The following is a 54929-nucleotide window of genomic DNA, read 5'->3' as shown; positions in this document are numbered from 1 at the left end:
CCCGCCGTGCCGTCGGGCGAATAGGCGGTGAACAGCAGCGCGCTGCCCCGCACCGGGCCGCTGAAGCTGGTCGGGGTGAACGGCGTGATGCGGCGGTTGAGCGGCGAGGACTGGACATAGCTCCACGCGCCGGTCGACGCGCGGGTGACTTCGACCACCGACACGCCGTGGCACTCCATCTCCTTGACCACCTCGGCGGTCGGGCGGACGCCGTTCGTCAGCGTCACGCCGTTCGGGTGGAGATATTGCTCCGAGATATTCTCGTGGTTCATCACCAGCACGCCGCGCGTCGAGTTGGTCGAATCCTGCGCGGTGCCGCTGGCGGCGAGGCCGAAATAGCTCATGCCGTCATGATGATCGCCCGCGCGCGCCGAAAAGCCGGTGTCGGTGCCGTTGTTGGCATAGGCAGGCGTCGCGCTGTTGAGCGGATCGCCGAGGCGATAGAGCACGGTCGCGGTATAGCCCGACGGCACGACCAGCGTGTCGGCGAGGCTCTTGGCCACCGCGTTGAAGCCCAGCGTCGCGGGCGATACGGCGACGGTGATGTCGGTGGTGCTGACCGCGCCCTTGGCATCGGTCGCCGCATAGCGGAACACGAGGTTGGTCGTCGCGGCGACCGCGGGGGCGATGAAGGTCGCGGTGCCGGTATTGGCCCCCGACAACGCGACCGTCGGGCCGGACACCTGGGTGAAGGCCTGCGACGTGATCGCATTGTCGTCGGTCACGGTACCGGTCAGCGTCACGACGCGCCCGGCGCTGGTCGCGCCGCTCGAACGCCCGGCGACCACCGGCGGGATGTTGTCGATCCCCTGCGTCTTGTCGTCGCATGCCGCCAGCAGCGCGCCGCCGAACACCGCGACCGCCGCCGTCGACGCACCGCCGCGCAGCGCCTGCCGCCGCGAATAGCGCTGCTCGACCAGATCGTGCAGGCTCAGGCCTCCGCTGGGATTGGTTTCGATGTCGCCGTCGGAATAGCCGAGGGCCGGATCGGTGTACTGCATGATATTCCCCGCATGATCAGGATATGCCGGTATGTTCCGGCTTCCTTCCCCGCCCCCTGCGTTGACCGAACTCTGCGACACGGCGGTTGCGCTTCGGCGACGCGGCGATGGCGAAACGGCGACGGTTTCGTGACACGCTTGTCCAGCCGCGCGTCGGCACGTAGGGCCGCAGGCGATGGCCGCCGATCCCCGCCCCGCCAACGACTCCGCAGCCATCGGCCCCAGCCTGTTCGATCGCGCGGTCGGGGCGGCGCGCCCGCGCCCCGCACCCGATCCGGCACCAAATGGCGCCCCCCGCCGCCCGGCGGACCGGGCCGCGATCGCCACCGCGCTGCTGCTCGTCGCCGGGCCGCTCGCCACCTGGCTGCTCGCGACGCTGTGGACCGGCGAGGTCCGGCGCGAGACCGCCGCCCTCGCCGCCCGCGCCGCGCCGCGCATCGCCGCGCGCATGGCGGACGCCCGCGCCCGCGCGATGCTGGCGGCGACATGGGACCAGCCGACGCTCGGCACCACGGTGGAGACGATCGCCCGTGCGCTGCCGCCCGAAGCCGGCCTGCTGCGCGTCGAACGTCCGGCGGACGGCGCGCTCAGGCTCGAGGTCGCCACCCCCGATCCCGAGCGACTCGCCGCCGCGCTGCGCCGCGAAGGCGCGCTCGGGCACCTGCGCACCGCTGCACAGACCCCCGGCGACGGCGGGATGCGGGTGACGCTGGAGGAACCGCGTTGAACCGCGCATGGCCGGTCGCGGGCGGGATCGCCGCATTGGCGCTGCTGTGGCCCGCACTGGCGGCGGTCGATCGGCTGGGCGACGCCCGCGCCGCGCGTGCAGCCGCCGCCGCCGATCTCGCCGCCGCGCCTGCCGGGCCGGTCACGCTGCCCGCCGCCGCCTTCCCCGCCGATGACGCCGCCGACGCCCGCCGCCGACTCGCCGCGCAGATCCGCGCGCAGGCGGTGCAGGGCGGCGTGCTGATCGAATCGATCGCGGGCGACGGCGCGGTGCCGCCCGGCCTCGCCGCGCTGACGCTCACCGCCTCCGGCCCCGAAAAGGCGCTCATCGCCTTCGCCGACGCGCTCGAGCGCGGCGCCCGACCGGTCCGGTTCCGGGCATGGCGGCTCACCCCCACGCCCGGCGGCGTACGGCTGGATGCGCAGGCGGTCGCGCCGTGGCGCGGATGAACCGCCGCGTGCTGCCCCCGCTCGCGGCGCTGGGGATCGCGGTGGCGCTGCCGTCGTGGCTGCTCGCCCCGGCACGCCCCCTCGCGACACCGCCCGCACCGGATCGGCCACTCGCACCGCCCGCCGCGCCCGCCCCGCTGCGCGCCGCCTTCGCCCGGCCGCTGTTCGCCGCGCCCGCCGCCGCCGACCTGCCCGCCGATGCGCCGCAGCTGCTCGGCATCGTCGGACGGCTGAACCGCGACGCGGTGGCGCTGGTGCGGGGAGCGGGCGGCACCCGCACCCTCGCCCCCGGCGATTCGATCGACGGCTGGCAGTTGCGCGCCCTCGCGATTGATGCCGCCTATTTCACCCGCGGCGCGCAGAGCGTCCGCGTGCCCCTTTCCATCAGCGATAGCTGAGCCGGATGCGCGCCTCGTTGGTCAGGCTGCGATCCGACAGCGGCGCTTCATAGCTGGTCGCCTTCGCCGACAGCTTCAGCGCCCGCGTGCCGACCATCGCCGATGCCAGCGGCTGCTCGGCCCGGTAATAGAAGCCGAACCGTCGGCTGGCGCAGCCCCCGGCGAGATCGAACATCCCGATCAGCGGGAACGCCAGCAGCGACGCCTGCGCCTTGCCCATCGCCACCATCACCCGGCACTGCGCGCGCAGGTCGCCCAGCCGCCGGTCGGCCTCGCTCGTCCCCTGCGACAGCACGATCGGCCGCAGCGTGATCGGCCGCGCCGACGCCGGACCCTGCAAATACCATCTGCCCTCCGGAATCGCCGGAAAGGCGATGCGCCCGTCCGCCCCGATCGCGATCGGCAGCGTGCGCGTCCCGTCGGTCAGCGTCAGCGGCACCGCATCCCCGCGCAACCGCTGCCCCCCGCGCCACAACTCGAAGCGCAGCACGCCCGCAGGCGCATAGGCCGGACGGTCCCCGGCAAAGCGGCGCGCGGCGACGCGGAGTATCTTCGCATCGACCCGCATCGGCTTGCCCTGCGCCGTCACCACGATCTCGTCGGGCGCCTGCGCCTGCTCCTGCTCCTGCTCCTGCGCCGTCGCGGGCGCTGCCCATGCCGCCACCATCGCCAACGCCGTCCATCGCATGCTGCACACTCCCGATCGATACGGCATCGGAATGACCGTCGATCATGGCCGAACCATGGTCACATTCGGACGATGCGCGTCGCCAGCCGCTCCGCCTCACCCATGTCGTGCGTCACATACAGGATCGGCAGCGCCAGCGCGTCGCGCAGCCGCTCGATCGTCGCCATCACCTCCTCGCGCCGCGCACGGTCGAGCGAGGACAGCGGCTCGTCCATCAGCAGGAAGCGTGCGCCCGACAGCAGCGCCCGCCCGATCGCCACCCGCTTCGCCTCCCCGCCCGAAAGCGTCGCGGGCCAGCGGTCGAGCAACCGGCCCAGCCCCAGCAGCGCCACCATGTCGTCATAGCCGATCGGTGCGTCGCCGCGCCCCATGCCGTAGCGCAGGTTCGCCGCCACCCGCCGGTGCGGAAACAGCCGCGGCTCCTGGAACACATAGCCCGAACGCCGATCGGCCACGGGCACATCGATCCCCCTCGCCGCATCGAAGAGCGTGACTCCGCCGACCCGCACATGGCCCGCCGCGGGGCGCAGCAGCCCGGCAACCATGTTCAGCACGCTCGACTTGCCGACCCCCGACGGGCCGAACAGTACGGTCAGCCCGCTCGGGCACCCGTCGTCGGGCACCACCGCGCCGACCACCGCCTCGCCCAGCCGCACCGATACGTCGATGTCAAAGGACATGGATGCGCCGCCCGCCGCGCCGGACCAGCCATTCGGACGCGATCAGCGCGACCAGCGACAGCGCGACCGAACATGCCGCCAGCCGCACCACGCTGCCCTCGCCGCCCGGCACCTGCAACGCGCTGTAGATGGCGAGCGGCAGCGTCGCCGTCTCGCCCGGCACGTTGGAGACGAAGGTGATCGTCGCCCCGAACTCGCCCAGCGCCCGCGCGAAGCCCAGCACCATCCCCGCCAGCACGCCCGGCAGGCTGAGCGGCGCGGTGATGCTCCAGAACACCCGCGCCCGCGATGCGCCGAGCGTCCTGGCCACGCTCTCCAGCCGCGTATCGACCCCCTCGATCGACAGCCGGATCGCGCGCACCATCAGCGGCAGCGCCATCACCCCCGCCGCGATCGCCGCCCCGCTCCAGCGGAACAGCACGCTTACCCCGAACCAGTCGTCCAGCACCCGCCCGACCGGCCCGGCGGGCGCGAACGCCAGCAGCAGCAGCCAGCCGGTCACGACCGGCGGCAACACCAGCGGCAGGTGGACGATCGCATCCAGCACCACCCGTCCCGGAAACCGCCCGCGCGCCAGCACCCATGCGATCGCATAGGCGACCGGCAGCGTCGCGAGCATCGCCACGCCGCCGATCTTCAGCGACAGTACGACGATCCCCCATTCGGCGGCATCGGGCATCAGCGCGGGGTAAAGCCGTAGCGCAGGAAGATCGTCTTGCCCGCCCGGCTGGTCAGGAAGCGGCGGAACCCCTCGCCCTCCGGATTGCGCGACGCCTTCAGCCGGGCGATCGGATAGACGATCGGCGGGTGGCTGGCCGCCGGGAACACGCCCGCCACCTGCACCTTGGCCGATGCGCGCGCGTCGGTGGCATAGACCACGCCCAGCGGGGCCGCGCCGCGCTCGACCAGCGCCAGCGCCGCGCGGACATTCTCGGCCCGCACCACGCGCGGCGCGACCGCCGCCCACATCCGCAACCGCTCCAGCGCCGCCTTGCCATAGCGTCCGGCGGGCACCGCATCCGGGTCCGCCATCGCCAGCCGCCCGTCACGGCCCAGCGCGCGCAGCAGGTCGCCGCCGGGTCGCAGCGCCACGCGCACCGCCCGCCCGGCGGGTGCCACCAGCACCAGCCGGTTGCCGAGCAGCGTCGCGCGCGTGCCCGGCGCCAGCAGTCCGCGCTTGTCGAGGTCGTCCATCCATTCGAGGTCGGCGGACACGAACAGGTCCGCCGGTGCCCCCGCCGCCGCCTGCCGCGCCAGCGCCGAACTGGCGGCGAACGACAGCACGGGGCGGGGATGCCCGGCACGCGCCCAGGCATCGGCGGCGGCGTTCATCGATTCCTGAAGGCTGGCGGCGGCCAGCACCACCGGCGGGCGCGGCTGCGCCTGTACCGGCGAACCGAACCACGCCGTCACCAGCGCCAGCCACCCCAGAAACCGAACCATCTTGCCCCCCGACCGGATATGCCGCCGCACCATAGGCGGCGGCGACCGGTGGCGACAACGCACGGCTTGCGGTTTCGCTGCCGGAACGTGCGGCGTCAGCTCCCGCCGCGCATCGTGCCCAGCGCGTTGCGGCCGAACTCGGCGATCAGCTCGCCGACCTCGCGGGCCTGCGCCATCGATCGCGCGCCCTGCTCGCGAAGATATTCCGACTGGATGCGCATCACCTCGTTCAGGTCGTTGGCCTGCGCCGCCGCCCGCATGGCGCGGAACGCCTCCTGCGTATTGGCCTCCGCCTGGCTCAGGATGCGCAGGCCGAGCTGCGATCCCTGGTCCGCCATCGCGCTGCCCGCCGTCCGCATCCGCTCGCCCGCCGCGCGCATCGCGTCGGCCGTCTGTTCCATCGGCGAACCGCCGGTGCCGTCGTCAGCCATCTCGCTCTCCCATCCTATCCGTTTGAACGCGGATTTCGCTGTCCGGGGCGACGTTTGAAGATCGGGTTTGTTCCTTTCCCGCCCCGGCGAATCGGGGCGGGCGCCGGATCACGCCCCGGAGCGGCCCGCCGAATGGTAGATCGACGGCAGTAATACCAAAGATGGTTCCCCTGCCGCATCGCAGCATGAAACACATGGACGCACCCGGTACACGGCTGATCGCGGCGCAAATTCAATCGCAGCGGATCGCCGCCGCCGCGTCGCATCGCAACATCTAAGGGTGCAAACCCCGGTCATGCACCAAATCGATCACAGAGATTTGAAACTCCGGTTTGCAATCGTTGCGCAAATCGAACATTATGCCCGGGACAACGACAGATGGAGCAGAGGATGCACGCAAAATATTCGGGTCGCACCGCCCTTGCCACCATCGCGGGCATGACTGCGATGGGTTGGGCCGGGGTCGCACTGGCCGTCAGCCTGGTGATGCACGCCGTCGCCTGATTTTTAACCCTTCACGCAGAAACGGCTCCGGTGCATCCCCCGCACCGGAGCCGTTTTCCTTGGGTCGGGCCCGACCGCCGGTTCCGGCTGCGTCACCCCGGCAACGCGCCTCCGCCCGCGGCGCGTCCGCCCGGCCTCAGCTGTCGTCGCCCATGCGCAGCGCGGCGATGAACGCCTCCTGCGGGATGCTGACCGAACCGTATTCGCGCATCTTCGCCTTGCCCTTCTTCTGCTTGTCGAGCAGCTTGCGCTTGCGGCTGGCGTCGCCGCCATAGCATTTGGCGGTCACGTCCTTGCGCATCGCGCTGATCGTCTCGCGCGCGATCACCTTGCCGCCGATCGCCGCCTGGATCGGGATCTTGAACAGGTGGCGCGGGATCAGTTCCTTCAACCGCTCCACCATGCCGCGCCCGCGCACCTCGGCGGTGCCGCGGTGGACGATCATGCTCAGCGCATCGACCGGCTCCTCGTTGACGAGGATGCTCATCTTGACGAGGTCGCCCTCGCGATACCCGATCTGCTCGTAATCGAAGCTGGCATAGCCCTTCGACAGCGACTTCAGCCGGTCGTAGAAGTCGAACACCACCTCGTTGAGCGGCAGTTCATAGGTCGCCTGCGCCCGCCCGCTGACGTACGTCAGGTTCAGCTGGATGCCGCGCCGGTCCTGGCACAGCTTCAATATGCCGCCGAGATATTCGTCGGGGACATAGATCGTCGCCTTGATCCACGGCTCGCTGATCGTCTTGATCTTGTTGACGTCGGGCATATCGGCGGGATTGTGCAGGTCGATCTGCGTCACCCCCGCCGGATCGGGATGGGTCAACTCGATCTGATACACCACCGACGGCGCGGTCGTGATGAGGTCGAGGTCGTATTCGCGGGTCAGTCGCTCCTGGATGATCTCCAGATGCAGGAGGCCGAGGAACCCGCAGCGGAAACCGAACCCCAGCGCCGCCGAGCTTTCCATCTCGAAGGTGAAGCTGGCGTCGTTGAGCCTGAGCTTGCTGATCGATTCGCGCAGCTTGTCGAACTCGGCGGCATCGACCGGGAACAGGCCGCAGAACACCACCGACTGCACTTCCTTGAAGCCGGGCAGCGGCTCTGCGGTCGGGCGCCTCGCATCGGTGATCGTGTCGCCGACCATCGTCTGCGCCACTTCCTTGATCTGCGCGGTGATGAAGCCGATCTCGCCGGGGCCGAGGTCGGGGAGCTGCTCGATCTTCGGGCGGAACGCGCCGACGCGGTCGACCAGATGCGTCGTGTCGGCGTTCATGAACTTGATCTGCTGGCCCTTGCGGATCGATCCGTCGATCACCCGGATCAGGATGACGACGCCCAGATACGGGTCGTACCAGCTGTCGACCAGCATCGCCTTGAGCGGCGCATTGGCGTCGCCCTTGGGCGGCGGGATCTGCTCCACGATCGCATCAAGGATGTCGTCGATGCCGATTCCCGCCTTGGCCGACGCCAGCACCGCGTTCGACGTGTCGAGCCCGATCAGATCCTCGATCTCGGCCTTCACCTTCTCCGGCTCGGCGGCGGGCAGGTCGATCTTGTTGATGACCGGGATGATCTCATGGTCATGCTCGATCGACTGGTAGACATTGGCCAGCGTCTGCGCCTCGACGCCCTGCGCCGCATCGACCACCAGCAGCGCGCCCTCGCACGCCGCCAGCGACCGCGACACCTCATAGGCGAAGTCGACATGCCCCGGCGTGTCCATCAGGTTCAGGACATGGCCCTTCCATTCCAGCCGCACGGTCTGCGCCTTGATAGTGATGCCGCGCTCCTTCTCGATCTCCATATTGTCGAGCACCTGCGCCGACATCTCGCGCTCGGCGAGGCCGCCGGTGCGCTGGATCAGCCGGTCGGCGAGCGTCGACTTGCCATGGTCGATATGGGCGATGATCGAGAAATTACGCAGTTTGTCGAGCGGAGTGGCCACGGTCACACATTCGGTAAGGAGAGGGTCGAGCGGTCCCGTAGCAGTTTCCCGGCCAAAGCCAAACCGGCGTCTGTTCCACTTGCGTGGAAGCGGCACCGGCCCGCCCGGATCCCGCTTTCCCGGGTCAGATGCCGGCAACGCACAAAAGCCGCTTGCAGCGCCGCAAACGCCCCGCTATAGGCGCGCCTCCAAGCAACGGCATGGCCCCTTCGCGGCCCGCCGATACTCCGTCGGGGAGTAGCTCAGCCTGGTAGAGCACTGCCTTCGGGAGGCAGGGGCCGGAGGTTCGAATCCTCTCTCCCCGACCATTTGGACCGGCGCGAACTGCGCCTTGCCGGACCGGCATGATGCTGTGCAGCCCCCTTCAGGCGCATGGCGCGGCAGTCGAAACAACATTCATTAATGGGTTCGTCCTCTCCCCTCCCTGCCAGGGAAGGGAGCAATTTCATCCCCGCCTCTACCGAATGTGCGTCGATCTTTCGGCAAACGATTCCCCTATTCGTCGTGCGAACACACCCACCAGGGAAAAACGAAAAGAGCCGCCCCGTCACCGGAGCGGCCCTTCGTCATGCCATTCGCCCTACAGCGGCGATACGCGGCACGAACCCGTCAGATCTTGTCGCCCAGCGCGCCCTTGACGCTGCCCTTCACGTCCTGGCCGGTGCCCTTGGCCTGCTGCGCCTCGCCTTCCGCGACCAGCCGCTCGTTGTCGGTGGCGTTGCCCACGGCTTCCTTGACGTTGCCCGCGATCTTGTTGCCGGCGGCGGCGAGCTTGTCGGTGAATTCACCCATGATATGCTCCTGCGGTTTGGCGAGGTTTGCCCTCGCTGGATTGCGAAGACACAATCCGCAGCCACCGCCGCCGGTTCCATTAAACTTGATTCATATCAGGCCCGCCAGCGGGCTCGACGGATCGGCATAGCGCCGCCGCTGCATCCGTCCCGCCCGATAGCCCATGCGCCCCGCCTCGACCGCCGCCTTCATCGCGGCGGCCATCAGCACCGGGTCCTTCGCCTCGGCGATGGCGGTGTTCATCAGCACCCCGTCGCAGCCCAGCTCCATCGCCACCGCCGCGTCGGACGCCTGCCCGACGCCCGCATCGACCAGCACCGGCACCTTCGCCCCCTCGACGATCAGCCGGATCGTGACGAGGTTCTGGATGCCGAGGCCGGAGCCGATCGGCGCGCCCAGCGGCATGATCGCCACCGCCCCCGCATCCTCCAGCCGTTTCGCGGCGATCGGATCGTCGACGCAATACACCATCGGCTTGAAGCCCTCGTTGGCCAGCACCTCGGTCGCGCGCAGCGTCTCGACCATGTCGGGGTAGAGCGTCCGCGCCTCGCCCAGCACCTCCAGCTTCACCAGGTCCCAGCCGCCCGCCTCGCGCGCAAGGCGCAGCGTGCGGATCGCGCTCTCCGCATCGAAGCAACCCGCGGTATTGGGCAGGTAGGTGATCTTCTTCGGGTCGATATAGTCGGTCAGCATCGGCGCCTTGGGGTCCGACACGTTCACCCGCCGCACCGCCACGGTCACGATCTCCGCGCCCGAAGCCGCCACGGCGGCGGCGTTCTGCTCGAAATCCTTGTACTTGCCGGTGCCGACGATCAGCCGCGAACGGAACGTGCGCCCCGCCACGCTCCACGTATCGTCATGGTCGCCGCCGCCCCCCGCGACCGGATGGTCGCCGCCGCCCCCCGCGACCGGATGGTCGCCGCCGCCGACGAAGTGGACGATCTCCAGCTCGTCGCCGTCCTCCACCACCACGCTTGCCAGCGTCGATCGCGGCACGACCTCCAGATTGCGCTCGACCGCCACCTTTTCCGGCACCAGTCCGATCTGCGCGGCCAGTTCGCTGAGCGTGATCCCGCCGCGCACGCGCTTGTGCTCGCCGTTGACCGTGATGGTGATGGTGCCGTCGCTATGCATGTCGTCTCCTGCCGGGCCGCGCCAGTGTCTCGACTTGGGCCGCCCGCTCCGGGTATGGTGCGGTGCATATAGGGAAGCGTCCCACGCACCCGCAACCGAAAGCCTGTCCGCTTGCCTGCCACCGTCTATGTCCTGAACGGCCCGAACCTGAACCTGCTGGGCCTGCGCGAGCCGGAGATCTACGGGTCGGACACGCTCGACGATATCGCGGGCATGCTGGAGGATCGCGCCCGCGAACTGGACATGGTGATCGACATGCGCCAGTCGAACCACGAAGGCCATCTGGTCGACTGGCTGCACGAGGCGCAGGCGGAGGGCGCGAAGGCGGTGCTGCTCAACGCGGGCGGCTATACCCATACGTCGGTGGCGATCCATGACGCGATCAAGGCGGTGACGACCCCGGTGATCGAGGTGCATCTGTCGAACCCGCACCGGCGCGAGGACTTCCGCCACATCAGTTTCATCGGGCGCGCCGCGCGCGGCACCGTCGCCGGGTTCGGCGCGCTCTCCTATCTGGTCGCGCTTGAAGCGGCCGCCCGCATCTGACACAGGCGCGGTTTTTTCCGAGAATCCGACTTTAAAGGGGTAGGCATGGCAGACGACAATCAGGGCGAAGGGACGCCGTTCACCAGCCACGCGATGCGCGTCGACATCGATCTGGTCCGCGCGCTGGCGCAGGTGCTCGACGAAACCGACCTGACCGAGGTCGAGGTGGAGGACGGCGCGCGCAAGGTGCGCGTGGTGCGCAAGCCCGCACCGGTCGCCGCGCAGGGCTATGCCCCCGCCCCCGCCTATATGCCCGCCGCCGCCACGCCGCAGCTCGCCGCCCCCGCCGCGCCGACCACGATCGAGGCAGGCGCGGTGGCCCCGGCCAGCAGCGTGCCGCCGGTCACGTCGCCGATGGTCGGTACCGTCTATCTGGCCGCCAATCCGGAGGCCAAGCCGTTCGTCGCGGTCGGGCAGAAGGTCGCGGCGGGCGACACCTTGGTCATCATCGAGGCGATGAAGGTCATGAACCCGATCGTCGCGCCCGCCGCGGGCACCGTCACCCAGATACTGGTATCGAACGGCCAGCCGGTCGAGTTCGACCAGCCGCTGGTCGTGGTGGAATAATCCACGCCTTTCCGACGCGCTCCGTTCGTCCTGAGTAGCCATTGAGCGAAGTCGAAATGGCGTATCGAAGGACAGGTGCTTCGATACGGGTCTTCGCCTTCGCTCAGCCCCTACTCAGCACGAACGGTTTGGCGTGAATGCGTCGTACAGGAACAGACATATGCCCGAAATCAAGAAACTGCTGATCGCCAACCGGGGCGAGATCGCGCTGCGCATCCACCGCGCCTGCCACGAAATGGGGATTCGCACGGTCGCGGTCCATTCGACCGCGGACGCCGATGCGATGCACGTGCGGCTGGCGGACGAGGCGATCTGCATCGGCCCGCCGTCGGCGACCGACAGCTACCTCAACATCCCCAACATCATCTCGGCGGCGGAGATCAGCGGCGCGGACGCGATCCATCCGGGCTATGGCTTCCTGTCGGAGAACGCCAAGTTCGCCGAGATCGTCGAGCTGCACAACATCATCTTCGTCGGCCCCAAACCCGAACATATCCGGGTGATGGGCGACAAGGTGGAGGCGAAGCGCACCGCGGGTGCGCTCGGCCTGCCGCTCGTCCCCGGCTCCGACGGCCCGATCACCGACGTCGCCGAAGCGAAGAAGATCGCCGCCGACATCGGCTATCCGGTCATCATCAAGGCGGCGTCGGGCGGCGGCGGGCGCGGCATGAAGGTGTGTACGTCCGAGGACCAGCTCGAAACGCTGATGCAGCAGGCCGGGTCGGAGGCGAAGGCGGCGTTCGGCGACGCGACCGTCTATATGGAGAAATATCTCGGCAACCCGCGCCACATCGAATTCCAGGTGTTCGGTGACGGCAACGGCCATGCGATCCATCTGGGCGAGCGTGACTGCTCGCTCCAGCGCCGCCACCAGAAGGTGCTGGAGGAGGCCCCCTCCCCGGTCCTGTCGGAGGCCGAGCGCAACCGCATGGGCGCGGTCTGTGCCAAGGCGATGGCGGACATGGGCTATCGCGGGGCAGGCACGATCGAGTTCCTGTGGGAAAACGGCGAGTTCTATTTCATCGAGATGAACACCCGGCTGCAGGTCGAGCATCCCGTGACCGAGATGATCACCGGCATCGATCTGGTGCGCGAACAGATTCGCGTGGCGGAGGGGCACGGCCTCACCTGCACGCAGGACCAGATCCGCTTCCACGGCCATGCGATCGAATGCCGCATCAATGCCGAGGACCCGCGCACCTTCGCCCCCTCGCCCGGCACGGTGAAGCATTTCCACGCGCCCGGCGGCATGCACGTCCGCGTCGACAGCGGGCTGTACGCGGGATACCGGGTGCCGCCCTATTACGACAGCATGATCGCCAAGCTGATCGTCTACGGCACCACCCGCGAACGCTGCCTGATGCGCCTGCGCCGCGCGCTGGAGGAATTCGTGATCGAGGGGATGAAGACCACCATCCCGCTCCACCAGTCGCTGCTCGACGATCCGCAGTTCCAGACCGGGGACTATACGATCAAGTGGCTGGAGGAATGGCTGGCCAACAACGACTGACCGTCCCGATCCTCCCCGCTCCGCGGGGAGGGGGACGTAGCGGCGATCAGCGACTTGCCGGGGGCAAGTCGCAGCCGCGAAGTCGGCTCGCGAAGCGAGCCGTGGCCGCAGCATGGTGGAGGGGGGTCGCCGCAGACGCAACCGTGGTGAAGCAGGCCAGCCCCCTCCACCACGCCCGATGGGCGCGGTTCCCCTCCCCGTGCCGGGGAGGATCAAGGAAATGAAGGCTACCATCTACCACAACCCGCGCTGCTCGAAGTCGCGCGCCGCGCTCGCCCTGCTGACGGAAGCCGGCGCGGATGTCACCATCGTCGAGTATCTGCGTAACCCTCCGACCATCGAAACGCTTACATCGCTGTTCGCGCGTGCCAACATCCGGCCCCGCGACGCGCTGCGTACGACCGAAACCGAAGCGAAACCGCTGGCCGGGGCCGACGACGCGACCATCCTCGCCGCCATGGCCGCGCACCCGATCCTGATCGAACGCCCGATCGTCGTGACCGACCGCGGCGTGGTGATCGCCCGCCCGCCCGAACGGGTCCGCGACATCCTCTGAACCGCCGCTGTCCTACAGCGGGGCGATGTGTCATGCTCCCGCCCCGGCGCCCGGCCACGCGGGGCCGCCGGATGCGCGCAAACACTGCGTCCAGGTGTAAAGTTTGTAAACTTTGGCGCCAGGATGCGGCACTAACCCACCGCAATCGCTTGGAACCGTAACCAATGCCTGCCATGGCGGGGGCATGGCGAAGCACCACCCCCCGCTCGACCCGTCCCGCAACTGCTGGCGGATCGAGCGCGCGACCCGCGCGACCGTGCTGGTCGACGCCGACAATTACTTCGCCGCCGCCCGCGACGCGATGCTGAAGGCGCGCAAGCAGATCCTGCTGATCGGCTGGGACTTCGACGCCCGCATCCGCTTCAAGACCGACCCCGCATCCGAAGGCCCCGAACGGGTCGGCGCGTTCATCTCCTGGCTGGTCCGCCGCACGCCCGGCTTGCAGGTCCATATCCTGCGCTGGGACACCGGCGCGCTCAAGACGCTGTTCCACGGCCGCACCCTGCTGCGCATGGCCAAGTGGATCAACGATCCGCAGGTCCATCTCCGCCTCGACGCGCATCACCCGGTCGCCGGGTCGCATCACCAGAAGGTGGTGGTGATCGACGACGACGTCGCCTTCTGCGGCGGGATCGACATGACCGTCGACCGCTGGGACACGCGCGAGCACCGCGACGACGATCCCCGCCGGATCGAGCCCGACGGTACCCCCTATCAGCCGTGGCACGACGTGACGACCGCGCTGGAAGGGCCGGTCGCGGCGGCGCTGGGCGACATGTGCCGCAGGCGCTGGGCGATCTCGGGCGGCGAGGATCTGCCGGTGCCGCACGACGGCGGCGCCTGCTGGCCGACCGCGCTGCCCGCCGACTTCACCGATATCGAGGTCGCGATCGCCCGCACCATCCCCGAGATGGCCGACCAGCAACCGGTGCACGAGATCGAATCGCTCTACCTCGACCTGATCGCGCGCGCCGAACGCTTCATCTATGCCGAGAGCCAGTATTTCGCCTCGCGCAAGGTCGCCGAGGCGATCGCGAAGCGGCTGGACGAACCCGGCGGCCCCGAGGTCGTCATCGTCAACCCCACCACCGCCGAGGGCTGGCTGGAGCCGATCGCGATGGATTCGGCCCGCGCCCGCCTGTTCCACGCGCTGAAGGAACGCGACCGGCACGACCGGCTGCGCATCTACCATCCCTTCACCAGCGGCGGCACCGCGATCTATGTCCATGCCAAGGTGACGGTGATCGACGACCAGCTGCTCCGGGTCGGCTCGTCCAACTTCAACAACCGCTCGCTGCGGCTCGACACCGAATGCGACGTGACGGTCGATGCGACCCGCCACGCCAATGCCGACGAACGCCGCACCATCGCGGGCATCCGCGATTCGCTGCTGGCCGAGCATCTGGGAACGACGTGCGAAGTGGTGCAGGCGACGCTGACGCGCACCGATTCGCTGATCGCGACGATCGAGGAACTGCGCGGGGAAGGCCGCTCGCTGCGCCCCTATCAGGTGCCGGACCTGGGCGCGGTCACCGAATGGCTGGCCGACAACAAGATCCTCGACCCCGAGGGGCCGGGCGAGATGTTCGAGGCATTGTCGCAGCGTACGCCGCTGCTCAAGCGGCTGGCGAAGCATCGCCCGCATCTGCACCGGGCGGACGACACGCTGTCCCCGGTGGTGACGGCGGTGGCGGTGGGCGGCGCGGTGGCCGGGGGCACGCTGCTCGGCATGATGCTGTGGCAGGCGTGGCAACGCCGCGACGGCGGCGCGAAGCAATGAACGTCGGGGGACCGCTATCGGCCCCCCGCCGCGAACAGGCTTAGTTGCTGTCCGAGTTGTCGTCGTCGACGGCGATGTACACGCCGCCCGCGACGATCGCGGCCGCGAGCAGCAGGAACACGAGGCCGCCGCCGGCCAGCTTGTTCTGCGCCTTCGCCGAGGTGGTGGTGCGCGCGGCGGCAACCGACAGCGCCGACGCATTCTGGGCGTTGGCAGCGATCGGGGCGGCGACGAGCGCAGTCGCAGCAAACGCAGTCAGGAACTTCGAAACCATGGTGCAATCTCCCTTGCTTCGGCCCGACGCAGCGGAAAGCGGCGTCGGATACCGACGATTCCACGCTTAAACGGTTCCGCATGAAGAACAATCGCATTGCCCGAAATCCGCCATGATTCGCGCGATTGTCGCGCCGCCGTGGCTTTGCCGCCACGCTGCGACCGGTGCGGCACGGCATCGCAGCACGATCCATGTCGCGGCTGCACAACACGCATGCCCGGCCCCTGCCCCGCGAAAGCGGCTGGCACCGCCCGCGCGCCCGCGCTAGAGGCAGCGCCCATGACCCAGATCACGCCCGAGATCGTCGCCGAACACGGCCTGAGCCCCGAAGAATATGACCGCGTGCTCCACGCCATGGGGCGCGAGCCGAACCTGACCGAACTCGGCATCTTCTCGGTCATGTGGTCCGAACATTGCAGCTACAAGTCGAGCCGCATCCACCTGAAGAAGCTGCCGACCACCGGGCGGCAGGTCATCTGCGGTCCGGGCGAGAATGCGGGCGTCATCGACATCGGCGACGGTCAGGCGGCGATCTTCAAGATGGAGAGCCACAACCACCCGTCGTACATCGAACCCTATCAGGGTGCGGCGACCGGGGTCGGCGGCATCCTGCGCGACGTGTTCACCATGGGCGCGCGGCCGATCGCGAACCTGAACGCGCTGCGCTTCGGGCGGCCCGATCATCCGAAGATGCGCCACCTGATCGCGGGCGTGGTCCATGGCATCGGCGGCTACGGCAATTGCGTCGGCGTGCCGACCGTCGGCGGCGAGGTGAATTTCCACCCCGCCTATGACGGCAACATCCTCGTCAACGCGATGACGGTCGGCATCGCGGACCAGGACAAGATCTTCTATTCGGCGGCGTCGGGCGTCGGCAATCCGATCGTCTATGTCGGGTCCAAGACGGGCCGCGACGGCATCCACGGCGCGACCATGGCGTCGGCGGACTTCGGCGAGGATGCCGAGGAGAAGCGCCCGACCGTGCAGGTCGGCGACCCCTTCACCGAAAAGCTGCTGATCGAGGCGTGTCTCGAACTCATGGCATCGGACGCGATCGTCGCGATCCAGGACATGGGCGCGGCGGGCCTCACCTCCTCCTCGGTCGAGATGGCGTCGAAGGGCGGCGTCGGCATCGAGTTGGTCATGGACGACGTGCCGCAGCGCGAACGCGGCATGACCCCGTACGAGATGATGCTGTCGGAAAGCCAGGAGCGGATGCTCATGGTGCTCAAGCCCGGCCGCGAGGACTTCGCCCGCGCGATCTTCGACAAGTGGGAACTGGACTTCGCGGTCATCGGCCATGTCACCGACACCGGGCACATGGTGCTGAAGTGGCAGGGCGAGGTGGTGGCGGACATTCCGCTCGCCCCGCTGGCCGACGAAGCCCCGCTCTACGACCGGCCGCATGTGCCGACGCCCAGGCCCGCCGACCTGACCGACGTCCCCGCATGCACCGATCCGGCGGCGGACCTGCTCAAGCTGATGGGATCGCCCGACATCGCCTCGCGCCGGTGGATCTGGGAGCAATATGACCACATGGTCGGCGCGGACACGGTGCAGCGCCCCGGCGGCGACGCCGCGGTGGTGCGGGTGCACGGTACCGGCAAGGCGCTGGCGATGACCACCGACTGCACCCCGCGCTATTGCTTCGCCGATCCGGTGGAGGGCGGAAAACAGGCGATCGCCGAAGCCTATCGCAACCTGACCGCAGTGGGCGCGACGCCGCTCGCCGTCACCAACTGCCTCAACTTCGCCAATCCGCAGCGGCCCGAGATCATGGGCCAGATCGTCGGCTGTCTCGACGGCATGAGCGAGGCGTGCCGCGCATTGGACTTCCCGATCGTGTCGGGCAACGTCTCGCTCTACAATGAATCCAAGGCGACCGGGGGCGGTTCGGCGATCCTGCCGACCCCGGCGATCGGCGGCGTCGGGCTGCTGGCGAACTGGGAAAAGTCCGCCACGATCGCGTTCAAGCAGACCGGCGACATCATCCTGCGCGTCGGCGACCGCACCGGGCCGCTCGGGCAATCGCTGTGGCTGCGCGAACTGCACGGTCGCGAGGAAGGCCCGCCGCCGCCGGTCGATCTGGAGGGCGAGCGCCGCACCGGCGGCTATATCCGCCAGGCGATCCTGTCGGGCAAGATCACCGCATGCCATGACGTCAGCGACGGCGGCGTCGCGGTGACGGTGGCGGAAATGGCGCTGGCGGGGAACGTCGGCGCGATCCTCGACCGCAAGCTGCCGTTCGACGATATCGCCCGCTCGCTCTTCGCCGAGGATCAGGGCGTGTATATCGTCACGGTCCACGACCATGCGCTGCTCGAATTCCTCCAGGGCGCGGAGAAGGCGGGCGTCGATGCCGAACCGATCGGACGCACGATCGGCAGCCGGATCATCTTCGAGCTGACCGAAGGCGATTTCGCGGTGCCGCTGGCCGATCTGCGTGCCGCGCACGAGGGCTTCTTCCCGGCCTTGATGGGTGCAGACGCAGCCCTTGCCTGATCCCGCCCCCGCCCCGCGTATCGCCGCGATCGATGCGGTGCGCGGGGTGGCGGTGATGGGAATCCTGTTCCTCAACATCGTGTCGTTCGGCATGCCCGACGCGGCATATCTCTCCCCACGCGCCTATGGGTGGGCGGGTCCGGCGGACCGCTTCGCCTATTATCTGTCGTTCGTGCTGTTCGACGGCAAGATGCGCGGGCTGTTCTCCTTCCTGTTCGGCGCGTCGCTGCTGCTGATCGTCGATCGGGCGGAGGCGGCGGGCGCGAACCCCGCCGCGATCCATTACCGGCGGATGGCGTGGCTGGCGCTGTTCGGACTCGCCCACGCCGTGCTGCTGTGGCTCGGCGACATATTGCTCCATTATGCGATCATCGGATCGCTGGCCTATGGTTTCCGCCACTTCCCGGTGCGCAAGCTGATGCTGTTCGGCCTCACCTTCGCCCTGGTCGAATTGCTGCTGATGGGAACGATCCCGCTGTCGTGGCTGGCGATGCAGGCGGAGGGCGGCGCACGCGCGGCGGCAAAGCTGCACGCATTCGAGGAGGCGTTCGGGATTCCCGACCCCGCGACGATCGCCCGGCAACTGGCGCTGTTCCGGGGCGGCTATGGCGGCATCGTCGCGTTTCACCTGCGCGAAATGCCCGATGTCCTGTCCGACACCTTCGTCGTCGGGTTCGAGACGCTGGCCTATATGCTGTTCGGCATGGCGGCGCTCCGCTCCGGGCTGCTGACGGGCGCATGGCCCCGCGCGCGCTATCGGCGCTGGGCGATCGTCGGCCTCGGCGTCGGCGGGGGCGGCTATGCGCTGCTCGCGGCATGGATGGCGGCGCGCGGGCTGGACAGCCTCGCCGTCGCCAGCGGACCGCTGGTGCTCGGCGGGCCGCTGCGCATCGCGATGATCCCCGGCTGGGCGGCGCTGATCGTGCTGGCGACGCGCGGTGGCGGGACGGCGGGGCGGCGGCTGGCGGCGGTCGGGCGGATGGCGCTCAGCAACTATCTGGCGACCAGCATCGCGATGTGCGCGCTGTTCTACGGCTGGGGTTTCGGGCTGTACGGCCATCTCTCGCGCGCGCAACTCTACCTGCCGGTCGCGGGGATGTGCATCGGCATGCTGTGGTGGTCGCCGCTGTGGCTTGCCCGCTTCCGCTACGGTCCGTTCGAGTGGGCGTGGCGCTCGCTCGCCCGCTGGCAATGGCAGCCGCTGCGCGTCGAAGCGAGGGGCACGGCGCGACAAGCTGTTGCGACTGACACGCAATAATTGTTGCGAACGATTTTCACTAGCCCTATGACTATCGCATCGGAGCGAGGGTCATCCATGGTCGTGTGCGTGTGCAATGCCATCCGGGAACGAGACGTGCGGCAGGCCGCGCGCTGCGGGGCGAATACCGCCTGTCAGGCGTATCGACAGCTTGGATGCCAGGCGAAATGCGGCCAGTGCGTCCCGTTTGCGCGAGCCATTATCGAGGCCGAGCGCGCGGCTGCGTAGCGTTCGCATCTGCACAAACCCGCGGATTTCCGCCAATTTCCGGCTGTCGTTCCCGACGTGAACGGGGTAGGATCGCCCCGATCATCATATAAGGGACGGCATCCGTGAAGGGCGACGCAAAGGTCATCGAGTTTCTCAACGAAGCGCTCAAGAACGAGCTGACGGCGGTCAATCAATATTGGCTGCATTATCGCCTGCTCGACCATTGGGGCATCTACAAGCTCGCCCAGTTCGAGCGCCACGAATCGATCGACGAGATGAAGCACGCCGACCGGCTGGCGGAGCGCATCCTGTTCCTCGACGGGCTGCCCAATTTCCAGCTGCTCGGGCGCCTGCGCGTCGGCGAGACGGTCGAGGAAGTGCTCAAGGCCGATCTCGCGATCGAGGTCGAGGCGGTGGCGCAGCTGCGCGAGGCGGTCGCCTATTGCGAGAGCGTGCGCGATTTCGTCAGCCGCGACCTGTTCGCCGAAATCCTCATGAACGAGGAAGAGCATATCGACACGCTGGAAACCCAGTTCGAGATGATCGAACGCATGGGCATCCACAATTATATCCAGCTCAATGCCAAGTCGGAATACGACAAGCTGGAGGGCTGAGTACGGGCCGGATCGCGGCGGGGGGCATGGATCCCCGCCGCGGCTTCACACCGCCGCGACGCGGCGACCGAAGCCCGCGGGACGGCGGGTGGCCAGCGGGTTGCTGCTGCGCTCGAGGCTGGCGAGGGTGCGCTCGAACACCGGGCGCAAGCGGGTGACATGCTCCAGCGCCTCGGTGGGCTCGTCGCGCGTCTCGACGCAGTGCCGCGCGATCGTCTCGATTCCCTCCGCAAGGTCGGCGACGACTTCCGCCCCGAACTGGCGGGCCTCGCCCTTCAAGGTATGCGCGGGCAGGACCAGCGCGGCGGCATTGCCCTCGCGCATCGCCGCCTCGATCGCCGATACCGATTTGGTGCCGTCCTCGCGGAAATAGCCGAGGATACGCACGAAGTTCGCGCCCAGCTCGGCCCGCGCCGCCGCCAGCACTGCCTGATCGATCAGTTCGTGGTCCATACGCCCCAACACCCGTGCGCCCTGTCGTCCGACGCTATCGAAGCGCCGGTAAACATAGCGTTACGATGCCTCAGGCGATCAACAGCCCGGCCAGCGCCGCCGACATCAGATTGGCGAGGCTCCCCGCCACCAGCGCGCGCACGCCGAGCCTGGCGATCATCGGGCGCTGGTTGGGGGCGAGGCTGCCCGTCACCGCCATCTGGATCGCGATCGACGAGAAATTGGCGAAGCCGCACAGCGCGAAGGTGATGATCGCCACCGTCCGCTGCGACAGCGCGGCACCCGCCTCGCCGAGCGAGATATAGGCGACGAATTCGTTCAGCACGACCTTCTGCCCGAACAGCCCGCCCGCGATCCCCGCCTCGCTCCACGGCACGTTGAGCAGGAACATGACCGGCGCGAAGACATAGCCGAGCAGCCGCTGGAAGCTGAGGTCGGCGACGCCGAACCAGTTGCCGATGCCGCCCAGCAGCCCGTTGGCCAGCGCCACCAGCGCGACGAACGCCAGCACCATCGCGCCGACCGCCACCGCCAGCTTCACGCCGGTCTGCGCGCCCTGTGCCGCCGCCATGATGATGTTGGCGGGGCGTTCCTCGTCATGCGTCGCCTCGGCCAGCGCGATCGCATGCGCCTCGCGCCCGGCACCGTCGGCGTCGCCGAGCGGCAGTTCGCCCGCGGGCGGCAGCGGCGTGTCGGGCATGATGATCTTGGCCATCAGGATGCCGCCGGGCGCGGCCATGAAGCTGGCCGCGAGCAGGAAGTCGATGCGGATCCCCATCGAGGCATAGGCGGCGAGGATCGTCCCCGCCACGCCCGCCATGCCGCTGGTCATCACGGTGAACAGCTGCGCCGGGGTAAGGCCCGCCAGATAGGGGCGGATGACGAGCGGCGATTCGCTCTGGCCGACGAAGATGTTGGCGGCGGCGCACAGCGATTCGACCTTGCTGACGCCGATCACCTTTTCGATGCCGCCGCCGATCCAGCGCACCACCAGCTGCATGATGCCGAGGTAGTAGAGGATCGACACCAGCGAGGCGAAGAAGATGATGACCGGCAGCGCGGCGATGGCGAAGCTGGTGCCCCCGATTTCCGGCTTGGCCAGCGGCCCGAACAGGAACGACGTGCCTGCATTGGCATAGCCCAGCAGATTTGCGACCCCGCCCGACAGGAAGCCGAGCACGCCCTTGCCCCAGGGGGTGTAGAGCACCAGCACCGCGATCCCCGCCTGCAATGCGAAGGCGGCGCCCACCACGCGCAACCGGATCGCGCGGCGATTGGTGGACAGTGCCACCGCGATGGCGAGGATCACCGCAATGCCGGCGATGCCGATCAGGAACCGTGTCATGTAAGCTGTACTATCCTACCCCGCCGCCCGCCCCGGACGGCCCCGAACCCCCGTGACATGCCATGACGATGCCGATCATGCCAGCCGCGACAAACGCTTTTGCATATGGGCGATTCGGGCGATAGCAGGGGGAATGACGACACCCTCCCCCGCACCCGCGCCCGGCACCATGAACGTCAACGTGCCACGGTCGCTGTTCCTGCTCTCGATCTTCTACGGCGGGATGGTGTGCATCGCCGGGGTGCTGGGCAACAAGCAGGTCGCGATCGGCCCGCTGGCGGTGGAGGCGGGGATCTTCGCCTTCCTGCTGCTGGTCGCGGTGTCGAGCGCGGTGGCGGAGCTGCACGGGCGTGCGATCGCCAACCGGCTGGTGCAGTTCGGCTTCGTGCCGCTCGTCACCTCGATCCTGTTGCTGCTGGTCGTGCTGGCGGTGCCCCCCTCGGCATCGATGGAGGCCGACCGGCTGGCGGCGTTCGACCTGATGATGCGCGCCACGCCGCGCATCTGGGGCGCGGGGATCATCGCGTATGGCGTGTCGCAGACGCTGAACGTCACCATCTTCGACTGGCTGAAGCGCGGACAGGGCAAGCTGCTGTGGCTGCGCGCCGCGATCGCCAGCGTGCTGTCGCAGATCGTCGACACGCTGATCTTCATCTCGGTCGCCTTCTATGGCGTGTTCCCGATCGGCGAACTGGTGGTCGGGCAGATGCTGGCGAAGGTCGTGCTGTCGATCGTGCTGGTCCCGCCGCTGATCTATGCCTTCGTCGCGCTCGGGCGGCGGCTGGACCGGGCGCGCTGAAGGATTTCTGGTTCACGCGAAGGCGCGAAGCGAGAAAAGAGATTTGTTCGCGCAGAGGCGCAGAGAGCGCAGAGCGGCAGCACTCGCCGCGACAGCGGCTCTCCTGCATCTGCCTCAGATCGAGAGGAGGCTTCGCCAGACAGGCTGAACTGGCCCGCTCCACCACTCCTCTGCGCCTCTGCGTCTCTGCGCGAAAATGACTCTCTTCTTTCCCCCGCGCCTTCGCGTGAACCCCACTTCTTCCTTCCGGAACGATACCCCGCTAAAGGCGCGCCCATGACCAACGCCCCTGACCCCAAGATGCTCGCGAAGGCAGAAACGCTGACCGAGGCGCTGCCCTATCTGCAACGCTATGCGGGCCGTACCTTCGTGGTGAAATACGGCGGCCATGCGATGGGCGATCCCGAACTGGCGCGCGACTTCGCCGAGGATGTGGTGCTGCTCCGGCAGGTCGGGATCAACCCGGTCGTCGTCCATGGCGGCGGGCCGCAGATCGGGGCGATGCTCAAGCGCCTCGGCGTCGAGTCGCGCTTCGTCGACGGCCTGCGCGTCACCGACGCCGCCACTGCCGAGGTGGCGGAGATGGTGCTGGCGGGCAAGATCAACAAGGAAATCGTCGCTTGGATCGCGCAGGCGGGCGGCAAGGCGGTCGGCATCTCGGGCAAGGACGCACATCTCGTCACCGCCGAGAAGGTCGCGCGCAACGAGCCGGACCGGACGCAGGGGATCGAGCGCCATGTCGATCTGGGCTTTGTCGGCACGCCGGTCGCGGTCGACCCGACGATCCTGCACAGCCTCGCGCGCGACGGGTTCATCCCGGTCGTGGCGCCGGTGGCGCTGGGCGCGGACGGGCACACCTACAACATCAACGCCGATACGATGGCGGGCGCGATCGCCGGCGCGATGGGCGCGTCGCGATTCTTCCTGCTGACCGATGTCGCGGGCGTGCTCGACAAGACCGGGGAGTTGCTGACCGACCTCAACGCCGCGCGCATCGCCGAGTTGAAGGCGGACGGCACGATCAAGGGGGGGATGATCCCCAAGGTCGAGACCTGCGTCGACGCGGTGGCGCAGGGCGTGGACGCGGCGGTGATCCTCGACGGGCGGGTGCCGCACGGCATGCTGCTGGAGATCTTCACCGAACAGGGCGCGGGCACGCTGGTCCACGCCTGAGGCTTGGAGCGCGCGTCCGCGCTCCCTATAGTCGGGTGGTCATTGGAAAGGTGCTGTGTTGAACGTCCTGCTCGATATCATTCAGGTGCTGCTGAACGTCCTGTGGTGGATCATCATCGTGCAGGCGATCCTGTCGATCCTGATCTCGTTCAACGTCATCAACACCCATAACGACATGATCCGTTCGCTCTATCGCGGGCTGATGACCGTGACCGAGCCGATCTATCGCCCGATCCGCCGCATCCTGCCCGATTTCGGTGCGCTCGACTTCGCGCCGTTCGTGGTGCTGGTGCTGATCGGCATCGTGCAGGGGATCATCCTGCCCGCCATCTATCGCGCCACCGTCGCGACCTTCATCTGAGGAACCGCTCCACCGCCGCTGCAAAGGCGGCGGGCTGGTCGAGCATGATGAAGTGGTAGCTGTCGGCGACCGGCTCCAGCACGGCCGGGGTGCCGGCATAGGCGCGGGTCCAGATCGCGGTCGCCATCGGCCCGGCCCCGGTCGCGTAGAGCACGGTGAACGGCTTCGCACGGATGGCTTTCGCCTCGGGCGTAGCGTCGGTGGTCATGTCGTCGTAGAGCGCGCGCGCCACGACGCGCTGGTCGGCGGCATTGGACCAGTTCGCCACGCGGATGCGCCCCGCCGCCGTGTTCGACCAGATGCCGCCGGGATCGGCCGTAACGCTTGGGCGCGCCGTGCCGTGGGTCGCGGCGACCGCATCGCGCATCGCCGCCGCGCGCGGGGCCACCTCGGCAGCGGTCATGCCCGGCGCCATGATCGTGCCGATGAACGGCAGCGCATCGACCACCATCAGCCGCCCCACGCCGTCGGGATGCCGCGCCGCCAGCAGCATGCCCGCGAGGCCGCCGAGCGAATGGCCGATCACGGCGGGCCGCGCCAGCTTCTCGCGCGCAATATATCCGGCGAGGTCGGCGACCATGCCGCCCAGCACCCCGTCGGTCAGGTTGGCGCGCGGATCGTCGCCGCCGAAGCCGTTGACCTGCACCAGCAGCACCCGGTGGTCGCGCGCCAGCACCGGAGCGATGCCGTCCCATACCGCGCGCGGGGTGGACAGGCCGGGGATCAGGATCACCGGCGGCCCCTTCCCCATCGACGTGATCGAGACGTGCGGCAACTGGACGGCCGGCGTCGTCGCCTGCGCGGGCGGCGGCGTCTGCGCAAGGGCGGGGGTAGCGAGGGTCGCGAGCACGAGGGCGAGGCGGATCATGCGATCTCCTGTCGGGAAGGGCTGACGAACACCGCCTCGATCGGCAGGTCGAACAGTTCGGCGATGCGAAAGGCGAGCGGGAGCGAGGGGTCGTAGCGGCCGGTTTCGATCGCGTTCACGCTCTGGCGCGACACTTCGAGGCGCTCGGCAAGATGCTGCTGCGACCAGCCCCGCCCGGCGCGCAGGGCCTTGAGGTGATTGTTCATTCCGCCGGGCTCGTCAGCCGGTCGCGCAGCGCCATCGCGCACTGGGTGATCCCCATCGCCCCGCACCAGAAGGGAAAGGCGAGGAAGGTCGGCGGATGGCCGACGACCCCGTTGTTCTCAAGGAACCCCCACACCGTCGTCGCGGTCAGCAGCAGCCCGGTACCCCCCAGCATCGCCATGACCAGCCGGTTGCGGATGAACTCGTCGCGCTCCTCACGCAGGTACAGGCCCATCACGATGATGACCCCGACCAGGGGAATGGCGGGCAGCACCGACATCAGCCCCAGCGTCGCGCCGGCGATATGGCCGTGGCGCTGCGCCGCGCTGACCCCGATCAGGATCAGCGCATAGCCGACCATCAGCGGCATGAAGCGGAGCAGGTAGCGGCGTTGCGCCGGATTGCGTCGTTCCATCGGAAAGCATCCTCCACAGGTTGTGAAGGATGCTTTACATGACAAGCACGCTTTACGTCAAGCGTCCTTTACCTCGTCGGGACCGGCTCGGCGCCCGAATAGTCGTAGAAGCCGCGCTTCACCTTGCGGCCGTACCAGCCCGCCTCGACGTATTTGATCAGCAGCGGCGCGGGGCGGAACTTGGGATCGCCCGTTCCCTCGAACAGGACGCGGGTGATCTCCAGACAGGTGTCGAGCCCGATGAAGTCGGCCAGCGTCAGCGGCCCCATCGGGTGGTTGAGGCCCAGCTGGCACGCCGCGTCGATGTCGGCGATGGTCGCCACCCCTTCGCCCAGCGCGAAACAGGCTTCGTTGATCATGGGCATCAACACGCGGTTGACGATGAAGCCGGGCGCGTCATTGGCATGGACGATGCGCTTGTTCAGGCGCTGGCCGAACGCCTCGACCGCAGCGACCGTCGCGTCGCTGGTGGCGAGGCCGCGGATCAGCTCGATCAGGCCCATGACCGGCACGGGGTTGAAGAAATGCACCCCCATGAAGCGCGCCGGGTCATGCGACGCCTGCGCCAGCCGGGTGATCGGGATCGACGAGGTGTTGCTGGCGAGGATCGCGGTGTCGGACAGTACCTTGCCCACCGTCTCGAAGATCTGGCGCTTGATGCCCTCGCGCTCGGTCGCCGCCTCGATCACGAGGTCGCAGGGGGCCATGGCAGTGAGATCGCCGACCGGTTCGATCCGCCCGAGCGCGGCATCGGCGTCGGCTGGGGTCAGCTTCTCCTTCGATACCGCGCGGGCCAGCTGCTTCGCGATGCCGTCCTTGCCCGCCTGCGCCCGTTCGACCGACACGTCGGACAGCAGCACGGCATAGCCCGCCTGCGCCGATACCTGGGCGATGCCCGCCCCCATCTGTCCCGCGCCGATCACTCCAACCGTCTGCATGGCCCTACCTCTCTCGTTCAATCTGTCTGTCGCCCGCGATAGCGGGTTTCGATCGTTCGTCCATGTGGGTATCGCATGCCGCCATGCGCGCCCCCTTGTCCCTGTTCCTCGCCCTGCCCCTCCTCGCGTGTAGCGGGGCGGACGATCCGGCGGGCAATGCCGCCGAACCCGCCGCGCACCGCTCCCCTGCCGCATCGCTGCCGACGGGCGACAGCCACACCGTACCGCAGCCGACCGCGCTCCGGACCTTCGGCGACTGGACCGCGGGGTGCGACAACGGCGGCACGTGCCAGGCGAACGCGCTGCTGGGCGAGGACGATCCCGCCCCGCCGGTGCTGGTCGCGATCGAGCGCGCGGCGGGGCCGGACGGGGCGATCACGCTGCGGCTCCAGCGCGAGGGCACGACCGCGCTGCCGCTGACGCTGGCGGTCGACGGCGAGGCGGTGGCGCGCGGCGGCAAGGCGGCGGGCGAGTTCGTCGCGCTGACCGGAGAACCCGCTGCCACGCTCGCCCGACGCATCGCTGCGGGCAAGCGGCTGGGCGTCGCGGACGGCACGGGCGAGGCGATCGGCAGCATCTCGCTGACCGGCGCGGCGGCGGCGCTGCGCTGGATCGACGCGCAGCAGGGCCGCGCCGATACGGTCGGCGCGATCGTGGCACGGGGCAAGCGCCCCGACACCCGCCCTGCCCCCGCGCTGCCGGTGGTGCAGGCACCGGTGATCCGGGGCGAGGCGGCGCTGCTCGACCCGCAACTGGTCACGACGATGCGGGCGACCGCCGGATGCGGGGGCGAGCAGCTGCCCGAAGTGACGACGAGGCCGCTGGGCGGCGGGCGGACGCTGGCGTTGGTGCCGTGCGTGCTGGGGGCCTATAACCTCGTCTCGGCGGTGTTCGTCGTCGAGCGCGGCAAGGCGACTCCGGCGCAGTTCGACGCGCCCTCGGGGATCGCGCCGGGCGATGTCGAGATGGCGGCGGGCGTCGCCGATGTCGTCAACGGCGACTTCGCCGACGGCGTGCTGACCAGCGACGCCAAGGGGCGCGGGCTGGGCGATTGCGGCGTGGCACAGCGCTTCGCATGGGACGGCGCCCGCTTCCGCCTGATCGAGCAGCGCGAGATGACCGAATGCCGCGGGAGCATCGACTATATCCGCACCTGGGCCGCGCGGGTGGTGCGGTAAGGTCGCGAAGGTTGCGGGACGTGGCCCTGCTTTCGCGGATATCGTCTTGCTTTACAGATGCTTGATCGGAACACCGGCGCGCGGAAGTTGACACGCCGCGTCGCCCCGGCGGTGGAGGGGCGATTATTTCCTTACCATACGGCATGTTGCGGGCTGCATGCGTGCAACCTTCGGCGGGCGGCGCGGGGCTGGACGATCGAAAGAACCGGGCGACCCTTGCGCACCGGGCGGGTGTAGGACAGCGCCGTCCTCAGCCGCCGGTTTCGCCGAGCACCGCGACCACCGGATAATGATCGGACGGAAAGATATCGCCGCGCCGGGTGTCGATCGTCGCGACGCGGCGGACGGCGAAGCCGCGGGTCAGGATCCAGTCGATCCGGCGACCGTCGGTACGCCCGGTGAAGCCGTGGAACGTCTCCGCAGGCCCCATGCGCTTCGGCGCGACTTCCCATGCGTCGGCCAGCATGGCGGCGAGGCGACGGTGGGTCGGGCCGGCGGCATCGGTGTTGAAGTCGCCGGTCAGCACCACCGGCAGGTCGCCCGCGATCGCGGGAATGCGCGCCGCCAGCAAGGCCGCACCCTTTTCGCGCGCGCCTTCGTCCTCCGCACGATAGGGCAGATGGGTGTTGAAATGGGCGAAGCGCCGCCCCTTCCTGGTCCGGAAGATCGCCCAGGTGACCATGCGCGGATAGGGATGGCCCCACGTAATGCTGCCGGGCACCTCGGGCGTGTCGGACAGCCAGAAATTGCCCCAGCGCTCCACGGTCAGGCGATCGGCGCGGTAGAAGATGCCCATATGCTCGTCGCGCCGGTCGCCGCGCCGCCCGATGCCGATCCAGCGATAGCGCGGCAGCGCGTGGACGATATCCTCCCCCTGTTCGCGGAACAGTTCCTGCGTGCCGATCACGTCGGGCGCGGCGCGCGCGATGGTATCGATCGTCAGGTCGCGGCGCACCGCCCAGCGATTGATGCCGTCGCCCCCGGCAGGCAGGCGGATGTTGAGGGTCATCACCGTCAGGTCGCGCGCCATGGCGGGCACGGCGGTGACGAACAGGGCGAACGGCAACAGCAGGCGGGCGAGCATGGGCATGGGCATGGGCATGGGCATGGGCATGGGCATGGGCATGGGCATGGGCATGGGCATGGGCATGGGCATGGGCATGGGCATGGGCATGGGCATGGGCATGGGCATGGGGTAGCGGCTGGCGCGCCATCGGGGAAGGCCGGGAGCGCCTGCCCGGTCCGTCCCGTTCGTCCCGAGCGAAGTCGAGGGACGTGCCCGGCGCGCTGCGCATGGTGTCTCGACGGCGCCCGACACGAACGGGGGGCGGGCTTGCGAGAGAGAGTAGCGTCCGCCAAGAAGCCGCACCGCCCCTCCCGGGGTTCCTAGCCCCGATCGACCTTCCGTTCGCTGAAGCAGCAAAATCGCGCCATTTTCCTGCCGTCACTGCCGCGCAGGCGGGAGTCCATATGCGCCAGCGTCGCGAATCCGGTCGAAGCGTCAGCGGCTATGGATTCCCGCCTGCGCGGGAATGACGGATAACCATGCGTATCGCTGAAGGTCGATCGGTTCAGGAGCGTTACCCGAAACGCCCCGTACCCGGCGAAGGTCGGGTTCCAGTCGGCATGACCTTTCCGTACCTTGCCAACGTCCCCCGACTGGCCCCCGGCCTTCGCCGGGGTACGATAGGAAGGCTTTCACAGCGCAATCCCGATGCGGGAGGAAGCGGGTTCAGCTGCCGTGCTGTTGCGGGTCGATCGCCCCTATCGCTCGCGATCGCGGCGGAGGACGAGGTAGAGCGCGCCCTGCCCGCCGTGGCGCGGATGGGCGGGGCGGATCGCGGCGACGCGGTCGGCGTGGCGGCCCGCCGCGATCCAGTCGGTGACGGCGGCGCGGATCGCGCCGCGCGCGTGCGGGCGTTCCGATTCGGGGCGCGGCGGCTTGCCGGTGACGAGCAGCAGCACCCGGTCGCCCCGCGCGATCGCGCGCGCCAGCCCCTGGTCGAGCAGCATGTGCGCCGAGGCCAGCGTATGGCCGTGCAGGTCGATCGTCGATTCGGGGCTGACCAGCCCGCGCGAGATGCGCCGGTCCCAGCCGCCGTCGAGCGTCGCGCCGGGCTGGCGGTTGCGGGGGATCGCGGGCGCGGGCGGGGCGGGCCGCAGCCGATCGGGCTTGGGGGCGGGCGCGCCGTGCTTTTCCAGCGTGGCCAGCGGCGGCATGGGCAGCGGGCGTTTGCCGGGCAGCGGCTTTACCGCCGCGACGACCCGCGCCCACAGCGCCGCCTCGCCCGGATCAAGGCGCCGGGGTGCCACCGGCCAGCCGTGCGAGCGTGCCGAGCGGCAACAGGAGGAAGGCGGTGCCGCGCGCGCTCATGCCGCCCGCGATCGCCCGCGCATCGTCGCCCGCACCCCAGAAGGTGTCGAAGCGGTTCGCACCCTTGATCGCGCCGCCGGTGTCCTGCGCGATCCACAGCCCGGTGGCGTCGGTGCGGTCCATCGACAGGAACACCGGCGCGCCGAGCGGCACGAACTTGACGTCGACCGCGGCGCTCGCCTGCCCCACCACCGGCAGGCCCATCGCGCCGAGCGGCCCCGGTCCGGTCAGCTCGCGGAAGAACACGAAGCTCTTGTTCTCGCGCATGATCGCGCGGCCCTGTTCCGGATTGGCGCGCAGCCACGCCATGATCCCCTGCATCGATGCCTGACCGGGGGCAAGCAGCCCGCGATCCCACATCAGCTTGCCGATGCCGGTATAGTCGCGCCCGTTCTGCCCGGCATAGCCGATGCGCATGACGCTGCCGTCGGGTTGCAGCAGCCGCCCCGATCCCTGCACCTGGAGGAAGAAGATTTCGACCGGATCGGCGGCCCAGGCGATCTCCAGCCCCCGTCCGGCGAGCGCGCCTTCCTCGATCGCGGTCCGATCGTAATAAGGGACGAACTTTGTCCCATCGACGCGGCCGCGGATGCGCTTGCCCTTGAGGTCGGTCGAGAACAGGCCGAGGTCGGCCTCGACCAGATCGCCGGGCACGCCGTAGATCGGCGTGTCATAGCCGCTGCGCCGGACGCGCGAGCCATGGATTTCGGGTTCGTAATAGCCGGTGGCGAACGCCTTGCCGTCGCCCACCTGCACGCTCTCGAACCAGCGGGCGAAGAAGGCGCGGGCGTCGCGGGTGTCGGTCGCGCGGGCGGCGTCGCACGCGCTCTGCCAGTCGCGGCCCTGCGTCAGCCCGGTCGGGTCGACGCGGCGGACCAGCGTGGGGCAGCTGGTCCGGAAGGCGAGGAGCGCGCGCGCGGCGGCATCGTCGGCGATCGGCAGCGTCGCGACCGGCGGTCCGGCGACCACCCCGGCGCTGCGCGCAGTGGCGGCCCCGGCGACCGTCTCGACGCCGAGGATCGGGGGCAGCGGCACGGCGGCGGTCGGCTGGCGCACCGGCACCGGGCGCACGACCGGCGGACGGCCCGAAGGCGGCCCGCGTTCGGACACCGGCCGCGTCGATACCGTTTCGGCACCGCGCGGCACGATCGCGTTGGAACAGCCCGCCAGCAGCAGCGCGGCGGCCAGCGCCGCCATCCCCCCCTTGCGCATCGACGTCAGGCTTCGTCGGTGTCGGCGAGCTTCCAGTTCGGATCGTCGCTGCGCACCGCGCGGACGAAGGTCCAGACGTCATGCGTCTCGACCGCATCCGACAGCGTGCCCGCGATGATGTTGCCGTCGGCATCGCGGGTGATCGCGGCGATATCGGCATCGAAGCGCACCGCGACCCGTGCCAGCCCGGCGTTGACCGAGGCTTCGGTGATGACCGCGCGCTCGATCGAGACGAGGCGGTTGTCGAGCGTGTGGCCCGCCGCCCTGCGATCGGCGATCGCTTCGGCAAAGGCTTCGCGCACGTCGCGTTCGACCAGCGGTTCGAGCGCGGCCTCGTCGCCCTTCCAGAAGGCTTCGAGGATCATGCGATAGGCCGACTTGGCGCCTTCGACGAACTGGGCGACGTCGAACGACGGATCGGCGGCGATCAGCGCGCGCAGGCCGCTTTCCGCCCCGCCCTCGACGTTGCGCGGGCCGAGCGTGCGGGCCTCGGGCGCGACCTCCACCGGACGGGCGACCGGCGGGGTGCCGACCCGCTCCTCCGCGGTGCGGGGCAGCGGCTCATGACCCGTCCGCTTGCCGAGGACGGCATAGAGCCGCATCGCGAGGAACGCCGCGACCATTGCGAGCAGGACGACAAAAACCACCATGCCTTCACTTCCTTCCATCGCACGGACATAGGCCCGAACGGGCGAGGTTTCAAACGGCGTGACGCATTCCGCCGGTGTTTGCGCGGGGCCACCCGTTGAACTGCACCATCGCCGCTGCTAGGCGCGCCGACAGAGTTAAGAACGCGGAAAGCCGCAAAGCTTTCCGTACCCCATGGGCCAGGATGACGTAAATGGACGAACAGAACGACGCGATCGACCCGCAGGCCTTCACCGGCGGCGACGACGGCCAGCCCGCGGTCAATGTCATCACCCAATATGTGAAGGACCTGTCGTTCGAGAATCCGAACGCGCCGGGCGTCTACCAGCTCGGCGGCCAGCCCAAGCTGGACGTGCAGTTCAACATCGGCGCGGGCCAGGTGGGCGAGGATGTGCACGAAGTCGTCCTGAAGATCGAGGCGCGCGCCGAGATCGAGGGGCAGGTGATGTACCTCGTCGACCTGTCGTTCGCCGGGCTGTTCGGCCTGCGCAACATTCCGGCCGAGCATCTCCAGCCGTTCCTGCTGGGCGAGGCGCCGCGCATCCTGTTCCCCTTCGCCCGCCGCGTGCTGGCCGATGCGGTGCGCGACGGCGGCTTCCCGCCGCTGATGCTCGAACCGATCGACTTCGCGCAGCTGTATCTGTCGCAGGCCGAGGGCCAGGGCGCGATCGGCGAGGTCGCGGGCCACGCCTGAGCCGACTAGCGGGCCGGGGCGCAGCGCATGAAACTCGCCAAGTCGCTGGGCTCGGTCGGCTCCCTGACGCTCGTCAGCCGGGTGCTGGCGCTGGTGCGCGACTCGCTCCAGGCGACGTTCGTCGGGGCGGGGTTCGCGTCGGATGCGTTCCTCGTCGCCTTCCGCCTGCCCAACATGTTCCGTGCGCTGTTCGCCGAAGGGGCGTTCAACGCCGCCTTCGTGCCGCTGTTCAACCGGAAGGTGGCCGAGGGCGACGGGCTGCCCACGGGCATCGCCTTCGCGCGCGACGTGCTGTCGGTGCTGTTGCCGGTGCTGCTGGTGTTCACCGCCGTCATGCTGGCGGCGGCATGGCCGCTGACGTACCTGCTCTCGGGCGGGTTCAACGATCCGACGCCCGACCAGTTCGCCTATGCAGTGATGCTGTCGCGGATCACGACGCCCTATCTGCTGCTGATCTCGATCGTGTCGCTGCTCGGCGCGATCCTCAATTCGCTCGACAAATTCTGGGTCAATGCCGCCGCACCGATCCTGCTGAACGTCGCGATGGTCGGCGGCCTGCTGCTGTTCCACGGGCCGGACCCCTATGCCACGGCGCAGGTGCAGGCATGGGCGGTGACGGCGGGCGGGCTGTTGCAGGTCGGCTGGCTGCTCTTCGCCTGCCACCGCTCCGGCATCTCGCTGCGCCCGAAGCGACCGCGGCTGACCCCCGATGTGCGGCGGCTGCTGCGGTTGATCCTGCCCGCCGCCGCGGGTGCGGGGGCGATGCAGGTGAACCTCGTCGTATCGACCGCATTGTCGGGCAAGCTGCTCGACGCGGGGTCGATCTCGTATATCTATTATGCCGACCGGCTGAACCAGTTGCCGCTGGGGCTGATCGGCATCGGGCTTGGCACCATCCTGCTCCCCACCATCTCGCGCCAGCTGGCCCGCAAGGACGATGCGGGGGCGATGGACACGCAGAACCGGGGGATCGAGCTGGCGCTGCTGCTCACCCTGCCCGCGACGATCGCGTTCCTGACGGTCGCCGCGCCGATCGTCCGCGCGCTGTTCCAGCATGGCGCGTTCGGTGCGGAGGACACGGTCCGCTGTGCGCAGGCGCTCGCCGCCTTTTCGCTGGGGCTGCCCGCCTATGTGCTGATCAAGGTGCTGACGCCCGGCTTCTATGCGCGGCAGGATACGCGGACGCCGGTGCGCTTCGCCATGTGGTCGATCGCGGTCAATATCGCGCTCAATCTGGCGCTGATCCCGACGCTGGCGCATGTCGGCCCGCCGCTCGCGACCGCCGTGTCGGCATGGATCAACGTGGCGATGCTGTACTGGACGCTGAAGCGGCGGGGGCATTTCGCGCTCGACCGGCAGCTGGCGCACCGCCTGCCGCGCTTCGCGGTCGCCGCGGTGCTGATGGGGGCGGCGCTGTTCTTCGCCGACACGCTGGTCGCGCCATGGACGACGGGTGCGGTCGTCACCCGCGTCATCGGCATGGTGGCACTCGTGGGCGCGGGTGCGATCGTCTATGGCCTCGCCTGTCTTGCCACCGGAGCGTTCCGGCTGGCCGATCTTCGCGCGCTGCTGCGGCGGCGCGCCGCTTGAAGGATTAACCTATGCGCGTCGTCTCCGGCATCCAGACCACCGGCAACCTGCACCTCGGCAATTATCTGGGGGCGATCCGCAACTGGGTGCGGTTGCAGGACCGGATGGGCGCGGACGACACCTGCCTGTTCTTCCTCGCCGACCTGCACGCGCTGACCGTGACGCAGGACCCGGCGACGCTGGCGTCGAACACGATCGAGATGGCCGCCACGCTGCTGGCGGCGGGGATCGATCCCGACCGGTCGATCCTCTTCAACCAGGCGCGCGTGCCCGCGCACAGCGAGCTGGCGTGGATATTGGGCGGCACCGCGCGGGTCGGCTGGCTCAACCGCATGACCCAGTGGAAGGACAAGGCGGGCAAGAACCGCGAGGGCGCCAGCGTCGGGCTGTTCACCTATCCGGTGCTGCAAGCCGCCGACATCCTCGCCTACAAGGCCACGCATGTGCCGACGGGCGAGGACCAGAAGCAGCATCTCGAGCTGGCGCGCGACATCGCGACCAAGTTCAACCTCGACTTCGGGGTCGAACTGTTCCCGCTGCCCGAACCACTGATTCCCGAGGATACGCCGCGGATCATGAGCCTGCGCGACGGCATGGCCAAGATGTCCAAGTCCGACCCGTCCGACATGAGCCGGATCAACCTGATCGATTCGGACGAGCTGATCGCGACCAAGTTCCGCAAGGCCAAGACCGATCCAGAGCCGCTGCCGTCCGAGATCGCCGGGTTGGCCGACCGGCCCGAGGCGCGCAACCTCGTCACCATCTACGGCGGCTTGTCGGGTCAAACCCCGCAAGACGTGCTGTCGCAGTTCGGCGGTCAGGGCTTCGGCGCGTTCAAGCCTGCGCTCGCCGATCTGGCGGTATCGGTGCTGGGGCCGATCCGCGACCGGCTGGTGACGCTGCTCGACGATCGCGCGGCGGTCGGCGCGGCGTTGCAGCAGGGCGCGGCCAAGGCCGAGGCGCTGGCGCGACCGACCCTCCGCCAGGCGCAGGAAGCACTGGGATTGCAGGTGTGATTCGCAATTTCATTGTCGGAGCGTAGCCGCTCGCGATATGCGACCCCTGTTGCAGATCAATGGGGGAAGTTTTCGTGCCCAGTACCACCGTCGCTACTTCGCCGTTCGCCGACCAGAAGCCGGGTACTTCGGGCCTGCGCAAGAAGGTGCGGGTATTCCAGCAGCCCAACTATGCCGAGAATTTCATCCAGTCGGTGTTCGACGTGGTGGAGGGCAAGGCGGGAGCCACGCTGGTGATCGGCGGCGACGGACGCTATCTGAACCGCGAGGTGATCCAGACCGCGATCCGCATGGCCGCCGCCAACGGCTTCGCGCGCGCCATCGTCGGACAGGGCGGCATCCTCTCCACCCCCGCCGCCTCCAACGTCATCCGCACGCGCGGCGCGATCGGCGGGCTGGTCTTGTCCGCCAGCCATAATCCCGGCGGGCCGGACGAGGACTTCGGCATCAAGTATAATGTGTCGAACGGCGGCCCCGCGCCCGAGAGCTTCACCGACGCGCTCTATGCCCGCACGCGCGCGATCGACCGGTACGTCATCAGCGACGTGGGCGCGATCGACCTCGATTCGCCGGGCGAGCAGGTGGTCGACGGCATGACCGTCGAGGTGATCGATCCGGTCGCCGCCTATGCCGAGTGCATGGAGGGGCTGTTCGATTTCGCCGCGATCCGCGCCCTGATCGCGGGCGGGTTCCGCCTGTCGTTCGATGCGATGAGCGCCGTCACCGGGCCCTATGCGACCGAGATCCTCGAGCGGCGGCTGGGCGCGGCGCCCGGCACGGTGGTCAACGGTACCCCCCTGCCCGACTTCGGCGGGCATCATCCCGACCCCAATCTGGTCCACGCCCACGAACTCTACGAGCGCATGATGGGACCGGACGCCCCCGATTTCGGCGCGGCGTCGGACGGCGACGGCGACCGCAACCTCATCATCGGGCGCGGCATCTTCGTCACCCCGTCCGATTCGCTGGCGGTGCTGGCGGCGAATGCGCATCTCGCCCCCGCCTATGCCGGGGGGATCGCCGGAATCGCCCGGTCGATGCCGACCTCCGCCGCCGCCGACCGGGTGGCGCAGGCGCTCGGCGTGCCGCTCTACGAGACGCCGACCGGGTGGAAGTTCTTCGGCAACCTGCTCGACGCCGGGCTCGTCACCATCTGCGGCGAGGAGAGCGCGGGGACCGGATCGAACCACGTCCGCGAGAAGGACGGGCTGTGGGCGGTGCTGCTGTGGCTCAACATCCTTGCGGTACGGCGGCAGCCGGTCGCCGAGATCATGGCCGATCACTGGGCGCGCTATGGCCGCAACTATTATGCGCGGCACGATTATGAAGGCGTGGCGCAGGCCGGGGCGGATGCGCTGATGGCGTCGCTGCGCGCGCGGCTGGCGTCGCTGCCGGGGACCGCGATCGAGGGCCTGACGGTCGCGGAGGCGGACGACTTCGCCTATCACGACAGCACCGACGGTTCGGTCAGCCGCAACCAGGGCATCCGCATCCTGTTCGCCGACGGATCGCGCATCGTGTTCCGCCTGTCGGGCACGGGGACGCAGGGCGCGACGCTGCGCGTGTATATCGAGCGGTACGAGCCGGCGGAGGGCGATCTCGACCAGGCGACCGGCGATGCGCTGGCCCCGCTGGTGGCGGCGGCGGAGACGGTGGCGTCGATCGTCGAGCATACCGGGCGGAGTGCGCCGGACGTGGTGACGTAAGAGGAAGGAAGGTTGGTTCGCGCGGAGGCGCGGAGGCGCGGAGGGGTTGCGTTCGCTGCCACCCCCTTCACGATCGGGAGACGTTCGTACCTGCGGTTGCCGCCGGGGTGAGACCGCTGGCGCGGGGGACGTCGCGTCAGCCGCACCCCCTCCGCGTCTCCGCGCCTCCGCGCGAACCAACCTTCCTTCCTTCTCTCAACGCCGCCGGGCAACGCCCGGCATCGATCGATCCGAATCTTCGGCGTGTATGGATTCCGGCCTTCGCCGGAAGGACGGCAATGGCGCGACAGATGAAGGTTGGTTCGCGCGGAGGCGCGGAGGCGCGGAGGGGTTGCGTTCGCTGCCACCCCCTTCGCGATCGGGAGACGTTCGTACCTGCGGTTGCCGCCGGGGTGAGACCGCTGGCGCGGGGGACGTCGCATCAGCCGCACCCCCTCCGCGCCTCCGCGCCTCCGCGCGAACCAACCTTCTTCCTTTTTCCCGACGCCGCCGGGCAACGACCGGCATCGATCGATCCGAATCGTCGGCGTGTATGGATTCCGGCCTTCGCCGGAATGACGAAGGTGGGGGTCGTCTGGTTCGGCCTGCGCCGGAAGGACGAAGAGGGGGGTCAGGCCTCCAGCGCGCGCAGCAGGGTGCGCACCGCGCTGTCGATCTCGCGGTCGGTGCCGCGCAGGCCCTCGATGCGGCGGACGGCGTGGATCACGGTCGAATGGTCGCGGTTGCCGAACTTGCGGCCGATCTCGGGCAGCGAGCGGGTGGTGAGCTTCTTGGCGAGATACATCGCCACCTGCCGGGGCCGCGCGATCGCCTGCGCCCGGCGTGCGGAGATCAGGTCGAGCTGCTTCACCTCGAAATGCGCCGATACCGCGCGCTGGATATCGTCGATCGTCACGCGGCGCGCCGGGCCCGCCAGCATCTCGCCCAGCGTCGCATGGGCGAAGGGCATGTCGATCGTCTCGCCGGTCAGCTGCGCATAGGCGAGCAGGCGGTTGAGCGCGCCCTCCAGCTCGCGCACGCTGCCGCGGATGCGCAGCGCCAGCAGTTCGAGCACGTCCTCGGGCACCGTGACGCCCGGCGAATCGGCGAGCTTCGCGGCGAGGATCGCGTGGCGCAGCTCGTCTTCGGGGGCCTTGATATCGGCGACCAGCCCGCCGCCCAGCCGCGACACCAGCCGCGGGTCGATCCCGTCGAGCAGCGCGGGCGAACGGTCGCAGGCGATCACCACCCGCTTGCCCGCGTCCATGAAGGCGTTGATCGTGTGGAGGCATTCCTCCTGCGTCGCGTCCTTGCCCGCGACGAACTGGAGATCGTCGATCAGCAGCAGGTCGACGCCGCGCAGCCGCGCCTTGAAGCTGTGCGTGTCGCGCGCGCGCATCGCCGCGACGAACTCGAACATGAAGCGTTCGGCGGGCAGGTAGATCGCGCTCGCCGCCGGGTCGGATTCGAGGAAGGCATGGCCGATCGCGTGCATCAGATGCGTCTTGCCGAGGCCCGTGCCGCTGTGGAGAAACAGCGGGCTGAAGCGCGGCGTGCCCGGCTGCGCCAGCGCCTTCGCCGCGTTGAACGCGACGCGGTTCGACGGCGCGACGACGAAGGTGTCGAAGCGGTAGCGCGGGTCGAAGGCGAAGCGCTCGCCCGCGATGCGGGGCGCGGGGGCCGGGACATCCTCGTCCGAATCGCCGATCGCGGCGGCGGGCACGATTCGCGACTGGAGCGGGCGTGCGGTCTCGACCAGCACCTCGCGCACATGCGGCAGTTCGGCGCGGAAGGCGTGCGTCAGCCGTTCGGCATAATGGTTGCGCACCCAGTCGGTCATGAACGCCGACGGCAGCGTCAGGCGGATGACGTCGCCGTCCGCATCGTCGACCAGTTCGATCGGTTTCAGCCAGCGGTCGAACAGCCGCTGTCCGGCGGACGCGCGCAGGGTCTGGCGCACGCGGGCCCATGCCGCCGCCACCTCCACCCGAGCGTGATCCACCGCAACCGTCACCGAACACACCTCTCCCGCCCGAAGAAGCGCACTCCTTCGGCCCCAGAAACCGTCGTTTAAAAATACCCCCAATCGATCGCCCGTCGGACGACCGCACGCGAAGCCCGCGCGGGTCCCGCGGCGGAATCACCGCGGCGGGAGTGCTGTTTAGGAATGGGAGCGGACGGGGATCAAGTCACGAAACGGAAATAAAGCCGGTTGACACGCACTGCGGCGCAGAAACCCGTCAGATTTATTTTTTATCGTTATATATCAGTGTCTTATCGAAACGTTGCGACAGAGAATCAAACGAATCCGCAGAAATCAGCCATTTCACGGGAGGCTGATTCGGGGCCGTTTCGGGGAACTTCGGCGATGTTGCCGAGACGTTCCAAAGACCTTTTCGAGGGGTTAATCATCCTGCCGAACGGACACGCGAAAAACCCCGCCGGCCTGGGTGGCCGGCGGGGTGAACGCCGTCTTGCAACGTCTGGCAGGGGTCAGGCGAGCGCGCCGACCGCCTTCGTCAGGCGCGAGAACTTGCGCGACGCGGTATTCTTGTGCAGCACGCCCTTGGCGACGCCGCGGGCCAGTTCCGGCTGGACGCTGGCGAGCGCGCTGGTGGCGGCTTCGCGGTCGCCGGCGACGATCGCTGCCTCGACCTTCTTCACGAAGGTACGGATGCGGCCGATGCGCGCCCCGTTGATTTCCGCGCGACGCGCATTGCGCCGGATACGCTTCTTCGCCTGTGGCGTATTCGCCATGCCGTCCTCGATATCTCTCGAATGAATAGGGTTCGATCGGGCACACCCCGACCGGAGAAGGTGCGCCGATACACTTTTGGTGCCCGGCGGTCAACTATCGCTGGCAGGCGGCGCACCAGAAGGTGGAGCGCCCGCCGTCCACCCGCCGCTCGACGGTGCCGCCGCACGGGCACGCCTCGCCCTCGCGGCCGTAGACACGGAATTGCTTGGAGAAATAGCCAAGTTCGCCATCGGGACGCGCATAGTCGCGTAAGCTCGATCCGCCCGCCTCGATCGCGGAGAGCAGCACCGCGCGCACCGCATCGACCAGCGCGGCGAGCCGGGCAGGCGCGATCTGCCCGGCGGGGCGGGTCGGGGGGATGCCTGCGATGTTCAGCGCCTCGCACACATAGATGTTGCCGAGTCCCGCGACGATTCGCTGGTCGAGCAGCAGCAGTTTAACGGGGGCGATCCGCCCGGCGAATCGCGCCGCCAGATGATCGGCGGTGAAGTCCGGCCCGAGCGGTTCGGGGCCGAGCGCGGCGAAGGGCGGCCATACGGGCACGTCGGCGGTGGGCAGGAGGTCGATCGAGCCGAATCGGCGCGGGTCGTTCAGCACCACCTGTCGCCCCGCCCCGGTCGTGATCTCGAGATGGTCGTGCACCAGCCGATCGGTCGGATCGACCCGCCAGCGGCCCGACATGCCGAGGTGGAAGACCAGGGTATCGCCGCGATCGGTCGCGATCAGCCCGTATTTGGCGCGCCGCGACAGGGCGGTGACGGTCGCCCCGGTCAGCCGCTGGCCGAGGTCGCGGGGAAAGGCGCGGCGCAGGTCGGCGCGATTCGCGACGATGCGGGTCAGGCGCTGCCCCGACAGGACCGGCGTCAGGCCGCGCACGGTGGTTTCGACTTCGGGCAGTTCGGGCATGGTTCGGTTCCGCTGACGCGGAAGCGGTACCGGCCCGCTCCCCCACCCGACCACCCATCAACATACTGGCGTGGGTGGTCGGGCGGGGGCAGCCCAGCAAAGTACTACTTTGCTGGGACCCGTGGGGGAGCGGGCCGGTACCGCCTCACAAGACGCACAAACAGCTAGGTTCGGTTTGCTCCCGCCACAAGGCGCGGCTAGGGCTGATCCCCATGAACGAAACGGTATCCTTCGGCTACGAACAGGTGGCCCCCGCCGAGAAGACCCGCCGGGTCGGCGACGTGTTCGCCAGCGTCGCGTCGCGCTACGACCTGATGAACGATGCGATGTCGGGCGGCATGCACCGGCTGTGGAAGGACCGGTTCGTCGCGCGGGTGAAGCCGCAGTTCGGCGACACCATCCTCGACATGGCGGGCGGCACCGGCGACATCGCGTTCCGCATGGCGAAATCGGGGGCGGCGATCACGGTCGCCGACATCAACCCGGCGATGCTGGCGGTCGGCATGGAACGCGCGGAAAAGCGCGGGATCGACGGCCTCGTCTGGTCCGAACAGAATGCCGAGGTGCTGGGCTTCGACGACCGGAGCTTCGATGCCTATACGATCGCGTTCGGCATCCGCAACGTGACCGACATCCCCAGGGCATTGCGCGAGGCGCACCGGGTGCTGAAGCGCGGCGGGCGGTTCTTCTGCCTCGAATTCTCGACGGTCGTGTGGCCGGGGTTCGCCGATGTGTACGACGCCTATTCGCACAGGCTGGTTCCGAAGCTCGGCAAGCTGCTGGCGAACGACGAGGACAGCTATCGCTATCTGATCGAATCGATCCGCCGTTTCCCCGACATGCCGACGTTCGAGCGCATGATCGCCGATGCGGGCTTCGTGCGGACGCGGGTCGAGCCGATCATGGGCGGGCTGGTCGCGATCCACAGCGGGTGGAAGATTTGATGCCGCAGGCATCAAATCCCGGCGCAGGCCGGGGTCCAGAACAAAGATTCGCATGACCGCCGCCCTCACCCATTACTGGCGCATCCTGAAATGGGGGCGCACGCTTGCCCGCCACGGCGCGCTGGTCGAACTGGAGCGCAATCCGCGCAGCCCGGCGCGGCTGCGGCGCGTCGTGCGCCTCGCCCGGCTCGGCGCGCGCGTGCCGAAGGTGCCGCGCTATGCCGAGGCGTTCGCCGCGCTGGGCCCGGCGGCGATCAAGCTGGGACAGACGCTCGCCACCCGCCCCGACCTGGTCGGCGAGGATGTGGCGCAGGACCTGCTGAGCCTGCAGGACCGGCTGCCGCCGCTGCCGTGGGAGGTGATCCGTCCGGCGATCGAGGCGGGGCTGGGCGCCACGATCGAATCGAAATTCGCCTCGATCGAGGAGACGCCGGTCGGCGCGGCCTCGATCGCGCAGGTCCACCGCGCGGTCACCACCGACGGGCGCAAGGTGGCGGTCAAGGTGCTGCGCCCCGGCGTCGAGGCGCAGTTCTTCGACGCGATCGAGACCTATGAATGGGCCGCCGCCAAGCTGGAGACGATGGGCGGCGAGTTGCAGCGGCTGCGCCCGCGCCTCGTCATCGAGACGATGAAGCGCTGGACCGCGCGCGAGCTGGACCTCAGGCGCGAGGCGGCGTCGGCGTCGGAACTGGCCGAGGGGATGGAGGCCGAGCCCGACTTCACCGTGCCCGCGATCGACTGGCAGCGGACCACCTCGCGCATCCTGACCACGCAATGGATCGACGGGATCAAGCTGTCGGATCGCGGCGCGCTGATCGCGGCGGGGCACGACCTGCACGCGATGGCGACGCGGCTGGTCCGCGCCTTCCTGCGGCAGGCGATCGCCGACGGATTCTTCCACGCCGACATGCACCAGGGCAATCTGTTCGCGCTGCCCGACGGGCGGATCGCGGCGATCGACTTCGGCATCATGGGCCGGATCGACCGGCGGGCGCGGGTGTGGCTGGCGGAAATCCTCTACGGCCTCATCACCGGCGATTATCGCCGGGTCGCGGAGATTCATTTCGAGGCGGGCTATGTCCCGGCGCACCATAACGTCGCCGAGTTCGCGACGGCGCTGCGGGCGGTCGGCGAGCCGATGCGGGGGCTGGCGGTCAAGGACATGTCGGTCGGCATGATGCTCGATTCGCTGTTCAACATCACCCGCGACTTCGACATGCAGACCCAGCCGCACCTGCTGCTGCTGCAAAAGACGATGGTGATGGTGGAGGGGGTGGCGACCGCGCTCGATCCCGACATCAACCTGTGGGAGACCGCGGCGCCGTTCGTGCGCGGCTGGATTCGCGACGAGCTGGGGCCGGAGGCGATGGTCGCCGACCGGATCGTCACCGACCTCCGGACCTTCGCCCGCCTGCCCGAGCTGATCCGCAACATCGAGGCGCGCTATCCCTCGCCCGGCGGCGCGCCCCCCGCCCCGCCGCTTCGCGAAGTGGTGGTCGAGCGGCAGGGCGGCTGGCGCTATGCCGTCGTCGCGCTGGCGAGCGGGGTGCTGGGCGCCGGGCTGGTCGCGCTGCTGGGATGAGCCGCCGGGCGCAGCCGCTGTGGCTGGCGGGTCCGAGCCGGTTCGCCGCGCTGCCGCCGCGCGCCGCGCTGGCCGTCGCAGTGGCGGCGCTGGTGCTGCTGCTCTCCGCATGGATCGTGCCGGGCGGGGGCGAGGCGGCGGCACCGGTGACGGGGCAGACCGACCTTGGCCTCTATGCCGCGATCGTCGGCGGCATCCGCAGCGGCGGCGATTATTATTCGGTCGCGGCACAGGCGCTGCGCGCCGGGGGCTATCCGCTCAAGCCCTTCCTCACCTTCCGCCTGCCGACGCTGGCGGTGGTGCAGGCTACGCTGCCCGCCGTCGCGATGCTCGCGCTGCTGGCCGGAGTCGCCGCGGGCGTGGCGATCGCATGGCGCGCGCGGATCAACGCCTGGTTCGTGGGCAGGCCTGCGCGCTGGGTCGCGCTGTTCCTGCTCGCCGGGGGCATGGTCGCCTTCGTCCAGCCGGGGCTGGTCGGATTTCACGAAATCTGGGCCGGGCTGCTGATCGCATGGTCGATCGCACTGCGCAGCGAGTCGCGCTGGATCGAGGCGGCGGCGATCACCCTGTCGGCGATGCTGATCCGCGAGACGGCGGCGCTGCACGCGCTGGCGATGCTGGCGGCGGCGCTGATCGAGCGGCGGCGGCGCGAATCGCTCGGCTGGGGCGCGGTGCTGCTGGTGTTCGTCGCGATCCTGTCGCTCCATGCGCGGGCGGCGGAGATGGCGGCGGGGCCGCTCGACGCGGTATCGCCGGGGTGGAGCGGGCTGCACGGGCCGGGGCTGTTCGCCGATGCGATGGCGAAGTCGACGGTGCTGACGCTGCTGCCGTGGTGGCTGGGCGCGCCGGTAGCGATGCTGGCGCTGACCGGCTGGGCGGCGGCGCCGGGCGGCACGGGGCTGCGCGCCGCGCTGACCTTCGGCGGCTATGCGCTGGCGGTGGCGGCCTTGGCGCGGGCGGACAATTTCTACTGGGTGCTTGCCGCCGCCCCCGCCTTCCTCGTCGGGCTGGCGTTTCTGCCGGACGGGTTGCGCGACCTGCGCGCCCGGCTGCTCGACAGGCGGCGGATAAGGGTGCAGAGGATCGTTCGATGACACGCATATTGCTGATCGTCGGCGGCGGCATCGCGGCGTACAAGGCGTGCGAGCTGATCCGTGGCCTCCGCCGCGCGGGACATGGCGTGCGCTGCGTGCTGACCGACGGCGGCGCGCAGTTCGTGACGCCGATGACGCTGGCGGCGCTCAGCGAAGCGCCGGTCCATACCAGCCTGTGGGATCTGAAGGACGAGGCGGAGATGGGCCATATCCAGCTCAGCCGCCAGGCCGATCTGGTGGTCGTCGCGCCCGCCACCGCCGACCTGCTGGCGCGAATGGCGGGGGGCCTTGCCAACGACCTCGCCACCACGCTGCTGCTCGCGACCGACAAGCCGGTGCTGGCGGTGCCCGCGATGAACGTGCGGATGTGGCAGCATGCCGCGACGGTCGCCAATGTCGCGACGCTGCGCGCGCGGGGCGTGACGGTGATGGAGCCCGACGAAGGGCCGATGGCGTGCGGCGAATACGGCCCCGGCCGCCTGCCCGAAGGCGACGCGATCCTCGCCGCGATCGAGGGGTATCGCGCGCCCGCGCAGACGCTCGCCGGGCGGCATGTGCTGGTGACGGCGGGGCCGACGCACGAACCGATCGACCCGGTGCGCTATCTCGCCAACCGCTCGTCGGGGAAACAGGGGTTCGCGATCGCCGCCGCCTGTGCCGCGCGCGGGGCGCGGGTCAGCCTCATCGCCGGGCCGGTCGCGCTGCCCACCCCCCCCGGGGTCGACCGGATCGACGTGGAGACGGCGCGCGACATGGCCAATGCCGTGGCGCAGGCGCTGCCCGCCGATGCGGCGGTGATGGTCGCGGCGGTCGCCGACTGGCATGTCGAGGCGGCCCCGTCCAAACTCAAGAAGGGCGACGGCGCGCCTGCGCTGACGCTCCAGCCCAATCCGGACATCCTCGCGATGCTGGGCCGGTCGCCGCGCCGCCCGCGGCTGCTGGTCGGCTTCGCGGCCGAGACCGACGACGTGCTCGGCCATGCCGCCGCCAAGCGGACCGCCAAGAACGCCGACTGGATCGTCGCCAACGACGTGTCGGGCGAGGTGATGGGCGGCGAGCGCAACCAGGTGCACATCGTCACCGCCGCGGGCGTGGAGACATGGGCCGATGCGCCCAAGGCCGTGGTCGCCGGGCAACTGGCCGATCGGATCGCCGATGCGCTGGCCTAGCCTCCTCCCCCTCGCGCTGCTCGCCGCCTGTGGCGGGGGCAGGATGGCGCATGCCCCGGCGCCGGGCGCGCAGGCGTTCGGACCGGACGGCACGCGCGAGGTGAAGACGCTGGCGCTGGTCCTGCACGGCGACGGCGACACCGTGGTCCCGGCGGCCTTTGCCGAGGCGACGCAGGCGATCGCCGCGGCGATTCCCGGCACCCGCGCGGTGGCGCTGCTGCGCCCGGGCTATGCCGACGGCGCGGGCAACAGCGCGCCCGGCGTTCGCGGCGGCACGACCGGCGACGCCTGGACCCGCGACCGGCTGGACGCGGTGGCCGACACCATCGCCGCGTGGCGTGCGCGCTATCCCCATGCCCGCACCGTACTGATCGGCCAGTCGGGCGGCGCGGCGATGGCGGCGCTGCTCGCCGGGCTGCGGCCGGGCCTTGTCGACGGGGTGGTGCTGGCGGGATGCCCGTGCATGCTGCCCGAATGGCGCCGATATCGCGCGCGGCACGGCGGCCAGGGGTTCCGCGTACCGGTGACGAGCTTCGATCCGTTGCTGACCGTCGGCGGCATCGCGCCTGCGACCAAGGTCGCGGTGCTGGTCGGGGCCGAGGATGCCGAGACGCCGCAGCGCTTCTCGCGCGCCTATGCCGAGGCGCTGGCGCTGCGCGGGATCGCGACCGATTACCGCGTGCTGCCGGGGCGTGGGCACGACCTGCTCGGCGACGGCGACCTGATCGAGGCGGTGCGGCGCATCGCCTCGCCCGTTCCCCGGAATGCGCCTGCCCAGAATGCGATGGTGAACCCATGATCGCTTTGCACCTGAAACGCCTGCCGCATGGGCAGGACCTGCCGCTGCCCGTATACGCGACCGCCGGGGCGGCGGGGATGGACGTAGTGGCGGCGGAGACGGTCGAACTGCCGCCCGGCGCGCGCCATGCGGTGGCGACCGGCTTCGCAATGGCGATTCCGGAGGGCTATGAGGTGCAGGTGCGCCCGCGCTCGGGCCTTGCGCTGAAGCACGGCATCACCTGCCTCAACACGCCGGGCACGATCGACAGCGACTATCGCGGCGAGGTGAAGGTGATCCTCGCCAATCTGGGGCAGGAACCCTTTACCGTGGTGCGCGGCGAACGCATCGCGCAGCTGGTCCCCGCCGCCGTCACCCGCGCGGCGGTGATCGAGATCGACACGCTCGACGATACGCCGCGCGGGAGCGGCGGGTTCGGGTCGACCGGACGATGATCGCGTTCGCCCTGCTGGCGGCGGCGCAGCCGGGCGCAGCACCCCCGCCGCCCGATCCGCAGCCGGTGACGGCCCCCGCCCGCCCGATCGACTGGGACGCGCTGCCGCCGCTCCCCTATCGCCGCACGCCGCACGTGACCGGCGGGATGACCGGCTTCGTCGCGGCGGAGATGCACCGCGCCGCCTGCCCCCTGCCCGTGCCGGTCGGCGGGCAGGTGCAGGTGCAGGTCGATGTCGCGGTGCTGATCGGCGGCGACGGCATGGTCCGCGCGACCATCCCGCGCGCGATGAACTGCCCGACCGTCGAGCAATATGCCGCCGGGCTGGTGGTCAGCTTCGCGCGCGGCAACCTGATCCCCCGGCTGGTCAGCGAGGGCGGCTGGTACCGCGCCTCGCTGATGTTCGACTGGGCGGCGTGAGCTTCCGGGCGGCATGAACTTCACCGACGCCGAACTCGATCGCTATGCCCGCCACCTCGTGCTGCACGAGGTGGGCGGTGCGGGACAGGCGGCGCTGAAGGCGGCGCGGGTGGTGGTGATCGGCGCGGGCGGGATCGGGTCGCCGGTGTTGCAGTATCTGGCGGCGGGCGGGGTCGGCACGCTGGTGGTGATCGACGACGACACGGTCGATGCCAGCAACCTGCAACGCCAGACGCTGTTCGGCGAAGGCGATATCGGCCGGGCGAAGGTCGCGGCGGCGGCGGATGCGCTGGCGCGGATCAACCCGTTCGTCCGCGTCGAGCCGGTCGCCGCGCGGATCGACGCCGCCAATGCCCCGGCCCTGCTGACCGGCGCCGATGTGGTGGTCGACGGTTGCGACAATTTCGCCACGCGGCTGGCCGTCGCCGATGCGGCGCTGGCGGCGCGGGTGCCGCTGGTGTCGGCGGCGGTCGGGCGGTTCGAGGGGCAGCTGGGCGTGTTCCGCGCCTGGGAGCCGGGGCGTCCCTGCTACCGCTGCTTCGTCGGCGACGATCCGGCGCGCGCCGATACGAGCTGCGCCGACCAGGGCGTGCTCGGCGCGCTGACCGGGGTGATGGGCAGCATGGCCGCGCTGGAGGCGATGCGCGCGATCGTCGGCTTCGGCGACGACCCGGCGGGGCGGGTGCTGATCGCCGACCTGCTCGGCTTCCGCTTCCGCACGCTCGCGCTGCCGAAAGACCCCGGCTGCCGATGCGCGGGCTGACGGTCGTCGTCGCCGCAGCGGACGAAGACCGGCTGCGCGCGGCATTGACGATGGCCTGCGCGGCGGCGGCGCTGGGCGCTCGGACGCGGCTGTATCTGCACGAGCGCGCGGTGGCGGCATTCGCGGGCACGGGCGGCGCGGTGCCCGCCGGGCTGCCCACCCTGCCCGATCTGCGCGGCACCGCGGCGGAGAGCGGCGTCGCGGTGATCGCCTGCCAGACCGGCCTCGCGCTGGCGGGCATCGCCGCCGACTCGATCGGCGCGACCGGCGGCGGCATGATCGAACTGCTGGCGACGCTCGGCGAGGATCGGCTGGTCCTCGCCTGAGAGTCCGTTTGAAAACGTGCCGAGGGCGCGTTTTGCGGCACCGGCACGCCCCCCCGCCCGGCCACCCATCAGGATACTTGCGTGGGTGGCCGGGAGGGGGAGCGGCCCGGTGCCGCATCCGCGTGAGCGGATCGAACGTTACTTCGCCGCGAGCGCCTCTTCGGCGAAGGCGCGCACGGCGGGGCCGATGTCGGCACGCGCCAGCGCCAGCGCGATGTTCGCCTGGACCCAGCCTGCCTTGTCGCCGCAGTCGTAGCGCTTGCCGTCGAAGGTGAAGCCGTGGAATGGCTGCGTGCCGATCAGCTTGGCCATCGCGTCGGTCAGCTGGATCTCGCCGCCAGCACCCGGCTCCTGTGCGTCGAGGATCGCCATCACCTCGGGCTGGAGGATGTAGCGGCCCGGAATCATCAGGTTGGACGGCGCCTTGCCCTTGGGCTTCTCGACCAGCGCGGTGACTTCGGTCAGCTTGCCGTCCACCTTGCCCGGCGAGATGATGCCGTATTTGTCGGTCTCGCTGTCGGGCACTTCCAGCGCGCCGATGACGTTGCCGCCGACCTTGTCATACGCCTCGACCATCTGCCGGAGGAACCCGCCGACCATCAGCTCGTCAGGCAGCAGCACCGCGAACGGCTCGTTGCCGACGATCTCGCGCGCGCACCATACCGCATGGCCAAGGCCCAGCGGCTCCTGCTGGCGGACATAGACCGGCGAGCCGGGCTTCTGGCGGATGCCGTCGAGGATCGCCATCGACTTGCCGCGCGCCTTCATCGTCGCTTCCAGCTCGAACGAGACGTCGAAATAATCCTCCAGCGCGCCCTTGCCGCGACCGGTGACGAAGATGATCTGCTCGATCCCCGCCTCCAGCGCTTCCTCGACCGCATATTGGATCAACGGCTTGTCGACGACCGTCAGCATCTCCTTGGGCATCGACTTGGTGGCGGGCAGGAAGCGGGTGCCGAGACCCGCGACGGGAAACACTGCCTTGCGGACACGCTGGATGGTCATGTTGTTGCTATCCTGGCTGCTGATGGAACCGCCCATATCGCGCCGTCGCCGATAGTGCACCGGAAAACGAACGGGACGTCAACGAACCGCACCATTGCCCTGTGTCTTGACCATACCTATCTGCGTGCGTCGTTTCCATTAGCCGGGCACTGCATGTTCAAGCGTCTTTTCGGTCAATCCCAACCGGCGACCCCGCCCGCCGCCCTGCCGGACGGTCAGCGCCTCTATGCCATCGGCGACGTGCACGGGATGCGGGCGGAACTGGACCGGCTGCTCGAGAGGATCGAGGCGGACGACGCCGGACGCGGCGCGGCGGCGCGGACCATCGTGTTCCTCGGCGACCTGATCGATCGCGGCCCCGATTCGGCGGGCGTGGTCGAACGCTGCCGCACGCTGGCGATCCCCGGCGTCGAGGCGCGCTTCCTGATGGGCAATCACGAGGAGGTGATGCTCGCCGCGCTGGAGGGCGATCGCGAGGCGTTGCGCCTGTTCGCGCGGATCGGCGGGCGCGAGACGATCCTCAGCTACGGCGTGAGCGAAACCGACTATGAACGCGCCGATTTCGACGAGCTGCATGCGCTGATGGTCGCGGCGGTGCCCGAATCGCATCGCCGTTTCCTCGAGAGCACCGAAAATTACGTCGTCGCGGGCGATTATGCGTTCGTCCATGCGGGCATCCGCCCGAACATCCCGCTGGAGCGGCAGCGCCCCGGCGACCTGCGCTGGATGCGCAACCCGTTCCTCGACCACCCTCGCCCGCACGACAAGATGATGGTCCACGGCCATACCGTCACCGAGGAACCCGAGTTCCGGTCGAATCGGATCGGCATCGACACCGGCGCCTATCGCAGCGGTGTCCTGACGGCGCTGGGCCTCGAGCGATGCGACCGGTGGATCGTTCAGAGCGTCTGATCGTTGTGCATCGCGGCAGATTTCTGCGGACTGTCTGTGGAAAGTCATGTTTCGATGCTATAGGCTGACTTCCACAGGTAACTGCGACCTGTCGGCAACAATCGGGGACGAAGGTTTCCGGCTGTGATCGTACCGCTTGCCAATCACATACTTTTGTGGGAGGGAGCGGCAAATTGAGCGTGAAGGGAGTAGATTATGGGTTTTGGTAAGATCGTCCTCGCCGCCGCCGCCGCTTCGATGGCGGTTGCTCCGGCCGTTGCGGCTCCGGCCAACGTCGCGTCGAGCCTGTCGGTCGCCAAGTCGGCTCGCGCCGCGGGCACCACCGCCGGCAAGAACGAGCTGGCTGGCGGCGGCATCATCGTCGCGCTGCTCGCTGCGGCCGCCGTGGTCGTCGGCATCGTGGTTGTCGCCGACAGCGACGACGACGCGGACAGCAACTAAGATCGTCTCGGCTTCGGCCGGATGAGGAAATAGCGGCCTTCGGGCCGCTATTTTTTTGCGCGTCGCACAAGCGGCGATCCCGTTCGTCCCGAATGCAGTTCAGGACCGATCGACCTTCATCGATACGCATGGATTCTCGTCATTCCCGCGCAGGCGGGAATCCATAACCGCTGACGTTTTGACCGGATCCGCGACGTTGGCGCATATGGACTCCCGCCTGCGCGGGAGTGACGACAGGAAAGCGGATCGGTTTTCCTGCTCCGGCGAACGGAATGCCGATCGGGCTCAGGACATGCCGCACGCACGGCGCATGATGTCTGGACCGCGCCCGACCCGAACGGCGAAGAGCAAGGCAGGCACCGGCAGCAGGCTCCCCCGGATCAGAAGGCGTTGTGGTGCACCACCACGCCGAAGGTCCGGAACAGGATCACCACGTCGCGCCAGATCGTCCAGCCGTTCAGATATTCCAGATCGGATTGCAGCCGGTTGAGCAGGTCGCTGCGGTGATTGGTCGCCCCGCGATAGCCGCGCACCTGCGCCAGCCCGGTCAGGCCCGGCTTCACCGAATGGCGATGCCAGTAGCGCCCGTCGATCTCCCAGAACAGCTGGTTCTCCGCGCGGGAGCCGAGCGCATGCGGGCGCGGCCCGACGATGCTCATCGTGCCCGCCAGCACGTTCATCAGCTGCGGCAGTTCGTCGATGCTGGTCGACCGGATCCACTGGCCGATGCGCGTCACCCGCGCGTCGCCGCGCCGGGTGGAGTCGGTGCCCGCCGAATCGTTCAGCGCGCTGTGCATGCTGCGGAACTTCAGCATCCGGAACATGCGGTTGCCGCGCCCGATGCGGGTCTGGACGAAGAACACCGGCCCCGGACTGTCGAGCTTGATCGCCAGCGCCACCAGCGCCATCATCGGCGCGAGGAACAGCAGCACCGGCCCGGCGAGCAGCACGTCGAACAGTCGCTTGGCGATCCGGTCGGGCAGGTTCAGCGGCCCTTCGGCGACGACCAGCGTCGTCCCCCCCGCGACCCGTCCGACGCCGAGTGCCCCCAGCGAATCGAGTTCGGGCACGAACAGCTCGGCACGGACATTGGCCCCTTGCAGGAAATGCACCCACGCCTCGCGTTGCGCCGCCGCGCAGCACACCACCACCCGGTCCGCGCCATGCAGCGATACCGCCAGCCGGTCGTACATCGCCGGATCATGGTGTTCGGGGTGGAACCGGTCGGCCGGGATCACCCGGCTGAACGCCGCGCCCAGCGGCATTGCCGGGTCCTGCGCGATCAGGATGGTGTAGAACGGCTCCCCGCCGAGGATCGCGGGGGCCGCCCGGATGCACGCGATCCGCGCGATCAGGATCAGCAACGCCGCACCGATCGACCCGGTGATGAACAGCGCGCGCGAGAATTCGGCGCTGGCCCGCAGATAGAAGGCGACGAACAGCACCGCCCCCGCCGCGAACACGAACGCCTTCATCGCGCGGGCGAGCGCCGTCGCCGGACGGTCGAGCAGGTCGATGTCATAGCTGTGGGTGCCGAACGCGGCCAGCAGGTAGAGCGGCAGCAGCGTGACGATCACGATCGTCGCCCGCTCCGGCGGCGCGTTCGGCACCGCCCAGCCCGCCAGCGCGAAGGCGAGCACGATCGCCACCATGTCGAGCGTCATCAGCAGCAGCGAGAAGCGCATGCGCGCCACCCGGTGCGGCGGCCTGCGCCTTGTCATCCCCGTCCCCGATACGGCCGCTGTCCGGCTCCGATTATCGTTCATTATTGGTACTCGGCCCCCAATTGCGTCGTTCTACTCGCTTGCACCGGCGCGGCAAGCGGGCCGGTGGGTCCATTGTCCCGCACGGACACGGAAAGAATGGCTTGATCTGCCCGCGCGAGGTTGTAGCCGGTGGGCGTCGACCACCGCCGGACGGTCGGCACGGTGGCGTCGCCGTCCGGCCTTGATGGGTGCTGTATGAAGATTGTGATGATCGGGTCGGGCTATGTCGGCCTGGTGTCGGGCGCGTGCTTCGCCGATTTCGGCCATGACGTGGTCTGCGTCGACAAGGACGCCGCCAAGATCGACAAGCTGAAGGCAGGCGGCATCCCGATCTACGAGCCCGGCCTCGAGCATCTGGTGGCGACCAATGTCGCGGCGGGCCGCCTGTCGTTCACCACCGATCTGGCCGGGCCGGTCGCGGCCGCCGATGTGGTGTTCATCGGTGTCGGCACCCCCAGCCGCCGGGGCGACGGCCATGCCGACCTCAGCTACGTCCACGCCGCCGCGCGCGAGATCGGTGCGGCGCTGAACGGCTTCACCGTCGTCGTCACCAAATCGACCGTGCCGGTCGGCACCGGCGACGAGGTGGAGCGCATCATCCGCGAGGTGAACCCGGATGCCGACTTCGCCGTCGCCTCCAACCCCGAATTCCTGCGCGAAGGCGCGGCGATCGAGGACTTCAAGCGCCCCGACCGCATCGTCGTCGGCATCGAGGACGAGCGCGCGCGCGGCCCGATGACCGAGGTGTATCGCCCGCTGTTCCTCAACCAGTCGCCGCTGCTGTTCACGTCGCGCCGGACCAGCGAGCTGATCAAATATGCCGCCAATGCGTTCCTCGCGATGAAGATCACCTTCATCAACGAGATCGCCGACCTGTGCGAGAAGGTCGGCGCGAACGTGCAGGACGTGTCGCGCGGCATCGGCCTCGATGGGCGGATCGGGTCGAAGTTCCTCCATGCCGGGCCGGGCTATGGCGGATCGTGCTTCCCCAAGGACACGCTGGCGCTGGTCAAGACCGCGCAGGACCACGAATCGCCGGTGCGGCTGATCGAGACGACCGTGGCGGTCAACGACAATCGCAAGCGGGCGATGGCGCGCAAGATCATCGCCGCGGTCGGGGGCGACGTGCGCGGCAAGACGATCGGGCTGCTCGGCCTGACCTTCAAGCCCAACACCGACGACATGCGCGACGCGCCGTCGATCGCGATCGTGCAGGCGCTGACCGATGCGGGCGCGATCGTGCGCGCCTATGATCCGGAAGGGATGGACGCGGCGCGAGCCGTGCTGGGCGACATCGCCTATGTCGACGATGCCTATGCCACCGCCGAGGGCGCGGCAGCGGTGGTGCTGGTGACCGAATGGAACCAGTTCCGCGCGCTCGACCTCGCCCGGCTGAAGGCGGCGATGGCTGAACCGGTGCTGGTCGACCTGCGCAACGTGTACCGTGCCGATGAGGCGGCGCGTGCGGGCTTCCGCTACACCAGCATCGGGCGGCCCGGCGCTACGGCATGAGCCATATCCTCGTCACCGGATCGGCCGGGTTCATCGGCTATCACCTGTCGCACCGGCTGCTGGCCGACGGGCACCGGGTGACGGGGTTCGATGCGATGACCGATTACTACGACCCCGCGCTCAAACGCGCGCGGGTCGCGCGGTTGGCGGCGCTGCCCGGCTATACCCATGTCGTCGGGCGGCTGGAGGACGACGGCGCACTGGCGCGGGCATGCGGCGACTCGGCGCCGGAGATCATCGTCCATCTCGCCGCGCAGGCGGGGGTGCGCTATTCGATCCAAGCGCCGCGCACCTATGTCGACAGCAACCTGACCGGATCGTGGGCGGTGCTGGAATATGCGCGGCAGGTGCGGCCCCGCCATCTGCTGCTGGCATCCACCTCCTCGGTCTATGGCGCGAACGCGGCGATGCCGTTCGCCGAGCATCAGCAGGCCGATTCGCCGATGAGCCTCTATGCCGCCACCAAGAAGGGGATGGAGGGGATGGCGCACAGCTATGCCCATCTCTTCGGCGTGCCGACGACGGCGTTCCGTTTCTTCACCGTCTATGGCCCGTGGGGCCGCCCGGACATGGCGCTGTTCAAATTCGCCGATGCGATGCTGTCGGGCCGGGCGATCGACGTCTACGGCGACGGGCAGATGGCGCGCGACTTCACCTATGTCGACGATCTGGTCGAATCGATCGTGCGGCTGGCGGCGGTGGTGCCCGGCGAAGACAATCGGGTCTTGGCCGACGGCGTGATCGACACGCTGTCGCCGGTCGCCCCGTTCCGCATCGTCAACATCGCGGGCGGGCAGCCGGTGCCGCTGCTCGACTATGTCCGCACGCTGGAGACGGCGCTGGGCGTGCAGGCCGACATCAATCTGATGCCGATGCAGCCGGGTGACGTGCGCCGGACCTGGGCCGACGCATCGCTGCTGCGCGCGCTGACCGGCCATGTGCCGGAGACGCCGGTCGCGACGGGCGTGGCGGCGTTCGTGAACTGGTATCGTGGGTGGCGCGCGGGCGGGGCTGCCTAGGGTCTGTGGGGATTCATCGTGAGTTGATGACGGCGCCGACGAGGTGGATCATGGCTTCGAAGCTGCGGTCGGTTTTGCAGGCTCGCATGGCGATGCGCTTGAACTCCTTGAGCTTGCA

The 54929-nt window shown here is 69.2% G+C and carries 58 protein-coding genes and 1 tRNA gene (1 of these 59 running past the window's edge); 34 read left to right on the top strand and 25 right to left on the bottom strand.

The genetic code is table 11. From position 1 onward, the window contains the following. Positions 1-1001: the 5' portion of a PhoX family protein gene (locus ABLE43_RS15705; protein WP_348979319.1), read on the bottom strand. It extends 1492 nt beyond the left edge of the window; the window shows 1001 of its 2493 coding nt (coding positions 1-1001); the start codon lies at positions 999-1001; the stop codon falls past the left edge of the window. A 175-nt stretch (positions 1002-1176) separates the two neighbouring features. Between ABLE43_RS15705 and ABLE43_RS15700 the strand changes: the two genes are divergently transcribed. The 3 genes from ABLE43_RS15700 to ABLE43_RS15690 are packed head-to-tail and all read left to right on the top strand — an operon-like array spanning position 1177 to position 2575. Beyond that, positions 1177-1728, top strand: a complete 552-nt coding sequence (locus tag ABLE43_RS15700; RefSeq protein ID WP_348979318.1) for a hypothetical protein — start codon at positions 1177-1179, stop codon at positions 1726-1728. After that, positions 1725-2177 carry a hypothetical protein gene (locus ABLE43_RS15695; protein WP_348979317.1) on the top strand — a complete coding sequence of 151 codons (453 nt, stop codon included), beginning with the start codon at positions 1725-1727 and terminating at the stop codon, positions 2175-2177. The genes ABLE43_RS15700 and ABLE43_RS15695 overlap by 4 nt, the downstream gene beginning before the upstream one ends. Continuing rightward, complete coding sequence (locus tag ABLE43_RS15690) at positions 2174-2575, top strand: hypothetical protein (RefSeq protein WP_348979350.1); 402 nt, start codon at positions 2174-2176, stop codon at positions 2573-2575. The genes ABLE43_RS15695 and ABLE43_RS15690 overlap by 4 nt, the downstream gene beginning before the upstream one ends. Here the strand turns inward: ABLE43_RS15690 and ABLE43_RS15685 are convergent. The 6 genes from ABLE43_RS15685 to lepA all read right to left on the bottom strand — a co-directional run bounded on the left by ABLE43_RS15685 (position 2562) and on the right by lepA (position 8266). Next, entirely contained in the window at positions 2562-3263 is a 702-nt protein-coding gene (locus ABLE43_RS15685) for a hypothetical protein (protein WP_348979316.1), read from the bottom strand. The two genes, ABLE43_RS15690 and ABLE43_RS15685, sit on opposite strands and share 14 nt — an antisense overlap. Positions 3264-3322: 59 nt before the next feature. Next, the gene (locus ABLE43_RS15680) at positions 3323-3943 is read right to left on the bottom strand and encodes an ATP-binding cassette domain-containing protein (protein WP_348979315.1); all 621 of its coding nucleotides are present in this window, start codon (positions 3941-3943) and stop codon (positions 3323-3325) included. After that, entirely contained in the window at positions 3933-4622 is a 690-nt protein-coding gene (gene modB / locus ABLE43_RS15675; protein ID WP_348979314.1) for a molybdate ABC transporter permease subunit, read from the bottom strand. Before modB ends, ABLE43_RS15680 begins: the two co-directional genes overlap by 11 nt. Next, positions 4622-5386, bottom strand: coding sequence for a molybdate ABC transporter substrate-binding protein (gene modA, locus ABLE43_RS15670; protein ID WP_348979313.1), 765 nt, complete (start codon positions 5384-5386; stop codon positions 4622-4624). The genes modB and modA overlap by 1 nt, the downstream gene beginning before the upstream one ends. A 95-nt stretch (positions 5387-5481) precedes the next feature. After that, the gene (locus ABLE43_RS15665) at positions 5482-5817 is read right to left on the bottom strand and encodes a phasin family protein (protein WP_348979312.1); all 336 of its coding nucleotides are present in this window, start codon (positions 5815-5817) and stop codon (positions 5482-5484) included. Between the two features lie 640 nt (positions 5818-6457). Next, complete coding sequence (gene lepA, locus ABLE43_RS15660; protein WP_348979349.1) at positions 6458-8266, bottom strand: translation elongation factor 4; 1809 nt, start codon at positions 8264-8266, stop codon at positions 6458-6460. Between the two features lie 231 nt (positions 8267-8497). On the opposite strand from lepA, the gene ABLE43_RS15655 reads away from it, so the two are divergent. Further along, positions 8498-8574: transfer RNA gene (locus ABLE43_RS15655), tRNA-Pro, on the top strand. A 301-nt stretch (positions 8575-8875) separates the two neighbouring features. Here the strand turns inward: ABLE43_RS15655 and ABLE43_RS15650 are convergent. Further along, a complete protein-coding gene (locus tag ABLE43_RS15650) occupies positions 8876-9058 on the bottom strand; it encodes a CsbD family protein (RefSeq protein WP_348979311.1) in 183 nt (60 codons plus the stop codon). A 90-nt stretch (positions 9059-9148) separates the two neighbouring features. Then, on the bottom strand, positions 9149-10192 hold the full coding sequence (gene thiS, locus ABLE43_RS15645) for a sulfur carrier protein ThiS (RefSeq protein ID WP_348979310.1): 1044 nt from the start codon (positions 10190-10192) through the stop codon (positions 9149-9151). A gap of 111 nt (positions 10193-10303) precedes the next feature. On the opposite strand from thiS, the gene aroQ reads away from it, so the two are divergent. From aroQ to ABLE43_RS15620, 5 genes are all read left to right on the top strand, one after another. Beyond that, entirely contained in the window at positions 10304-10738 is a 435-nt protein-coding gene (gene aroQ, locus ABLE43_RS15640) for a type II 3-dehydroquinate dehydratase (RefSeq protein ID WP_348979309.1), read from the top strand. A gap of 45 nt (positions 10739-10783) precedes the next feature. Beyond that, positions 10784-11305, top strand: a complete 522-nt coding sequence (gene accB, locus ABLE43_RS15635; RefSeq protein WP_348979308.1) for an acetyl-CoA carboxylase biotin carboxyl carrier protein — start codon at positions 10784-10786, stop codon at positions 11303-11305. Positions 11306-11465: 160 nt separating this feature from the next. Continuing rightward, positions 11466-12815 carry an acetyl-CoA carboxylase biotin carboxylase subunit gene (accC, locus tag ABLE43_RS15630; protein ID WP_348979307.1) on the top strand — a complete coding sequence of 450 codons (1350 nt, stop codon included), beginning with the start codon at positions 11466-11468 and terminating at the stop codon, positions 12813-12815. Between the two features lie 220 nt (positions 12816-13035). Then, positions 13036-13371, top strand: a complete 336-nt coding sequence (gene arsC, locus ABLE43_RS15625) for an arsenate reductase (glutaredoxin) (protein WP_348979348.1) — start codon at positions 13036-13038, stop codon at positions 13369-13371. Positions 13372-13555: 184 nt separating this feature from the next. Beyond that, positions 13556-15151 (top strand): phospholipase D-like domain-containing protein, encoded by a 1596-nt coding sequence (locus tag ABLE43_RS15620; protein ID WP_348979306.1) that lies wholly within the window; start codon positions 13556-13558, stop codon positions 15149-15151. Positions 15152-15191: 40 nt separating this feature from the next. Here ABLE43_RS15620 and ABLE43_RS15615 read toward each other — a convergent pair whose 3' ends face one another. After that, entirely contained in the window at positions 15192-15425 is a 234-nt protein-coding gene (locus ABLE43_RS15615) for a hypothetical protein (protein ID WP_348979305.1), read from the bottom strand. Between the two features lie 279 nt (positions 15426-15704). Here ABLE43_RS15615 and purL point away from each other — a divergent pair, with 279 nt between their 5' ends. The 4 genes from purL to bfr all read left to right on the top strand — a co-directional run bounded on the left by purL (position 15705) and on the right by bfr (position 20009). Continuing rightward, on the top strand, positions 15705-17927 hold the full coding sequence (gene purL, locus ABLE43_RS15610) for a phosphoribosylformylglycinamidine synthase subunit PurL (protein ID WP_348979304.1): 2223 nt from the start codon (positions 15705-15707) through the stop codon (positions 17925-17927). Then, positions 17920-19185: a DUF418 domain-containing protein gene (locus ABLE43_RS15605; RefSeq protein ID WP_348979303.1), complete on the top strand. Its 1266-nt coding sequence runs from the start codon at positions 17920-17922 to the stop codon at positions 19183-19185. The genes purL and ABLE43_RS15605 overlap by 8 nt, the downstream gene beginning before the upstream one ends. A 57-nt stretch (positions 19186-19242) precedes the next feature. Further along, positions 19243-19413, top strand: coding sequence for a (2Fe-2S)-binding protein (locus tag ABLE43_RS15600; RefSeq protein WP_348979302.1), 171 nt, complete (start codon positions 19243-19245; stop codon positions 19411-19413). Between the two features lie 104 nt (positions 19414-19517). Beyond that, positions 19518-20009 carry a bacterioferritin gene (bfr, locus tag ABLE43_RS15595; RefSeq protein WP_348979301.1) on the top strand — a complete coding sequence of 164 codons (492 nt, stop codon included), beginning with the start codon at positions 19518-19520 and terminating at the stop codon, positions 20007-20009. A 45-nt stretch (positions 20010-20054) separates the two neighbouring features. On the opposite strand, the gene ABLE43_RS15590 is transcribed toward bfr, so the two are convergent. Together ABLE43_RS15590 and ABLE43_RS15585 are read right to left on the bottom strand one after the other, a co-directional pair. After that, complete coding sequence (locus tag ABLE43_RS15590) at positions 20055-20462, bottom strand: Hpt domain-containing protein (RefSeq protein WP_348979347.1); 408 nt, start codon at positions 20460-20462, stop codon at positions 20055-20057. Between the two features lie 70 nt (positions 20463-20532). Continuing rightward, positions 20533-21807 (bottom strand): NupC/NupG family nucleoside CNT transporter, encoded by a 1275-nt coding sequence (locus ABLE43_RS15585; protein ID WP_348979300.1) that lies wholly within the window; start codon positions 21805-21807, stop codon positions 20533-20535. A gap of 133 nt (positions 21808-21940) precedes the next feature. On the opposite strand from ABLE43_RS15585, the gene ABLE43_RS15580 reads away from it, so the two are divergent. The 3 genes from ABLE43_RS15580 to ABLE43_RS15570 all read left to right on the top strand — a co-directional run bounded on the left by ABLE43_RS15580 (position 21941) and on the right by ABLE43_RS15570 (position 24140). Beyond that, complete coding sequence (locus tag ABLE43_RS15580; protein ID WP_348979299.1) at positions 21941-22606, top strand: queuosine precursor transporter; 666 nt, start codon at positions 21941-21943, stop codon at positions 22604-22606. A gap of 276 nt (positions 22607-22882) precedes the next feature. Continuing rightward, positions 22883-23779 (top strand): acetylglutamate kinase, encoded by an 897-nt coding sequence (gene argB, locus ABLE43_RS15575; RefSeq protein ID WP_348979298.1) that lies wholly within the window; start codon positions 22883-22885, stop codon positions 23777-23779. A gap of 55 nt (positions 23780-23834) precedes the next feature. Further along, positions 23835-24140 (top strand): YggT family protein, encoded by a 306-nt coding sequence (locus ABLE43_RS15570; protein WP_348979297.1) that lies wholly within the window; start codon positions 23835-23837, stop codon positions 24138-24140. On the opposite strand, the gene ABLE43_RS15565 is transcribed toward ABLE43_RS15570, so the two are convergent. The 4 genes from ABLE43_RS15565 to ABLE43_RS15550 all read right to left on the bottom strand — a co-directional run bounded on the left by ABLE43_RS15565 (position 24133) and on the right by ABLE43_RS15550 (position 26565). Continuing rightward, a complete protein-coding gene (locus ABLE43_RS15565) occupies positions 24133-25008 on the bottom strand; it encodes an alpha/beta fold hydrolase (RefSeq protein WP_348979296.1) in 876 nt (291 codons plus the stop codon). The two genes, ABLE43_RS15570 and ABLE43_RS15565, sit on opposite strands and share 8 nt — an antisense overlap. Beyond that, positions 25005-25214, bottom strand: coding sequence for a helix-turn-helix transcriptional regulator (locus tag ABLE43_RS15560; protein ID WP_348979295.1), 210 nt, complete (start codon positions 25212-25214; stop codon positions 25005-25007). Before ABLE43_RS15560 ends, ABLE43_RS15565 begins: the two co-directional genes overlap by 4 nt. After that, positions 25211-25627, bottom strand: coding sequence for a hypothetical protein (locus ABLE43_RS15555; RefSeq protein WP_348979294.1), 417 nt, complete (start codon positions 25625-25627; stop codon positions 25211-25213). Before ABLE43_RS15555 ends, ABLE43_RS15560 begins: the two co-directional genes overlap by 4 nt. 68 nt (positions 25628-25695) lie before the next feature. Then, positions 25696-26565, bottom strand: a complete 870-nt coding sequence (locus ABLE43_RS15550; protein ID WP_348979293.1) for a 3-hydroxybutyryl-CoA dehydrogenase — start codon at positions 26563-26565, stop codon at positions 25696-25698. Positions 26566-26648: 83 nt separating this feature from the next. On the opposite strand from ABLE43_RS15550, the gene ABLE43_RS15545 reads away from it, so the two are divergent. Further along, on the top strand, positions 26649-27743 hold the full coding sequence (locus tag ABLE43_RS15545) for a DUF1176 domain-containing protein (RefSeq protein ID WP_348979292.1): 1095 nt from the start codon (positions 26649-26651) through the stop codon (positions 27741-27743). 250 nt (positions 27744-27993) lie between these two features. On the opposite strand, the gene ABLE43_RS15540 is transcribed toward ABLE43_RS15545, so the two are convergent. The 4 genes from ABLE43_RS15540 to ABLE43_RS15525 form a co-directional block, all read right to left on the bottom strand. Beyond that, complete coding sequence (locus tag ABLE43_RS15540) at positions 27994-28833, bottom strand: endonuclease/exonuclease/phosphatase family protein (RefSeq protein ID WP_348979291.1); 840 nt, start codon at positions 28831-28833, stop codon at positions 27994-27996. A gap of 674 nt (positions 28834-29507) precedes the next feature. Continuing rightward, positions 29508-30056: a Smr/MutS family protein gene (locus tag ABLE43_RS15535; RefSeq protein ID WP_348979290.1), complete on the bottom strand. Its 549-nt coding sequence runs from the start codon at positions 30054-30056 to the stop codon at positions 29508-29510. Further along, positions 30037-31329 (bottom strand): murein transglycosylase A, encoded by a 1293-nt coding sequence (gene mltA / locus ABLE43_RS15530; protein ID WP_348979289.1) that lies wholly within the window; start codon positions 31327-31329, stop codon positions 30037-30039. The genes ABLE43_RS15535 and mltA overlap by 20 nt, the downstream gene beginning before the upstream one ends. Before the next feature lie 5 nt (positions 31330-31334). After that, on the bottom strand, positions 31335-31976 hold the full coding sequence (locus ABLE43_RS15525) for a Tim44/TimA family putative adaptor protein (RefSeq protein WP_348979346.1): 642 nt from the start codon (positions 31974-31976) through the stop codon (positions 31335-31337). 194 nt (positions 31977-32170) lie between these two features. Here ABLE43_RS15525 and secB point away from each other — a divergent pair, with 194 nt between their 5' ends. From secB to ABLE43_RS15505, 4 genes are all read left to right on the top strand, one after another. Beyond that, the gene (gene secB / locus ABLE43_RS15520) at positions 32171-32671 is read left to right on the top strand and encodes a protein-export chaperone SecB (RefSeq protein WP_348979288.1); all 501 of its coding nucleotides are present in this window, start codon (positions 32171-32173) and stop codon (positions 32669-32671) included. A gap of 27 nt (positions 32672-32698) precedes the next feature. After that, positions 32699-34261 carry a murein biosynthesis integral membrane protein MurJ gene (gene murJ, locus ABLE43_RS15515; protein ID WP_348979287.1) on the top strand — a complete coding sequence of 521 codons (1563 nt, stop codon included), beginning with the start codon at positions 32699-32701 and terminating at the stop codon, positions 34259-34261. An 11-nt stretch (positions 34262-34272) separates the two neighbouring features. Beyond that, on the top strand, positions 34273-35277 hold the full coding sequence (trpS, locus tag ABLE43_RS15510; RefSeq protein WP_348979286.1) for a tryptophan--tRNA ligase: 1005 nt from the start codon (positions 34273-34275) through the stop codon (positions 35275-35277). 74 nt (positions 35278-35351) lie between these two features. After that, complete coding sequence (locus ABLE43_RS15505) at positions 35352-36983, top strand: alpha-D-glucose phosphate-specific phosphoglucomutase (RefSeq protein WP_348979285.1); 1632 nt, start codon at positions 35352-35354, stop codon at positions 36981-36983. Positions 36984-37593: 610 nt separating this feature from the next. On the opposite strand, the gene dnaA is transcribed toward ABLE43_RS15505, so the two are convergent. From dnaA to mutM, 3 genes are all read right to left on the bottom strand, one after another. Further along, complete coding sequence (dnaA, locus tag ABLE43_RS15500; protein ID WP_348979284.1) at positions 37594-38976, bottom strand: chromosomal replication initiator protein DnaA; 1383 nt, start codon at positions 38974-38976, stop codon at positions 37594-37596. A gap of 479 nt (positions 38977-39455) precedes the next feature. Next, the gene (gene rpsT / locus ABLE43_RS15495) at positions 39456-39719 is read right to left on the bottom strand and encodes a 30S ribosomal protein S20 (RefSeq protein WP_348979283.1); all 264 of its coding nucleotides are present in this window, start codon (positions 39717-39719) and stop codon (positions 39456-39458) included. Positions 39720-39813: 94 nt separating this feature from the next. After that, entirely contained in the window at positions 39814-40626 is an 813-nt protein-coding gene (mutM, locus tag ABLE43_RS15490; RefSeq protein WP_348979282.1) for a bifunctional DNA-formamidopyrimidine glycosylase/DNA-(apurinic or apyrimidinic site) lyase, read from the bottom strand. Positions 40627-40838: 212 nt separating this feature from the next. Here mutM and ABLE43_RS15485 point away from each other — a divergent pair, with 212 nt between their 5' ends. The 9 genes from ABLE43_RS15485 to ABLE43_RS15445 are packed head-to-tail and all read left to right on the top strand — an operon-like array spanning position 40839 to position 48156. Next, positions 40839-41570 (top strand): class I SAM-dependent methyltransferase, encoded by a 732-nt coding sequence (locus ABLE43_RS15485; protein ID WP_348979281.1) that lies wholly within the window; start codon positions 40839-40841, stop codon positions 41568-41570. Positions 41571-41622: 52 nt separating this feature from the next. After that, on the top strand, positions 41623-43152 hold the full coding sequence (gene ubiB, locus ABLE43_RS15480; protein WP_348979280.1) for a 2-polyprenylphenol 6-hydroxylase: 1530 nt from the start codon (positions 41623-41625) through the stop codon (positions 43150-43152). Further along, positions 43149-44246 carry a hypothetical protein gene (locus ABLE43_RS15475; protein WP_348979279.1) on the top strand — a complete coding sequence of 366 codons (1098 nt, stop codon included), beginning with the start codon at positions 43149-43151 and terminating at the stop codon, positions 44244-44246. The genes ubiB and ABLE43_RS15475 overlap by 4 nt, the downstream gene beginning before the upstream one ends. Beyond that, complete coding sequence (coaBC, locus tag ABLE43_RS15470; protein WP_348979278.1) at positions 44243-45415, top strand: bifunctional phosphopantothenoylcysteine decarboxylase/phosphopantothenate--cysteine ligase CoaBC; 1173 nt, start codon at positions 44243-44245, stop codon at positions 45413-45415. The genes ABLE43_RS15475 and coaBC overlap by 4 nt, the downstream gene beginning before the upstream one ends. Next, on the top strand, positions 45402-46214 hold the full coding sequence (locus ABLE43_RS15465) for an alpha/beta hydrolase family protein (RefSeq protein ID WP_348979277.1): 813 nt from the start codon (positions 45402-45404) through the stop codon (positions 46212-46214). Before coaBC ends, ABLE43_RS15465 begins: the two co-directional genes overlap by 14 nt. Beyond that, a complete protein-coding gene (gene dut / locus ABLE43_RS15460; protein WP_348979276.1) occupies positions 46211-46648 on the top strand; it encodes a dUTP diphosphatase in 438 nt (145 codons plus the stop codon). The genes ABLE43_RS15465 and dut overlap by 4 nt, the downstream gene beginning before the upstream one ends. Then, positions 46645-47067, top strand: coding sequence for a hypothetical protein (locus ABLE43_RS15455; protein ID WP_348979275.1), 423 nt, complete (start codon positions 46645-46647; stop codon positions 47065-47067). Before dut ends, ABLE43_RS15455 begins: the two co-directional genes overlap by 4 nt. 13 nt (positions 47068-47080) lie before the next feature. Next, positions 47081-47830, top strand: coding sequence for a HesA/MoeB/ThiF family protein (locus tag ABLE43_RS15450; RefSeq protein WP_348979274.1), 750 nt, complete (start codon positions 47081-47083; stop codon positions 47828-47830). Further along, complete coding sequence (locus tag ABLE43_RS15445; RefSeq protein ID WP_348979273.1) at positions 47818-48156, top strand: DsrE family protein; 339 nt, start codon at positions 47818-47820, stop codon at positions 48154-48156. The genes ABLE43_RS15450 and ABLE43_RS15445 overlap by 13 nt, the downstream gene beginning before the upstream one ends. Positions 48157-48294: 138 nt before the next feature. Here the strand turns inward: ABLE43_RS15445 and galU are convergent, their stop codons facing one another. Continuing rightward, a complete protein-coding gene (galU, locus tag ABLE43_RS15440; RefSeq protein ID WP_348979272.1) occupies positions 48295-49161 on the bottom strand; it encodes a UTP--glucose-1-phosphate uridylyltransferase GalU in 867 nt (288 codons plus the stop codon). Between the two features lie 153 nt (positions 49162-49314). Here galU and ABLE43_RS15435 point away from each other — a divergent pair, with 153 nt between their 5' ends. Both ABLE43_RS15435 and ABLE43_RS15430 read left to right on the top strand, forming a co-directional pair. Further along, on the top strand, positions 49315-50073 hold the full coding sequence (locus tag ABLE43_RS15435; RefSeq protein ID WP_348979271.1) for a metallophosphoesterase family protein: 759 nt from the start codon (positions 49315-49317) through the stop codon (positions 50071-50073). 195 nt (positions 50074-50268) lie between these two features. Then, positions 50269-50514 carry a hypothetical protein gene (locus ABLE43_RS15430; protein ID WP_348979270.1) on the top strand — a complete coding sequence of 82 codons (246 nt, stop codon included), beginning with the start codon at positions 50269-50271 and terminating at the stop codon, positions 50512-50514. Between the two features lie 380 nt (positions 50515-50894). Here ABLE43_RS15430 and ABLE43_RS15425 read toward each other — a convergent pair whose 3' ends face one another. Further along, complete coding sequence (locus ABLE43_RS15425) at positions 50895-52235, bottom strand: exopolysaccharide biosynthesis polyprenyl glycosylphosphotransferase (protein WP_348979269.1); 1341 nt, start codon at positions 52233-52235, stop codon at positions 50895-50897. 240 nt (positions 52236-52475) lie between these two features. Here ABLE43_RS15425 and ABLE43_RS15420 point away from each other — a divergent pair, with 240 nt between their 5' ends. Together ABLE43_RS15420 and ABLE43_RS15415 are read left to right on the top strand one after the other, a co-directional pair. Beyond that, positions 52476-53792: a UDP-glucose dehydrogenase family protein gene (locus ABLE43_RS15420; RefSeq protein ID WP_348979268.1), complete on the top strand. Its 1317-nt coding sequence runs from the start codon at positions 52476-52478 to the stop codon at positions 53790-53792. Continuing rightward, positions 53789-54811, top strand: coding sequence for an NAD-dependent epimerase/dehydratase family protein (locus ABLE43_RS15415; protein WP_348979267.1), 1023 nt, complete (start codon positions 53789-53791; stop codon positions 54809-54811). The genes ABLE43_RS15420 and ABLE43_RS15415 overlap by 4 nt, the downstream gene beginning before the upstream one ends. Positions 54812-54929 lie beyond the last annotated feature (118 nt).

This window comes from Sphingomonas silueang (assembly GCF_040049155.1).
Taxonomy (GTDB): Bacteria; Pseudomonadota; Alphaproteobacteria; order Sphingomonadales; family Sphingomonadaceae; genus Sphingomonas; species Sphingomonas silueang.
This window is presented reverse-complemented; position numbering and strand designations above follow the sequence as displayed.

Excerpts from the sequence above, each read along its gene's own strand:
- ABLE43_RS15415 (WP_348979267.1), top strand. The coding sequence starts at position 53,789 with ATGAGCCATATCCTCGTCACCGGATCGGCCGGGTTCATCGGCTATCAC.
- ubiB (WP_348979280.1), top strand. The coding sequence starts at position 41,623 with ATGACCGCCGCCCTCACCCATTACTGGCGCATCCTGAAATGGGGGCGC.
- ABLE43_RS15685 (WP_348979316.1), bottom strand. The coding sequence starts at position 3,263 with ATGCGATGGACGGCGTTGGCGATGGTGGCGGCATGGGCAGCGCCCGCG.
- ABLE43_RS15565 (WP_348979296.1), bottom strand. The coding sequence starts at position 25,008 with ATGATCCGCCTCGCCCTCGTGCTCGCGACCCTCGCTACCCCCGCCCTT.
- modA (WP_348979313.1), bottom strand. The coding sequence starts at position 5,386 with ATGGTTCGGTTTCTGGGGTGGCTGGCGCTGGTGACGGCGTGGTTCGGT.
- modB (WP_348979314.1), bottom strand. The coding sequence starts at position 4,622 with ATGCCCGATGCCGCCGAATGGGGGATCGTCGTACTGTCGCTGAAGATC.
- ABLE43_RS15425 (WP_348979269.1), bottom strand. The coding sequence starts at position 52,235 with ATGACAAGGCGCAGGCCGCCGCACCGGGTGGCGCGCATGCGCTTCTCG.
- secB (WP_348979288.1), top strand. The coding sequence starts at position 32,171 with ATGGACGAACAGAACGACGCGATCGACCCGCAGGCCTTCACCGGCGGC.
- ABLE43_RS15430 (WP_348979270.1), top strand. The coding sequence starts at position 50,269 with ATGGGTTTTGGTAAGATCGTCCTCGCCGCCGCCGCCGCTTCGATGGCG.
- accB (WP_348979308.1), top strand. The coding sequence starts at position 10,784 with ATGGCAGACGACAATCAGGGCGAAGGGACGCCGTTCACCAGCCACGCG.
- rpsT (WP_348979283.1), bottom strand. The coding sequence starts at position 39,719 with ATGGCGAATACGCCACAGGCGAAGAAGCGTATCCGGCGCAATGCGCGT.
- ABLE43_RS15560 (WP_348979295.1), bottom strand. The coding sequence starts at position 25,214 with ATGAACAATCACCTCAAGGCCCTGCGCGCCGGGCGGGGCTGGTCGCAG.
- ABLE43_RS15550 (WP_348979293.1), bottom strand. The coding sequence starts at position 26,565 with ATGCAGACGGTTGGAGTGATCGGCGCGGGACAGATGGGGGCGGGCATC.
- murJ (WP_348979287.1), top strand. The coding sequence starts at position 32,699 with ATGAAACTCGCCAAGTCGCTGGGCTCGGTCGGCTCCCTGACGCTCGTC.
- purL (WP_348979304.1), top strand. The coding sequence starts at position 15,705 with ATGACCCAGATCACGCCCGAGATCGTCGCCGAACACGGCCTGAGCCCC.
- ABLE43_RS15450 (WP_348979274.1), top strand. The coding sequence starts at position 47,081 with ATGAACTTCACCGACGCCGAACTCGATCGCTATGCCCGCCACCTCGTG.
- coaBC (WP_348979278.1), top strand. The coding sequence starts at position 44,243 with ATGACACGCATATTGCTGATCGTCGGCGGCGGCATCGCGGCGTACAAG.
- dut (WP_348979276.1), top strand. The coding sequence starts at position 46,211 with ATGATCGCTTTGCACCTGAAACGCCTGCCGCATGGGCAGGACCTGCCG.
- ABLE43_RS15435 (WP_348979271.1), top strand. The coding sequence starts at position 49,315 with ATGTTCAAGCGTCTTTTCGGTCAATCCCAACCGGCGACCCCGCCCGCC.
- ABLE43_RS15615 (WP_348979305.1), bottom strand. The coding sequence starts at position 15,425 with ATGGTTTCGAAGTTCCTGACTGCGTTTGCTGCGACTGCGCTCGTCGCC.
- mutM (WP_348979282.1), bottom strand. The coding sequence starts at position 40,626 with ATGCCCGAACTGCCCGAAGTCGAAACCACCGTGCGCGGCCTGACGCCG.
- ABLE43_RS15545 (WP_348979292.1), top strand. The coding sequence starts at position 26,649 with ATGCGCGCCCCCTTGTCCCTGTTCCTCGCCCTGCCCCTCCTCGCGTGT.
- ABLE43_RS15600 (WP_348979302.1), top strand. The coding sequence starts at position 19,243 with ATGGTCGTGTGCGTGTGCAATGCCATCCGGGAACGAGACGTGCGGCAG.
- ABLE43_RS15420 (WP_348979268.1), top strand. The coding sequence starts at position 52,476 with ATGAAGATTGTGATGATCGGGTCGGGCTATGTCGGCCTGGTGTCGGGC.
- ABLE43_RS15665 (WP_348979312.1), bottom strand. The coding sequence starts at position 5,817 with ATGGCTGACGACGGCACCGGCGGTTCGCCGATGGAACAGACGGCCGAC.
- ABLE43_RS15680 (WP_348979315.1), bottom strand. The coding sequence starts at position 3,943 with ATGTCCTTTGACATCGACGTATCGGTGCGGCTGGGCGAGGCGGTGGTC.
- ABLE43_RS15485 (WP_348979281.1), top strand. The coding sequence starts at position 40,839 with ATGAACGAAACGGTATCCTTCGGCTACGAACAGGTGGCCCCCGCCGAG.
- ABLE43_RS15555 (WP_348979294.1), bottom strand. The coding sequence starts at position 25,627 with ATGGAACGACGCAATCCGGCGCAACGCCGCTACCTGCTCCGCTTCATG.
- ABLE43_RS15455 (WP_348979275.1), top strand. The coding sequence starts at position 46,645 with ATGATCGCGTTCGCCCTGCTGGCGGCGGCGCAGCCGGGCGCAGCACCC.
- galU (WP_348979272.1), bottom strand. The coding sequence starts at position 49,161 with ATGACCATCCAGCGTGTCCGCAAGGCAGTGTTTCCCGTCGCGGGTCTC.
- ABLE43_RS15580 (WP_348979299.1), top strand. The coding sequence starts at position 21,941 with ATGACGACACCCTCCCCCGCACCCGCGCCCGGCACCATGAACGTCAAC.
- ABLE43_RS15445 (WP_348979273.1), top strand. The coding sequence starts at position 47,818 with ATGCGCGGGCTGACGGTCGTCGTCGCCGCAGCGGACGAAGACCGGCTG.
- ABLE43_RS15690 (WP_348979350.1), top strand. The coding sequence starts at position 2,174 with ATGAACCGCCGCGTGCTGCCCCCGCTCGCGGCGCTGGGGATCGCGGTG.
- ABLE43_RS15700 (WP_348979318.1), top strand. The coding sequence starts at position 1,177 with ATGGCCGCCGATCCCCGCCCCGCCAACGACTCCGCAGCCATCGGCCCC.
- ABLE43_RS15465 (WP_348979277.1), top strand. The coding sequence starts at position 45,402 with ATGCGCTGGCCTAGCCTCCTCCCCCTCGCGCTGCTCGCCGCCTGTGGC.
- arsC (WP_348979348.1), top strand. The coding sequence starts at position 13,036 with ATGAAGGCTACCATCTACCACAACCCGCGCTGCTCGAAGTCGCGCGCC.
- ABLE43_RS15620 (WP_348979306.1), top strand. The coding sequence starts at position 13,556 with ATGGCGAAGCACCACCCCCCGCTCGACCCGTCCCGCAACTGCTGGCGG.
- ABLE43_RS15475 (WP_348979279.1), top strand. The coding sequence starts at position 43,149 with ATGAGCCGCCGGGCGCAGCCGCTGTGGCTGGCGGGTCCGAGCCGGTTC.
- thiS (WP_348979310.1), bottom strand. The coding sequence starts at position 10,192 with ATGCATAGCGACGGCACCATCACCATCACGGTCAACGGCGAGCACAAG.
- ABLE43_RS15650 (WP_348979311.1), bottom strand. The coding sequence starts at position 9,058 with ATGGGTGAATTCACCGACAAGCTCGCCGCCGCCGGCAACAAGATCGCG.
- mltA (WP_348979289.1), bottom strand. The coding sequence starts at position 31,329 with ATGCGCAAGGGGGGGATGGCGGCGCTGGCCGCCGCGCTGCTGCTGGCG.
- trpS (WP_348979286.1), top strand. The coding sequence starts at position 34,273 with ATGCGCGTCGTCTCCGGCATCCAGACCACCGGCAACCTGCACCTCGGC.
- ABLE43_RS15585 (WP_348979300.1), bottom strand. The coding sequence starts at position 21,807 with ATGACACGGTTCCTGATCGGCATCGCCGGCATTGCGGTGATCCTCGCC.
- accC (WP_348979307.1), top strand. The coding sequence starts at position 11,466 with ATGCCCGAAATCAAGAAACTGCTGATCGCCAACCGGGGCGAGATCGCG.
- ABLE43_RS15540 (WP_348979291.1), bottom strand. The coding sequence starts at position 28,833 with ATGCCCATGCTCGCCCGCCTGCTGTTGCCGTTCGCCCTGTTCGTCACC.
- argB (WP_348979298.1), top strand. The coding sequence starts at position 22,883 with ATGACCAACGCCCCTGACCCCAAGATGCTCGCGAAGGCAGAAACGCTG.
- ABLE43_RS15590 (WP_348979347.1), bottom strand. The coding sequence starts at position 20,462 with ATGGACCACGAACTGATCGATCAGGCAGTGCTGGCGGCGGCGCGGGCC.